Genomic DNA, 57,671 nt, shown 5'->3' on the forward strand with positions numbered 1-57,671 from the left:
TATCACTTTTAAGGTAGTCCAATCCCAAAGCCATGGAAGAAAACTTTTTGCGGATAGCGGTTAAAGGAGAATCATCCATAGTAATAAAGTCGTTAGCAACGATTATTTCTGGATAATTTTTCCCTATACCGCGAGAAAGAATTTGCTCTCTTACTTCCTCAGTAGCAAAAGCTGTAAAAGCAATTTGTGTTTTTGAGTCTCTTGACTTCAGTACGTTGATTAGCTCTTCCCAAATAACAAAAGGAGAATGATCTCCCCCCATGAGATCTATGCCAATACATACTTTCATACAACACAAACTTAATTATTATTTCTTTTCTATAGTCATAACGGCTTTACCATTATAAAAACCACAAGAAGCACATACTGTATGAGGAATAAATGCTTGTCTACAATTAGTGCAAACAGCTACGTGCTGCGCTTTTTTCGCATGGTGACTTCTGCGAATATTCTTACGTGCATTACTATGTCGATTACGTGGTACTGCCATATTTTTAAACCTTTTATATTACAAATGATCAAAGGGACTATTTCCCTTGTCTTTCTGTCTATCTTTTAAAAATTGTACGATATTTTCCCTCTCTGGACAGCCATCTTTATTACACTCTTGAAAATGATCACTCTCCAAAAGAAGTTCTTGTCTAATTAGATCCTTACAATCAAAAACCCCCGACTTAGCATCATCAAAACAAATGAGATGAGCGACTTCTATAGACTTTACTGGATACAAAAACTTTTTTTCACAAACACAACAACGCAATCTCAATTGCGTAGATATATTTAGGGAAAGGAACCACTGCTCATGATCTATTCTTTCCAAGCTACCTGATACTACAATTTCATCGGGGAAAAGCTCTTCTTCACCGGGCTCACAAATAAAATCGGGACTTAAAGAATAACGAATTTCTTCTTTTTCTCCAGGAAGTTTTAATCGACAAATATATAATTTTAAATCATCTTTACATCCCATAAGAAAAATTCTAGAACTCCCTGTTCGTTTTGTTCTCGGTTTGAAAACAAGAGTTTACCAAACAAGATAATTATAGAAAACAAAGAGATACTTTAAATCTATATGTGACAATAACAAAACTATCATTTTAATTTAAAATCATCAAAAATCCATTTCTGTAGAATTTTTTACCTATTTTTCTTATAATTTCCCTTACATCCCATCGGCAAACATCTAAGGAATAGGGACTAATCCCCGCAAAGTAAATGTATTTGGATAAGCAATAGCCGATTTATGGGCATCTAAGGATAATCATGGAAAACGATATCTTATTAAATATAGAGTCTAAAGAAATTCGCTACGCACATCTGAAAAACGGGCAGCTTTTTGATCTCATCATTGAAAGAAAAAAGGTCAAACAATTAAAGGGGAATATCTATCGTGGACGGGTAACAAATATCCTACGAAATATTCAATCTGCCTTCATTAATATTGACGAGAGAGAAAATGGTTTCATCCATATTTCCGATGTCTTAGAAAATTCTAGAAAATTTGAACAAATGTTTGACATGGACTTTGATGTTCTTCCTAAGGCACCATCTGAAGAACAAACAGAAGCTCCTATAGAAGAATTACTTAAATTAGACAGTCCAGTATTAGTTCAAGTTGTCAAAGAACCTATAGGAACAAAAGGAGCACGATTAACCTCAAATATTTCCATTCCGGGGCGCTACCTTGTTTTATTGCCTAATTCTCCCCATCGGGGCGTTTCGAGAAAAATTGAGGATCCACATATGCGTGACCAGTTAAAACAACTCATCCGTTCTTTCGAAATGCCACAAGATATGGGACTTATTTGTCGTACGGCAAGCGTCTTAGCATCAACAGAAGCTTTAATAAATGAGGCTCATGATCTACTTTTAACTTGGAAGGGGATCCTAGAAAAATTCTATGCCACAGACCAACCATGCCTACTTTATGAAGAGACTGATATTTTAAAAAAAGCAGTGATCACCTGTATTGATAAAAACTACAAACGTCTCTTAGTAGATGACTATGCTACATATCAAAAATGTAAACGCATGGTGAAAAAGTATTCACCTGATTCCTCAGTAAAAATTGAATACTATCGTGATTCGATTCCTATGTTCGAACGCTTTAATATTGAAAAAGAGATCGATAAGGCTACAAAACGAAAAATTTGGCTTTCCAGCGGTGGATATCTTTTTTTTGATAAAACTGAAGCTATGCACACTATCGATGTAAACTCAGGGAGAAGCACGCAATTAGAAAGTGGTGTTGAAGAAACTCTGGTACAAATTAATCTAGAAGCTGCTGAAGAAATTGCTCGCCAGCTTCGTCTACGTAATATCGGTGGGCTGGTAATCATTGACTTCATTGATATGAAATCAAGAAAAAACCAACGCCGTGTTTTAGAACGTTTAAAAGAGCATATGAAATACGATGCCGCCCGTTGTACAATTTTAAGTATGAGTGAATTTGGTCTAGTAGAAATGACTCGCCAAAGGAACCGAGAATCTCTAATGCAAACACTATTTACTACATGTCCTTATTGTAGCGGCAATGCAATTATCAAAACCCCTGAAAGTGTGGTAATTGAAATTGAAAGAGACATGAAGAAAGTCATTAATCATAAAGAACACACCCACCTGTGTCTAGTTGTGCATCCTGAAATAGCTAACTACATGAAACAAGAAAAAAATGATGACGAATTAATAAATTTAGCTAAGCAACTAAAAGCTAAATTGCAGATCAACACCTCCGATTCGCTTCATCTCAATCACTACCAATTCTTCTCACTTGTTACAGGAGAAAGTGTGGAATTATAATTAAGGCATAGCTATGCATTTTTCTACATATCTATCACAAGCTTTTGGAAATCAATCATTACCAGAGCCTCTGTATCAAAAATTTCAGATATATCATCAAAATTATATTGAGGCAGCGACCAAAAAATGTTCTCTGGAGAAAGCAGAAGCCTTATGTCTACAGTGGCTTAAAATTGTTATTGAAGATTTAAAAAACCCTTTTATCTTTCCTCCGTATCATAAAAAAATTCGCCATCCTATTGACCTATTTACATTTGGGAAAGAATTTTTCTCTGTTTTGATAGATGATGCCAATTCTCGTGTAGAAAATCCTGAACAACTCGACCATATCGAAAAAGCGATTCTACGCAAAGAAAATGTCATTCTCTTAGCAAATCATCAAACTGAATGCGATCCCCAGTTAATGTATTATGCCCTGGGGAAAACCCATCCTGAATTATTAGAGAACATGATCTTTATTGCCGGCGACCGTGTGACTTCGGATCCTCTAGCACGTCCTTTCAGTATGGGATGTGACTTGTTGTGTATATACTCCAAGCGTCATATCCATACACCACCTGAACAGAAAGAAGAAAAGTTGCATCATAACCAAAAGAGTATGAAAATTCTCAAATCTCTACTTCATGAAGGGGGTAAATTTATTTATGTAGCTCCTGCAGGAGGAAGAGATAGAAAAATTACAAACAACTTATATCCGGCGGAATTTCAACCAGAAAGTATTGAAATGTTTCGTATTCTAACAAAAGCTTCTGGGAAACCTGCTCATTTCTATCCCTTTGCTCTGAAAACCTATGATATTCTTCCTCCACCTCCAACCATTGAGAATACTATCGGAGAATATCGAGCCATTTTCTATGCACCCATATGCTTTAAATTTGGCGAAGAAATTTTATTAGATGAGTTATGTTCTGAAGAAGAACTGAAAAATTACGACAAACATAATCAACGGATCTTGAGATCTAACAAAGCATTTGCAATTTTATCTCAATTGTATGAGGAACTACAAACATGAAATGGAAAACGTGGTCTGCCAATATACTATTAATTTCTCTATTCCTGACCTCTTGTTATCCAAAAACTATTCCAGATCAATGTCCTTTAAAAATTCTCACCCCCTCATTAGCTCACCAAAAGATAGCTAAAGTTCTTTGTCCTAACGGCCTGCAACTACTCATTATCTCTAATCCTGAATCCCCTATTTCTGGAGCTGCTTTAGCAGTAAAAACAGGAAATTCTTCTGATCCTAAGGAATTCCCAGGACTCGCTCATTTAACTGAACATTGTGTATTCCTGGGGAATCAAAAATATCCCTCTCCCGATAGCTTCTCACAGTTTTTAAGTAATAATAATGGGAAATATAATGCTTTCACAAGTTCCCATAGTACCAGCTATCTGTTTTCAGTAGATAATTCTGTATTTCATGAAGCTATCGATCAATTCGTACATTTGTTTATCGATCCATTGTTTCTCCAAGAATCCTTAGATAAAGAAAAGAATGCTGTACACCAAGAATTCGCTATACATCCAACAAAAGATAATCGTCGTATCTTCCGTATTCAACAACTTATAGCACCGAAAAATAGCCCTATAAATCACTTTGGTTGTGGTAATGCAACAACATTAGCAAAAGTTTCTCCTCAAGATATGCGAACATGGTTTCAACAGTACTACCACGCTGACAATATGATTGCTATTGTTCATACGTCGGAGCCACTAAACAAAACAATAAAATTCCTGACAAAGCTCTTTGCAAAGATTCCGAAACAAAAACACAGAGGCATACAGCCATCACGACCTATTATTGAGGATAACAGTTCCTCCGGGAAACTCTATATCAATACTGCTGTAGAACCCACTACTCGTCTTCATGTATACTGGAATTTCCATAACACCGCCGAGTCATTCCCCTTAGGATGTTTTGCATCAATAGCATATATTCTGAATCATGAAGGACCCAATAGTTTAATTTCGGTACTAAAAAAAGAGAAACTCATCACTCAAGCAGCGTCTGGTTTTTATAGAACATCACAAGACACCGGTGAATTTACTATTGAATATCAACTTACTGATGAAGGTGAAAAAAACTACTCTGATATCTTAATGAAAACTTTTGCTTATTTACATTATATTCAAGAGCAAAGTATCCCTAATCACTGTCTTAATGACATTTCGACTATGAATGCTCTAGATTATTGTTATAGTTCCAATACAGAGCTTTTCAAAACTCTCTACACGCAAATTTCTACTCTTATACATGAAGATCTATCTACCTATCCTTATCAGACACTGGTATATCCCAAATATTCTTCTGAAGAAGAGAAAGCAATTCTAAATACTCTTTCTGATCCTTATCGTGCACGCTATATCCTATCAACAAAACATCTAGAATATTTCCCCTCGGCTGTTCAACATCATGACGCTATTTTTAATATGTCATACTACGAACAACCTCTTCTCAATTTAGAGGGATATAAGCAAGCTCCTCCTTATTCCTCTCTATCCCTACCTCAAAAGAATATTTATATCCCTAAAGATATCGAAATAGTAAAAACAACAGCACCTGTACATGGACAGTTTCCATTTTCTCCAGATTTAGCCTATAAAGGTCCTGGTCTTACACTGTATTATTGTGAAGATCAATTTTATACTCTCCCAAAACTTGCTATAGATCTTTGTATCCGTTCCCCAGAAATTTCTATTAAAAATCTCCGCTCTTTAATTATGACGGACATATATTCGTTAGCGATTGATGACATTCTAACCCATGAATATTACTCTGCGACACAAGCAGGTCTTACTTTTTCTTCTTCTCTACATGGAGAGGGATTAGGTTTAAGTATTTCTGGGTATGATACAACTGTTCCTATTCTACTAAAATCAATTCTCTCATCTTTACAACTCACTTTAAGCCAAGAACAGTTCTCTATTTATAAACAGCAATTGTTAGAAAATTATCAGAAAAAAATAATTAGCTGTCCTATACGTACAGGTATACAAACCCTATGGACTCATTCTCTCCAAAATGTCTATGCATATGACGAGAAGATAGCTGTCTTACAAACTATAAATTTTGAGGAGATGCAATATTTTGCAGAGAATTTATTGAATCAAGTGTTTATTGAGGGGATGATTCTCGGCCCTCCAAAAAAATGTAAACAAGAACTCACAGATATTCTTAAAGATTTTATTTCTTCTCATATTCCCTATGAGGCCTCTCCTTTCTATTACCAAAGGCAAGAAAAGAATAGCGAAAATATTCAGACGAGCTATCCCCTATCAGGGAATGCTATATTATTAGTACTTCAAGATGAACTTTCTTCTTCTATAGAACATTTGGCTGCTACAGAAATGATGTTTTCTTGGTTACATCATACAATATTCATGCACTTACGTACGGAACAACAGCTAGGCTACGTTGTGGGGGCTTGTTATCAAGAAGCATTATTGCTCCCTGCAGGGATATTCTATATTCGTTCTGATGCTTATTCTCCAGGAGAACTTGTAGAAAAAACAAGAGATTTTATACAGAAAGTAGCACATTCCCCAGAAACATATGGGATGTCTCCTCAATATTTTTCTGACTTACGCTCGGCATACATTAAAAATCTTATACATCCTTCGGAATCTTTAGAAACAATGAATTCCATTTTGTTTTCTTTAGCTTTTGACAAACCTTCAATACAATTTTCCCGTAACAATGATAAAATCTCTGCAGCTCAAAACATGGATTACGTAACTTTTAAGGATTACTGTCAGGAATTTTTAAATGAAAAATTAGGGAAACACATCTCTATATACGTACATGGGGCTACATCCATATCTGTATGCTCACCTAAAGAAACAATAGACAAAAGTGGGGATATCCTTGAAAATCCAAAAAGTCATTAGAGCTATGATTGAAGGACCTAGAGAAAATAAAAATAACCATCCCAAAGAAAATGATGAAGAGGGGAAAGACGGCCTAAGCGCTAGATAACCAACAATGTTGGGAATATTGGAGATGACTGTCAATCCCCCAGCGGACATACATCCTGCAACAACAAGATAAAGAAAACAATCCGTAGCTACAGGTAGATTATGTACAAGATAATTTACTAATGCATTGTCTAAGAAGATCGATAGAACATACGAAGTCATCATATAGCCAAAGTCTGACATCCTGTGCATGAGTTCCAACACCCACCACTCTTGCAGCTCACCGAAAATTACTAATCCTGCATAAAATAACCCAACGAAGCAAGCTTTCCCAATACGAATAGGATGCTGATAAAAGATAGTAAATTTTTGGAATCCCAAATAAAATATCAAGATAGCCATCATTAACAATGGGACAGAACGAGCGAGTATGACAGCGCATACAAGGAGAATATGTATACAAATAATCCATTTGGGAATGTATTCTTTCACATTAGAAGAAACAGTGATTGCCTTAGGAAATTTGGTGAACTCTTTTCTAAAAATTAAATAATAAATAGTTGTCGAAATCAACATAGCGATAATTGCCTTCCAACAAAAATATTTTAGAATAAAGCCGTTGCCCCATTTAACTGAGGGAAGAATAATAAATAATGCTCGAGAAGATATTCCTGTTGTTAATCCTCCAAGAGAAATATTTGAAAACAATAATCCCATAGTTGCGTAAGCGAAGCGTGGAGAGGGTGAAAATTTATAAAAACTCCTACACAGTAATGTAGTCGCTATAATCATTGCTCCTGTTTCCTTAAGAAGAACGGAAGATAATGGGGGTGCTATCATGAGTGTCCACCACCAGCATCGTGGAGATTGTTTCCCTATTTTAGCAATACTCGAGAAAATACGTTCTGATAAATATACTATGGGGCGTGATTCTAAGAGAATCAGCATAATAATAATAAACAAAGAAAATATGTAATTCCTGCTATTAAAATAACTAATGGTCAATTTATAGCCTTCAGAATAGAGAAACCATAGAAACAGAGGCGCTGCCCATAGAATAAAAACAACCTCCACCCTACCAAGTAAACGATAACATTCGCTCAACCATAAATATTTCTTCCATTTCTCTGGAAAAATCATTTTTTTATGTTGACATATCTGGAAACGGTTATGAAACCAGGGGGTGAGAAACGTATGCACTATGGAGAAGAAAAATAGTACGGTAGCACCAGTTCGCAATGATGAAGAATACTGCGGTAAAATCATAAAAATCTCCCAAAACGAATCCCATTTCTATAACTATCAATAAAGATATTGCGAGTAAAAAGAAAAATTCAAAGACCTTTCCCCTAGCAATAAGAAGGATAGAATTGTCTAGTTATTAATCTTATGTTCAGAAAAGAAATTGTAAAAAAATTTTTGTTTCTATTAAGTAAAAGAAGGAGATGGGGGATGTCGCTATGTCATACACGATCACATTACCTGAAGAACACAACACTGAAAAAATTCAGGATAATCTTCAAAAGATTACCTTAGCTTCTTCGGAAGTTCTGAAAAGTAAGTATGAAACAAAAAATAAGAAACAACCTTACGAAGTTTTCCAAGCAGAAAGTACTCTTTCTGTAGAAGCAAATAAAATTGCTTCTGTTGTAGAATATATTTTATTTTATCGTTCTTCTAAGTAGCTCTCTATTTTTAATACCATCCACTGGTCTTACAAACAGAATTTGTGAGTATACCATGGCTATCTTGAATTAATTTGCGAATAGCACTCGCTATTTGAGGATTTTTTTCTATTTCTTTGGGGTAACTTACAAATAGAGTAGCTCCCGATCCCGACATACTCACATGACTTGGATAAGGACTCCATATCCTTTCTAGCATGTGTTTTTTTTCTAATAAATCTGTACGGAAACGAAACACAGCTTTTTCTAAATCATTTTCCCTAACATGTTTGTAATCCATTATGTTCCGTTTTCTTTTAACAAAATCTTCGGGAAGCACATAGGAAAAAGCTTCTTTCGTAAGTACACCTTTTTCTGAAAAATAGAGTACATAGCGTTGAGGGCAACTCTCCCCCTCTTCCCAGGGAATAACATCATCCCCGCAACCTACACCTACGGAAGATCCTGAAGAAAAAAATAGAGAGACATCGGTGCCTAAGATTTTTGCCATTTCTTTTAAAACATCGTTAGATAATTGGGTTTGGAAATACTGATTTAATGCATATAGGGCTGTTGCAGCATTACTACTTCCTCCTCCTAAACCTGACCCTATAGGGATGCGCTTATATAGATTCCAAACAATGGGTGTAGAAATTTTTGTGTATTTTCGAAATAAATATAGACTCTTCCAGAGACTATTTTCAGGTGTATTTAATCCTGGAATATTACAGATAAGAATATCCTTGTCTCCTTTTCTCAAAGAAATTTCATCCCCAAAATCAATCGTTTGATATCGGGAAGTCATTTGATGAAATCCATTCCTGCACTTACCATGAAGCTTTAAAAAAATATTTAACTTTGCTGGGGAAAAATAGTGCATGCTATATCAAATCGAGGAAAAGGAGCGAGGGAAACATTACTTTCCCTCTACACAATGCTTCTTATCTAATTTTTGTCTTGTTCTTCTGAAGGGGATTGTTGATCGAGAACAGAAGCAACGTATAAATTCTCAGAAACTACTTCAACAATTAAAGTTGCAGGAACATCTTCTTTTAATTTTAAAGGTACGTTCTTTTTCCCAAGATTCTTAATTGCATAATGAGAATGGGGGAAATTTTTTCGCGTTAAAACGATATTCTTCTGAGCAGCTGCTTGAATCATATCAGCAATAGTAACAGAACCATACATATTGTTATCTGGATCTACTCGAACTTGGAACTCGAGAACAATATTTTTTAAGGTCTCTGCTAATTTTTCTGATTCTTCTCTGTCTGCAGCTGCACGACGCATACGCTCTTCTTTTAACTGTGCTTGTAAGCGTAGAGTTCCTGCTCCTGCAATGACAGCTTTCTTTTTTGGTATAAGGTAGTTGCGGAAATAACCAGGACGTGCTGTGACAATATCACCACTACGGCCTAAACCATCAACATCCTCTAATAAAAGTAGTTGTCGTTTCATTTTGTTCTTCTTCCTCTAAATTAATCTTCTCCTACAAAAGGTAGTAACCCCATATGACGCGCTCTTTTTATCGCTAGAGTAAGCATACCTTGGAAGCGGGAAGAGACACCTGTAATTCTTCGTGGTAAAATCTTACCTCTTTCCGTAATAAACTTTTTTAAGGTTTCTGTATCTTTGTAATCTATAGTTTTCCAACCTGCGGAAACAAAAGGACATTTCTTATTAAATCGCTTCCTTCTGTGTTCATTATTATGAACAGGCTTGCTCATATTTTCTCCTTAACAACTTATTCTGGTAATGATGCAAATTCCAAAACTTCTTGTACAGTATCTGCTTTTAGAGTCATAAATCTTAACAGATCCTCATTTAAATGATACTCTTTCCATAATTCTGCAATTGCTTCAGGAATGACGGAAAAATAAATGAAATAGTAATAGCCTTCACGAGCTCCTCGGATAGTATAAGATAATTTTTTTCTCCCTTGATCGTGAATTTTTAAAATTTCTCCACCATAATTGATAATACCTGAAGTTACTTTATCCAAAGCCTTGCGCCTAGCTTCCTCACTAAGAGTAACACTAAATACATAGGCACCTTCGTAAAGTCGGGTTGCTTTTTTCTTCATTAAAAACTCCTAAACATAGCTAGAGTAGTTTATTTCCCTGAGGACCATTTTCCTCAGAACACCATTGAACAAATAATACGGCCATCTCAGATAACAGAGATTGCACTCCCAATTGTTCTTCATTAGAAAACTGCCCAAGAACAAAATCTGACAGTCCCATATTTTCTTCTTTAGGTCGCCCCACTCCTAAACGCAATTGCCAATAATGACTAGATCCAAGGCTTTGGGTAATACTTTTAATTCCCTTGTGTCCACCACTCCCAGCGTCTTGTCGAAGACGAACACTACCAAAGGGTAGGTTCACATCATCAGCAAGTACAATAATGCAGTCTTCTTTAATATTATAGTATTCTTTAGCCGCTTTAACAGCCTTACCACTTAGATTCACATAAGTCCTGGGCTTAATGAATACTATGGGCCCATAAGGGGATTCCACTTTAGAAATGTCAGAAAAAAATTTAGGGACTTCCCTAAATTGAGTTCCAGGAAACCCTTGGACTAATCTGTCTACACAAAGAAACCCTATATTATGCCGCGTCCATGCATACTGACGCCCCGGGTTTCCTATGCCAACAACTAGTCGCATCATAAACTATCTTCTAGACACTGTTACTACAACTTCTTTAAGAGAAGTGATAGGACGAATCCCCGGTGGAATCGTGATGTCGGACAATTTCTTAGTCTGTGATAATCCTAAAGAACGAACATCTAATTCTAAAAAGGGCACAATGTCTTTAGGCTTACATACAACGCGTAAATAGCGGATAATCTGTCTTAGGGATCCCCCCAATTTCACACCAATACAATCCACAGCATTAATGCAGCGAATTGGAATATTTAATTTTACATCTCTCTCCTCTACAAGTTCTTCAAAATCCAAGTGAATAACATCATACGTAGTCACTTGATATTGAATATCTTTAATTAGAGCCCTAATTATACGACCCTCATAGGATAAAGAAAAAATGGTAGAAGATAATGAACCACTCTCTAAGCCAGATAAAAAATTCTTAAACACATGAGCATCAACAACAATATTAGCTAGGCTTTTCCCCTTGGAATAAATAACGGCGGGGATACCTCCTTGTTGACGAATTTTTTTAAGAAAAGATTTTCTATCTGTCTCACGACTTGTAACCACAAGCTCCATAATGTGCTTTCTCCCTAATCTTCAGCTAAAGAACCCTCTGCAAATTCACTCGAGAAGCTGTTTTTGCCAGGGACCATTGACTGCCATGTCTAAAACATGCATCCGAATAGTTTTTGAGGCAAAATTATAACTCTACCTAGGAAAAAGTCAATCTTTTCCCAAACAATACTAATTAAACTAAAAGGATAATGTTATGCCGACGAATAATAAAAAAAAGAAATAACAGAAATCTTGGGGTGAAAGGATTCGAACCTCCGATGCACGGTACCAAAAACCGCTGCCTTACCGCTTGGCCACACCCCAGTACTAAAGGCTAAAGTCACAGTTTATCTAAATTCTTGTTTTTGCGAATAGGAAAATTTCATGTTATTAGAATTTTTATCCCAACCCATTTAAAATACTACTTTTCACCTTGTGATTTTTATTTTCGACTTGTTATGACGCAAGTAATCTCCCCGAGGAAAAAAAATTATGAAAATCCTACAAACTGCAGTAGAATTCGCTCCTATCATAAAATCAGGGGGATTAGGAGATGCAGTTTATGGCCTATCCAAAGGATTGGCTGAAAACCATCATGTTGAAGTTGTTCTTCCTTTTTATCCTCTTATCTGTCCGAAACTATCTTTCCCTCTTGTAGATGAGAAAACTGTTTTCTATAAGTTCTTAGGACAACAAACTGCAACAGCCCTCTCCTATTCTTATGGGAATATGCTTCTCACTATTCTTCAGCTAGACTCCCAACTAGATTTATTCGCCACGCCAACAATCTATACTGGAAATGATACCTTACGCTTTATGGCGTTTTCCTCTGCTGTTTCTGCCTATATCCATATTTCTGACAAAGTAGACATTGTACATATGCATGATTGGCATATGGGGCTTCTAGCAGGATTATTAAAAGATCCTGACCGTACATACTATCCAAAAAGAATTTTTACTATTCATAATTTTAATTATCGAGGTTACTGTAGTACACAATTATTAGCAGCTTCAGGAATTAGTGATTTTGGTCTAAGTAATTATCAATTATTTCGTGATCCTCATACTTCGGTTTTACTCAAAGGGGCATTGTACTGTTCTGATTATGTGACTACGGTTTCCCCTACTTATGCTCAAGATATTCTTCAAGATTACTCCGACTATGAAATGCATGATGCACTTGTTTCTCAGAGTGATGTTTTTTGTGGAATTCTCAATGGAATAGATGAAAATCTCTGGAATCCAGAAACAGATCCTTGCTTAGTTGCAAACTATAGTGCGGAATTATTAGAAGAACCTGATATTCTTTTTATGAAAAAGGAGGAGAATAAAGCCTTTCTATACGACAAACTCGGCCTATCTCATGAGTACACACCTTTGATGTGCATCATTTCTCGTATTGTAGAGCAAAAAGGTCCTGAATTTATGAAGGCAACGATTCTTCATGCTATGGAAAATGCTTATTCTCTAGTGATCATCGGCCAATGTTATGATCAAGAATTACAACGGCAATTTGCTAATCTAAAAGAATCTCTAACTCCAACTCCCAATATACGTATTGTCCTAGATTACAATGATTCCTTAGCGCGACTCACCTATGGTGCTGCGGATATGATTTGTATTCCTTCGCACTTTGAACCTTGTGGTCTTACACAACTTATTAGCATGCGCTATGGGACAATACCCTTGGTACGATCTACAGGGGGACTTGCGGATACAGTGATTCCCCATGTTCATGGGTTAACGTTCTCCCATACAGAAAATTTCCATGATTTTTATCATATGCTGTCCTCTGCGATCTCTACTTATCGTCATGAACCTGATGTTTGGTTTCATATGATTGAAGAGGGTATGCAACGTCATTCAGGTTTAAATACTATGGCATCTCAATACGTAGCAATCTATTCTTCTTTACTATAAAGAGGGCCATTAATTGTTAGATTTTCCCTTTCCTCGTTGCAACAAATAACTTTTATTTACCCAGAAGTACTCCACCCCCGAATATACCGAGTAAATAGCAACAATACAGCCAATGATGGACGCAAAGAGTTCCAATCCACTGTCAGAAATCATTCCTAAAGAATGAGGAATCATTGCTAAGAGGATTAAGGAAAAGCTAATCCCTTGTAAAATAGCTTTAATTTTTCCACTTACTCGAGCAGCTACAACAACACCACGGAAGGCACATACAGTACGCAACGTACTAATTACGGAATCTCTAGCAAGAAAAACAAAAACAAGAATTAGAGGGAGATTTACTGGAGGTTGAGTAAACGTCAGATAAATGGAAATTCTATAAATACTGTCTGCCATAGGGTCAAGTAATTTCCCTAAATCTGTTACTTGGGAAAACCTTCTAGCTATGTATCCATCAATAGCATCAGTTAACTCAGAAAGACCTAGCAATGCCAGAAGTATATACGGAAGAACTACGGGAGTAACACCCAGCCACTTACCTTTCAAATAAAGTAGCATGAAAATTGGTGTCATAAACAGCCGGGAAAAAGTTAAATAATTAGGTAGCCCCATTTTATACTCAGAATAAAAATCAACTTAACTAGAAACTCAACTACATGTTTCAAAAACAAATAAATAGATGAGAATTAGTGTGCAAGTTTCAAGAAATTGTAATCAAACAAAACTATTTTTTGAAGGGGTTTCTTTAGTTTTTTCTCTTAATATTGTCTGTTTTTATTTGTAATGGTAACCTGTACTTTTATTCCTGAAACATCTGTTTCCTAAGTGACACATTATTGCTTTGAAACATTAAAATTCACAGATTAACGTTGGAGACCTCAAAATGTCACATCCTCTCACTTTACAAGCAATGATTGCTAAAATCTTACAATTTTGGAGTGAACAAGGATGTGTGATCCATCAGGGATATGATTTGGAAGTAGGCGCAGGGACATTTAATCCAGCAACGTTTCTACGTGCTTTAGGTCCTGAACCCTATAAAACTGCTTATGTTGAACCTTCTCGACGTCCTCAAGATGGTCGTTATGGTATGCACCCCAACCGTTTACAGAACTATCACCAGTTACAAGTTCTTCTCAAACCTGTCCCTGAAAACTTCCTTTCTTTATATGAGAAATCACTACAGGTTATTGGTTTAGATTTAAAAAATCATGATATGCGTTTTGTTCATGATGATTGGGAAAATCCTACGATCGGTGCATGGGGCTTAGGTTGGGAGGTATGGTTAAATGGGATGGAAATTACACAATTAACTTACTTTCAAGCTATAGGAAGTAAACCATTAGATGTAATTAGCGGGGAAATTACCTATGGCATTGAAAGAATTGCTATGTATTTACAAAACCAAAATTCAATTTTTAATGTTCTTTGGAATGATGAGTTAACTTATGGTGATATTATTCAATCCTCAGAAAAGGCATGGAGCGAATATAATTTTGATGTAGCAAATACGCACATGTGGTTAAGGCATTTTGAAGACTTTGCTCAAGAAGTTTCATCAACATTAGAACAAGGGCTTCCTGTACCTGCTTATGACTTTGTTATAAAAGCATCTCATGCCTTCAATATTCTAGATGCTCGTGGTGTTATTTCCGTTACAGAACGTACACGTTATATTACAAAAATTCGCCAATTAGCTCGTGCTGTTGCTGATAGTTATGTCAACTGGAGATCTTTTTTAAACTATCCCCTATTACCTAAGGCACACACAGAGTTTCCAAAAATCTCTTCCGTGAGTCTCCCTGAAATAAAAACTCCTGAAGATTTTCTTCTAGAAATAGGTTCGGAAGAATTACCAGCTACTTTTGTTCCTATAGGAATACAGCAACTAGAACATTTGTCTAAAAAGCTTTTAGCTGATCACAATATAAAATATGAACATCTAGAAGTATTTGGTTCCCCACGACGCCTTGCTTTATGCATTTATAAACTTGATCCCGTAGTCATACAACCAGCTGTAGAAAAGAAAGGCCCCGCTCTATCTTCTCTATTCACAGAAATAGGGGATTTAACTCCGCAGGGAAAACAATTTTTTGCTTCATATAATATATATATCAATCATTTCGATGAACTTGCTCAATATCCTCTATTTACTATTCGTCAGATACACTCTGTGCCCTATTTATTCATATCTCATGCTGAAACATATAAAAATACAACAACCATTCTTCATGAGGAATTACCTAAATTAATCCAATCGATAAAATTTCCTAAGAAAATGGTCTACGATGATAGTAGAGTAGAGTATGCCCGTCCTATTCGTTGGTTGGTTTCTTTATACGGAACACAAGTTTTACCTTTTACTTTTGGTAAAGTTTCAGCTTCTAATATTTCCTACGGTCATCGACAATTAGACCCTAGAAAAATCTCTATCCCTTCCTGTCAGCATTATAGAGATACCCTGCGTGATGCCTGTGTCATTGTCTCTCATAAGGAACGTAAAGAAATTATTACCCAAGGATTACAACTACACAGTTCAGAAAATATCTTTCCTATTGCCAATTCAAGCCTACTGGAAGAAACTGTTTTCCTAACTGAGCATCCATTTGTCACCTGCGCTGAATTTCAACCTAAATTTTGTGCTTTACCTAAGGAACTATTAATCGCAGAAATGGTTAACCATCAAAAATATTTCCCTACGCAAAATTCTCGTGGAGAGGTTACAAATAAATTTATTTTGATATGTGATAACTGCCCTAATGATACAATTATTCAAGGTAATGAAAAAGCCCTTGCTCCTCGACTAACAGATGGTGATTTCTTATTTTCTCAAGACTTAAAAACTCCCTTAACGACTTTCATTGAGAAGCTCAAAACAGTGACTTATTTTGATTCTCTTGGTTCTCTTTACGATAAAATCGAAAGATTACAAGAACACAAAAAAGTTCTGTATCCCTTATTGCCACTATCTTCTCAAGAAGATATCACTACTGCAATTACATATTGTAAAGTAGATTTGGTATCTGCTGTGGTTAATGAATTTGCTGAACTTCAAGGTATTATGGGAGCATATTATGTCAAGCATGCTGGCTTATCTACAGCAGCGTCAGTAGCTATAGGAGAACATTTACGTCACATTACTGATGGCCAAGCTATCTCTACTACAGGGATTCTTTTAAGTTTAATTGATCGTCTGGATAATTTACTTTCATGTTTTATTTTAAATCTTCGTCCTACGTCATCTCATGATCCTTATGCGTTACGTCGACAATCTTTAGAAATCCTTACCTTATTGCATGCTTCAAATGCTCCTTTAAATTTAGAAATTCTACTAAATCAATTTGCTCTTCATTTTCCATCAACTATTCAACAGCACTCTTGGGATAAGTCTGAGGTAGTTCATGAAATCTTAGTATTTATTTGGGGACGGTTGAAAACATTTTTATCGTCTTTGAATTTTAGTAAGGATATCATTTCTACAGTTCTTTCGGATACAGCACCAAAAAGTCCTGTAGAAATCATCCGATCTGCAACTATCCTTCAAGAGATGAAAAGTGAACAAAGTGTAACCTTAAGGAAAATCACTACCACACATAATCGCCTTAAAAAAATGCTAGTTTCTTTAAAGTTCTCCTCAACTACACCTAAAGGAGTACAACTAGATACTCACGCTTTGCATTTACAAAATGCTTTAGAAAATTTTGAGAATATTACAAGCACACAGGAGTTGAAAACAGAATATTTCCTTGCTCTTGGTGAACTTACAGACAGCATCAATATATTTTTAAATGAAGTACATATCACAAGTGGAAGCGAGGAATTAAAAAATATACGAATACGCTTACTTCTAACTGCTATGGAAAAATTCTCTTTTTATAAATGGGAAGCATTAAAAATATGATGTATATGAAGGATTGGCGCCTAGATTTATATAATCTAGGGCCACTTAGTAAAGTGCGTCATTTTTGATAGAGATCCTAAAGCAAAGAGACATTGAGTACAATAACTCCATCTTCTTCAAGTAAAAGAGTTATAAGGAAAATTCCTTCTTCCTGACCTATGGTCACTTCAGGAACTTTTTTTAAGAAACTTTGAACGCAATCCTTATCTTGATCTGTGGGACGAATCACAGCCAAAACTGCCATATCTTTCAAAGATGGGTCCAAATATCCCTCTATACCAAAACCATTGTCTAAGATTTCATCCAATATGGGAGAAGGAGAACCGCTTAATAACACCATGAGTACGGGTATACCAGAAGCATTCGCATGTACTATAGCATCATCATAGTTGTCAAAAACTCCACTAGAATTCTCCGCTACAGGAGTACAGAATGGTTGTTCTCCGCCAAGAATAGACTGACAGTGAAACAATAAACATAAAAATAAAGATAGTAAAATACGCATTAAAATTACTCTTAAAAACTAAAATGCAGGTGAGTTTACCACAACGGTTTAAAAAAAATATTAATTTTTTCAAAATCAAATAAATACGAAAAATTAGAACCTAGGTCAAAAGCACTAGCTCGGTAAATCGACATGAAGAACATCGACAAGTTCTACAGCATCCTGGGAAACAGAAAGAGTAATGAGGAAGGTACCTTGTAACGACGCAATCTCAGGGAAATGCTGTTGGAGCGTATTGATTTCCTCTAACATGGGTTCGGGAATCGGTGGATAAATCAAAGGACCAATTCCCTGGGGGCTAAGAACAAGAAAATTCACATAGTTACGCAATGCAGTCTCCCCCATAGAATAAGCTAAATTTTGCAAATCGCTGAATGCTATGGTATTTGCATCGCTATACAAAACTAGAATTGTACTCTTTTTTTCGTTTCGTGTAGCTTCAACACAGTCTAAATATCGGTAAAAAATACGACTCTTCTGGATGAGACCTTCTTCAGCTACACAAATAGAAAGCTTCTGACCTATAGGAGATAATAAAAATAGAAAAGAAAATATCGTGAACAATATACGCATGAATTAATCTCAATAAATTATGATTAAAAAATAGGCTATAAACCTAACAGAAAAGTGGATTTAAAATATATGAATAAACACATTACTAAATTAAAATGAGAATCGTGTTTGACTCTTATACAAAACAATCTTATTCATCTAGGAAAGTGGTTTCCCGGGGAAAAACATGCTGAATACTATCTTGTTGCTGTGAGTCAATAGTAATGAGTACAATGCAAGGCTCATGAATACTTATGTTAGAGAAACGCTCTTGAAACTCTACTATATGATGAATCATCGGGTCTATTTTAGGATGAAACTCCATGGAATTGATCAAACCAGGCTGTAGAATAACAAAATTAAAGACAGAGGTTAAATCTTTAGAAAGATAGAGATCTCTCTTCGTGATATCTTCCCAAACATCATCAGAAGAGGGATTTAAAAAAACAATGATTCCTAGCTTATGATGAGCAATTGCATTTTCTAAAGCTGCGGAATAGGAATAATAGATCCTATTGCCGCTACTCAAAATACGATATTGAGGAGGGACCGTTTGTAAAATAGTCTCCGATTGACTTCCGAATCCCTCTAAAAAGCAACAACAAACAGTTATAACAAGAATTAACCAAGAACGACAAAACATCTTATTTCATACAAGTAAAAACAAAATACTATATTCGCATAGAGATAGAGAAATAATCATCCCATGCTAGTGGCGACTGAATGTTTGCAGCACTATACTGCGCCTTTATTAGATAGTAAGGTCTCCAATTCCAAAGTCTGTTGATTTTGCAATTCATTGAGCACTACAGTAGCTCCATAACCAAGACCTGCTGCTCTTACAAAATCACTGACACGTATGACTGAGTCAGGAGTCTTGGGAAAGGCTAACCCAGAAGATTCAGCAACAATGATTCCTCCAGCACGATTACTTGTGAACATCATAGTCGTCATATGACCACAACATAAAACCCAAGAAAGAATTGGTAGAAACAACTTATAAAGTTTCATAATAAACAAGAAATTAATTAAAAAATTAACAATAGCATTTTACATTAAAAATTAATAAAACTCAATAATTTTAAAAAAATTATAAAGATGTAAATTGAATAAGATAATTAGAAACCCTGGGGATCAAGAAGAGAGATTATCAATCTGTCGCTACGCAGACGAAGATAATCCTCTAGAACAGAGATATTAGAATGATCTCCTCTCGGAGATATAGAAAGAGGGTGGCGTTTTTCTCTCCACTGACGATCTGCCAGCTTCTGTAAAGATTGTATAAATACTTGCTCCAGACAACCGGTGTTTACAAGACGCTTGATTAATAGATCTATAATCACTGGATCTTCCAGAAGAGTTAAGGCTTCATCCAAAGGGAGGTTGGAGTGATGCTGCTCGTAATACTGAATAAGAGAAGAGAAAAGCTTCCGACACTCAGGATGCTTGAAATCATCGGGAGTAAAATAGCTTTTTGCTGTATGCGGAATACTTAAGTTCTGTGGTTTACAAAATAACATACAACGCAAAACATCTGTTTCAATAATGACATCGGGATGAATTTTAGATATCTTCTTCTGAGGTATAGATGTTTTTATAGAAGATAGTCCTCCTGTCTCTAGTTTCGCCAAAGAAAATACCATAGCTTCAGGAATCATCATCAAAGATGCTAATTGCTTTAAATGCTCATAAACAACAACGAGATTCCCCCATTGCTTAATTTGTGTAATAAGCTCCTCAATAACACTTGCCTTTTCTCTAGGGGAGAAATCTGGATAAGAGCGAACTTTTTCACTAATAAGGAAGGTAAGGTAATCCTCTCCGTGGTCCAGGAGTTCTCCCAGAGATTTTACACCTTTGTGAAGTAAAAAAGAATCTGGATCCTGACCTTGAGGTAAACGGCAGACAAATACAGCAATTCCTGCTTTTTGGCAAATATCCCCTACCCGCATTGCAGCTTGTATCCCAGCAGAATCACCATCAAAAAGCAAATAAGCTTTCAGAACTCCTAATTTAGTCAGTTCCTTCACGTGATCTTCAGTGAATGCTGTCCCTTGAGCTGCTAATGTGCAATTCAAACCTGAATCGATCATTTGTAAACAATCTATCTGTCCTTCAACTAAAATCACTCGTTTTTCTTTAGAAATTCTTCTCCGAGATAAATGTAAACCAAATAAAGCTCGTGATTTCTTAAAAATTAATGTCTCCGGAGTATTTACATACTTGCTACCTCGTGTGGTCTCTAAAAACTTCCTTGATGAGAATCCTATGGTATTACCTAAAGCATCATGAATAGGAAAGACTATTCTTCTCGAAAATAAAAACCACTTATTCCCTAGAAAACCAGCGTCTTCTAGCTGCTTTTCTGAAATATTTTTTTCCTGCATAGATCGAACAAATAACGATTGTTCAGGTGCATAACCTAAATGAAAACGCTCTATGGTATCTGGGGAAAGACCTCGACGATATAAATACTGCATTGCTTCTCTACCTTCAGGAAGAAAATACAAGCAAAAACGAAATAATTTCTCAGCTTCACTATTGATTTGCCTTAGTTCCTCTTTAGCACCTGTAGAAAATATAGAGCGCGTATCCTTAGATTTAAGGACTAAGTCAACATGAAATTTTTTTGATAAAGATAGCACGGCCTCGCTAAAGGAATACCCCAAATATTTCATTAGGAAATGAATGGCATCACCATGTTCCCCACATCCAAAACAATGATAATACGCCCCCGTAGCATTGATGATAAATGATGGTGTCTTCTCAGCATGGAAAGGACAACATGCTTTATAAGTAGATCCACTTTTCTTTAAATGGAGATGTTCGGAAAGTACTTCGACAATATCAATGCTATGTCTAAGATGATCTAAACTTTCTTCTGTATACATACTGTACAACTAATACTGTTCTTTGGTTATGCCATACCCTCTAGTTTAAAAAAAGCTGCCTAGTCAAATTCACCAATAAAGAATCGAAAGGCCAAGATATACATTCAACCCTTACTTAGGAAAATTCAGCAAAAACTCTAGGGTCTTTTGCTGAAGTTTGCTAACCTGATAAGTTATCGGACTTCGGTAATATAGTGGACTCGACCAGTTTAATTCCTAAAAATAATATCTTTTTCACAGAGAAATCATGACATCAAAAAAAACTACTCCAATGATGAAACAATGGCATCAATGTAAAGAGCAAGCAGGAGACTCTCTTCTTTTCTTTCGTATGGGAGATTTCTACGAAGCATTTTACGATGACGCTGTCCTAATTTCTCAACATTTAGATCTTACCCTCACCCAAAGACAAGGAATTCCTATGAGCGGAGTCCCTGTAGCCACTGTCAATAACTACATAGATCGCTTAATAAGCAAAGGGTTAAAAGTTGCAGTTGCAGAACAATTTGAAGAATCTGAACCGAACAAAAGCAAAACAGAGCCCCTGCCTAGAGAATTGCATAGAATCATTACTCCTGGAACATTACTTTCTTCTTCTTTACTCTCAGAAAAAACAAATAACTACATTATATCTCTAACACGTGTAGGAACACTGTTTGGATTTGCCTGCTTAGATTTTTCCACAGGAGAATTTACTTTGCATGAATGCGATAATGCAAAGCTTCTTATTGATGAGATCTGTCGCTTATCTCCTAAAGAAATCGTTGGTTGTGATAAGTTCTATAAAAAGCACAATGATATCTTACAACAAATTCAACAACATTTAAAATTATCTTTATCCACCTACATAGACTGGGCATTTGAACATCAATTTGCTACTCAAAAGCTTTCCTCTCATTTTAAAGTATCTTCTTTAGATGGGTTTGGTCTAAAAGGATTTGTCCCTGCAATTAATGCAGCAGGAGCTTTGCTTTCTTATCTACAAGATAAACTACTACTACCTATAGAGCATATTTCAATTCCAAAAACTCATGGAAAATACAAACACCTACTTATAGACACATCCTCACAAATTAACCTTGAGCTTTTAACTCCTTTAAATGACCCTCAAGGAAAAAGTTCTCTTCTTCATGTTATGGAACGTACTAGTACTCCAATGGGAGGTAGGTTACTTCGTCATATTTTAGTTAACCCTTTTTATGACCTAAAAGAAATCTTATTGCGTCAAGATGCTGTTGAGTTTCTTTTAAATCACATGAAATTGAGAAAAAACCTTCGTATTTTACTAAATCAAGTACGAGATTTAGAGCGCCTGACAACAAAAATTACTGCTACAATTGCAGGACCTAAAGATGTGGGTATGCTTCGAGACTCTCTACTCGCGATTGAGGAAGTTTTTAAGCTTCTGTCCCTGGTACATCTACCTGAATTTTTCCAAGGGAGATGTATCTTATCTACGGATATGGCGTCACTAATTCAATTACTTTCACACTCTTTATTAGGGGATCTTCCACTGAGAATTTCCGATGGCAATATCTTTTCGGATGATTATCATCCTGATTTGAGGCGATTACGCCATATGAAGGAGAACTCCAAAGAATGGTTATGGCAATACCAAGAGACCATTCGAGAACAGACCGGAGTAAAAAAACTAAAAGTATGTTATTCACAAATTCTCGGCTACTACATAGAAGTAAATAGTGAGTTTTCCCCCTTATTACCTAAGGAGTTTATTCGTCGACAATCGCGTCTTCATGCTGAGAGATTTACCACAGAAAAATTGCAGCAATTTCAAGATGATATGCTACATGTATCTGAAAAGCTGCAAAATCTAGAAACTACATTATTCAAAGATATATGCGCACAAATCCTTCAACAACGAGAAAATATTCTTAATTTATCTCAAGTCATTGCTGATATTGACTATATTGTATCTCTTGCAGATCTAGCTCAGGAATATAATTACTGTCGCCCTGTAATAGATTGTAGTAATACATTATCTATAGTTCAGGGATTACATCCTGTTGTTCAAACTCTACTGAACAAAGGAACATTTATCCCCAATGATATTACAATGGATAGCTCATCAACACGAATGATCCTGATTACCGGTCCTAATATGGCAGGGAAATCTACCTATATTCGCCAGATAGCTTTACTCGTAATTATGGCTCAGATGGGTTCCTTTATTCCTGCAAAATCTGCTCATATTGGCATGATTGACAAAATCTTTACACGTATTGGTGCTGGGGATAACCTTTCCAAAGGAATGTCTACTTTCATGGTAGAAATGACTGAAACTGCAAATATCTTACACAATGTTACTAACCGCTCCTTAGTGATTCTTGATGAAGTAGGACGAGGAACAAGTACTTATGATGGATTAGCTATTGCCCAAGCTGTTGTTGAATACCTTTTATTTACTGAAGGAAAACAAGCAAAGACATTATTTGCTACCCACTACAAGGAACTTACAGAGTTAGAGAACCATTGTCCGCATGTGGAAAACTTTCACGCTGGTGTGAAAGAAAATGGAGGTCAACCTATTTTCTTATATGAAATCCTTAAGGGATATTCTCAAAAAAGCTTTGGTATACATGTTGCAAAGCTTGCCGGCTTTCCTCTTTGTGTGATATCAAGAGCACAACATATTTTACGTCAGCTAGAAGGCCCTGAAGAAACTCCTTGTCAACAAGAACAAGAGAAAATGCAACAATTAATGTTATTCTAACCATGCAGGTTAAGAACTTTTCCCCACAGAGCATTCCTACAGCTCCGGGCGTATATCTTATGAAAGATGCTTCTGGAGAAATTCTATATATTGGCAAAGCAAAAAATCTACGTAATCGCATTCTCACATATTTTCAAAAACAAAGGGATTCCCGAGAGAGAATTCCTTTTCTCATGAAGAGAACTACAGATATCGACACTATTGTTGTTTCTAATGAAACTGAGGCCCTACTTTTAGAAAACAATTTGATAAAAAAACACCGTCCTAAATACAACGTTCTTCTGAAGGATGATAAAACCTTCTTTTGTCTTTCGATATCTCTTGATCATCCCTGGCCAAAAATTGATGCCATTCGTACTAAAGCTGTGATTTCTTCTAAAAAGCAGTTGATTTTTGGTCCTTATGTTAGTGCAGAAGCTTGTCGAACACTTTTAGAAGTTATTAACCAGTGGTTTCCTCTTCGCACGTGTTCTAATCATGAGTTTGCCTCTAGAAAACGCCCTTGCATCCTCTATGAAATGAAGCGCTGCTTAGCTCCTTGTATTAACCTATGTTCGCATGAAGAATATGAGGAGACTCTTCAACAAGCTATTTTGTTTTTGAAAGGAAAAATTACTAAAATCATTCAAGAGTTAGAAGTTGCTATTCAGAAGTCTTCGGAAGAACAGAAATTCGAACAAGCAGGGATGTATTATCGTACCCTGAAACTAATTCAGCAGGCAATGACAAAGCAACACGTTGAAAAATTTCATTTCCAAAATATTGATGCCATTGGTCTATATAGGAGACACCAAGAAATCATAATTACGGTTCTCACTGTACGGTCTGGGAAACTCCTAGGAGCTCGCCATTTTTTCTTTTCTGAAAATGCACAAGAAGACCCTGATGTTCTCTCTTCATTTATTTTACAGTACTATTCTAATCAGCCTCATCTCCCTAGAGAAATCTTGACCCCGATACCTATAAAAATTCCAAATTTTTCTCGATTATTAAATAAAGATTCTTCTCCTCAAATACGTTCTCCAAAAACAGGATATGGGAAAGAATTATTGCATCTAGCTAAGAAAAATGCCGAATTACAGATACAAAATACAACACCCTCTTCATCTCTTCCTTATGAAGAGATGAAGATGATTTTACAATCTTCTAATTATCCCTACCGTATAGAATGTTATGATAATGCGCACTTACAAGGTTCTCATAATGTTGGTGTTTATATCGTCTATGAAAATGATGCTTTAGATCCTAAACAATACAGAGCATATTCTCTCTCTTCTTCAAAAAATGATCTTACTTCTTTTTCTGAAGTACTTTCGCGTCGATTCTCTTCTTTTTCTATATTGCCCGATATTATTGTTATAGACGGAGGAAAAGCACAATATCTTCAAGCAAAGAAAATACTTAAAGAATTGAACCTTATTGGGATTCAAGTAGTTTCTATTGCCAAAGAAACGGGAAACCATAGTAGATCTATGCGTAAAGAAAAAATCTTTTGTGATAACTTTCCTCAGGGAGTACAGCTTGATCCCTCTTCAAAATTATTGCAATTTTTTCAAAGATTACGAGATGAGGCTCATCACTTCGCTATCAATAAGCATATTAAAAAACGTGATAAATACGTTCTGCTTCCTCAAGAAAAAATTCCAGGTATTGGAGAGATAAAAAGAAAGCGACTCTTGCAGAAATTCAAGAGCTGGAAAAAAGTTATGGAGGCTTCCCAGGGAGAGTTGGAAACTGTCCCTGGACTAACAAAAAAAGACATACAACAATTATTACTTAGGCAAAGTCAAAATCATACAAAGGACAAAGAATAAATATTCTTTTAACTTTCTATTTCTTTTATTTCCTCAAGGAAATCTTCTGCTGAGGGCAAGTCCGCGGCACATAATTCTTCAATTTCTTCTTCTGATTCGGAACGATCTTTAGGTTGTGTTAACCCTTTAACAATTACGTGAACAGCGGCTACGTGTAATCCTGTATATTCTGAAATTTCTGAAACGATACATCCCTGAATTTCTTCGGTTTTTTCTGGGATTGAGACTCCATAATCTACATTGACTTCGACACGAACCTTAACTAAATGATTTTTGGAATCTTGTTCTACATAAATTCCCTTCATTCTTTCAATATCTCTACCAAACAGGGTATCGATTAAGTTCCCGCCTAAAAGAGACACCCCATTAATTTTTGCCAAACAATGCAAGATAATTACTTGAATAACACGAGTTTCTATATCCCGACTAAACACAGTTTCTGGGAATTCGATTTCTTTAACATCGAGCTTTAAATTCTGTTTATCCATATTCCTCCTATCTGCCTATTTCACTAGCAAGAAATATCCTCTATAGAAATAATAGGCTCTAGATGATTAGTCTAGTGATCTCGCGGTTAATATGCTACATTCAATGCAGCCTGTTGTCTTTTTTTTAATTCTTCTTGGTTTACTAACAGCTTACCTAGCTACAAAGAAAAATCGCAACCCTATTGGCTGGTTTTTAGCAGGAATGTTTTTTGGACTTTTTGGGATACTTTTCCTTCTTATTCTTCCTCCTTTACCTAACAAAAATAAAAACCTAGATTTGTCTGACAATGAAAACGAGACTACTAACAATATTTTGCATTCTCTTTTAGAGGATGCCTCTCTAGCGGGGCCTGCATCTTCTATAGATAAAGTGGATATAAGTACTGAAAAATGGTTTTATCTTAATAAAGAAAAACATGCTACTGGACCGATGTCTTTTGAGGACTTACTTCTTTTTTTAAATGACAAGGGAAAACACGGGGAGGAGGATAGTGATCCTCAAAACATCTGGGTGTGGAAAAAAGGGATGCAGAACTGGGAAAAAGTAAGAAATGTACCTGAGATAATGGCTGCTCTGAAAGCTTTCAACTAGAAGCTGAAAAACTTTCAGAATAAAAAACTGATTTTACCAGCTTGCCTTAACAACTCCAGGGATTTCTCCCATAGAAGCCATCTGTCTAAAACAAATTCTAGAAATAGCAAACTTTCTTAAGTATCCTCGAGGACGTCCTGTTAGCAAGCAACGATTATGTAGGCGTGATGGGGAAGTATCCCTCTTCATTTTGTTTAATGCTTCGCGTGCTCGTTCTCTTTCCTCTTCACTAACGGTTAAATCCTTAGCAATTTTTCGAAGCTCCTCTCTCCTTTTATAATGTTTTGCTACTAGGAGACGTCGCTTATTTTCTCTTGCTATTGCTGACTTTTTCGCCATGCGTTCTTACCTAAAATTATTAAAATTATTTTTTGCGTGCAGGTCCTGCTTGGCGCTGCTTACGATTAGGGTCCTTCTTATTGATAACATAAAGGCGACCCCTACGTCGGACGAGCTTATCTCCCTTAGATGGATCTGCTTTGATAGATGAACTTACTTTCATGAAAAACTACCTTGATAAACTCTCTGTTGAGAGAGATTCCTCAAAATTATAAGGAATTCCAATTAATGGACTAATTTAACCCGTTTGGCACTTTTTTACAACAATAGACTTAGAGAAAAACCCTAAAAGGAAACGTGAGTTCTCTTGAACTTATTAATCCAATCCTATAAACTAGCGGCAAGTTTTGATAACTAATTTAGTTTTTTGATCTATCTGGAATTGACAAAACCCAACTTCAACAGTAATTAAGGAAATATTGTGAAACGTACTTATCAACCCAGTAAGAGAAAACGTAGAAATTCTGTAGGTTTCCGGACTCGTATGGCTACAAAAAATGGAAGAAACTTATTGAATCGTCGCCGACGTCACGGTAGACATAATCTTGTCGACCTATAGGTCTAATATATAATTTTCTTATTGTGTGCCGTTCGACTTTACCTAAAAATTCTCGCATTCTAAAGAGGAAACAATTTATTTATGTTTCCCGATTTGGGTTATTTTGTCATGGAAGCCAGGTAGATTTTCTTGTGTCTCCATCTAGAAATTCTCGATGTTGTAAGTTGGGAATCACTGTGTCAAAGAAATTTGGCAAAGCTCATGAAAGAAATTACTTTAAACGTATTGTACGCGAAGCTTTTAGGCAACAGCGACATCAGTTGCCTGTGTGTCAAGTTGTGGTAATGCCCAAAAAAAACATATACCTAAGTTTCAAGGATTACTCCAAGACTTTATCAACTATATTCCCGATGTTCTAAAAAATAAGTTAGAAAAGAAAAGTGTCTATGACTGATGACGGATATAGTCTAAGGAATGAGAAATATGAGATTGAACTTCCTTAGGGGCAGTTTCGAAAGCGATTTCAGCATGTTGTAAGGCATTTTTCCACTGATCAAAGTCCAAATAGAATTGAGCAATCATCATCTCAATCCTCCATATATTTTCTTGATCTTGCTGGCCAAACGCAGCTAAATAAGCCTCTAAAGGGGCAATTACTTTGCTAGCATCTTGACGGACACCTGCTTTAGATCTTTTCGCTAATTCTTGGAATTCGATCAAAGCAACCGTAAAATGAGTATGTAGCTTATTCTCAGGATCTTTATTTAGCAATTTATGTTTAATTCTCTGACAATCTTCTGATTCCATCCGGCCACTTTCTACAAGTAGACGATATTTCTCTGATAGAAAAAAGTAATCATCATTACGGACGCCTAATTCTAGTGCCTTCTCCATAAAATCTCGACGTGAAATTTCTTCCGCAAGACGGTAATATTTTTGTAGATCTTCCATGGATAATGTATGGATTATAGGACTAACGCTGTTAATGAAAAAGTCACTGTTAACTACATGACATAGACTTTCCCCTAAATTTTCTCCTGTTTCATTTCCAAAAGATCCCATCCTATAAATTTCTCTACCATCATGAGAAATGACTAAAAGAGAGGGAAACTCATCTACCTGAAATTTAACCTTCAATTCATTATTTTGTAGGCGTAAAGCGTTGCTTTGCTCAGAATGTCGAGGGAAATCCACTTCTAAACAAATAAACTTACCAAGAATTTTTTGTGCAAATTCTAATGAAGTAAGAACTTCCTTACGAATTTTCATGCAAGAACCATTCCAATCAGATCCAGAGAAGAAGATCAGCATAGGAAGTTCGGAATCCCGACTTTTCTTCACGGCTTCCTTATAATCTACATGCCAAAACAGCTGAGAAGAATTTTTATCTTGTACCGCACTTTGCAAATTCAAAGAACCTGCACCGAGTAGAAGCGTTGCGAATACCTTCAGTTGCTTAAAAGAACATTTCTTCACAATCTGCGATACGATCATGGTTTCCCTCTCTTTTTCTCAGAATGCCACTCGTTTATTTAGGCACGACAAATAGCTCTCGGAGCATTCTGCCACTCGCTTCTTGTTGTATAGTCTTTTTTTTATTAAAACGAAATAAAAAACACTACTTAAAATTTGTATCCTTGTCGCAGTAAAACCCTCTTGATCCCAACCAGATTAGCCAAGTAAAAATATTAAGAATATCGGTATTTATTTCTATGGTCTCCTACTCGTTGAGTTCTTACAAAGCTCAAAGAGTCAATAAACAACATGCTAGAAAAACCGTAGATTGTGAAACAATCTTATGTTAGCATTCTTCAAAAGTCTGATTAATTTGCTTGCTATTAAAACTTTCGTAATTTAGTGCACCTTTAAGACTTTTATCTTAGCAATATGAGAATCAACCCCAATGAGACAATTATCTGAAAAACCCTATACCCTGTATTTATATAATACAGCATCGCGCACCAAAGAAGTATTTTCTCCCCTGCATGACCCTGTCAGATTATATACATGTGGCCCTACAGTCTATGACTATGCTCATATTGGAAACTTTCGTACGTATGTTTTTGAAGATTTATTAAAACGTACTCTGTTATTCTTTGGGTATTCAGTCAAACACGTGATGAATATCACCGATGTCGATGATAAAACCTTGATTGGAGCACAAAAAAAACAAATTGCTCTTGATGAATACACGGCTCCGTACATCCAGGCATTCTTTGAAGATCTCTCTACATTGAATATTCTTCCTGCGGATGTCTATCCCCGTGCTACACATTATATCCCTCAAATGATCCAAGCTATCCAACAACTTTTAGACATGGACATTGCTTATATTGGTCATGATCGTTCTATTTACTTTTCCATACAGAAGTTTCCTACCTATGGGAAATTGTCCCAATTAAAATTACAAGACCTACATTATTGCTCTCGAATTACTACAGATGAATATGACAAAGAAAATCTTGCAGATTTCGTCCTATGGAAAGCATACGATCCTGATCGCGATGGGAGTATTTATTGGGATAGTCCCTTTGGTAAGGGGCGTCCTGGATGGCATTTGGAATGTTCTATAATGGCTATGCAACTCCTAGGTGACTCTTTAGATATTCATGCAGGTGGAGTTGATAATATTTTTCCACATCATGACAATGAAATTGCTCAATCAGAATCTCTATCAAAACAACCTTTCTCTCGTTACTGGGTTCATTCGGCACATCTTCTTGTTGATGGGAAAAAAATGTCCAAAAGTCTGGGGAACTTTTTTACGTTGCGCCAACTACTAGATCAAGGGTTTTCTGGTCATGAGTTGCGTTATATGCTCTTACAAAGCCATTATCGAACCCAATTTAACTTCACTAAAGAAGGTTTATTTTCTTGTCGTCAATCCTTAAAACGTCTGAGAGACTTTATTTCTCGTTTAGAATATCCGTACCCTCTAGGAAAATCTGTTTCAGCAGAAGCGACAACCTATGGCGAAGAATTTCTAAACGCATTTACAGAAGGTTTAGCTAATGATCTAAATATTGCATCTTCATTGGCAGCACTATTTGATTTTATCCATCAAATTAATTCTCTGATTGATATAGGGAATTTTACAAAAACAGACGCTCAATATGTGTTAAATATTTTAAATACGATCAATGATGTTCTTGGGATCCTACCTGATTCTACTCATAAAGATATCCCTGAACACATTATGCTACTCGTGAAAGAACGCGAAATTGCCAGACAAGAGAAGAATTGGAGGAAAGCTGATGATCTTCGAAATCAAGTGGAGGCCCTTGGCTACACCATTGAAGATGCAAAATCAGGACCTCAACTGAAAAAAATCTAACTTCCTTATTCGCGTTCTGATTCTAAACGTCGCATTACTGGAAAGTACAGCACATCCCGAATAGAAGCAGAATCAGTCAAAATCATGATCAAACGATCGATACCTATTCCGAATCCTCCTACTGGTCCTACTCCCTGACACAAAGCCTCTAAAAATTCCTCATCGATAGGATGATACTCGCTCTCAGGATTTAGAGCTTTTTTCTCCATTTGTTGTTCTAACAACTTACGTTGAAGGAAAGGATCATTTAACTCAGAATAGGCATTGCATAGTTCCTTACCTAAACAAAAACTTTCGAAACGTTCTACATATCCTGTATCGCCTGAACGCAAATACTTACATAAAGGAGTAGTCTCTATAGGGTGATCCGTAATATGATGAGGAGCAATTAATTGATCACAGACAAATTCATCAAACAAGGCTGCTATTAATAAACCTCTCGAAGCTGTTGCATATGAAGATTCGGGTAATGACGTGCGTTCCTTTAATATGGCGCGTAACTCATGATCTCCATGAAGATCTACATCTATATTTCCGTAGGTCTTCAAACTATCTTTCATCGTCATACGAATCCATGGAGCTTTAAAATCTACAGTTTGCGGTCCTTGTTGCAAATGAGAGTAGGTAAGAATAGTACTGCCATTATTTATGGATCGTACTAGATGCTCAATAAGTCTTTCTACAAATACCATGACCCCATGATAATCAATATTCATGGCATAGGCCTCAAGCATTGTGAATTCAGGATTATGTGTTCTATCAATTCCTTCATTTCTAAATACTTTACCTATTTCATATATTCGTGGAGTGCCTCCTACGAGAATCTTCTTTAAAGCAATTTCTAAAGAAATTCGTAAAAATACTTTAGAGTGTAATGCCTTAAGTTCTGTTGTAAATGGTGTAGCTTCGGCTCCACCATAGATGTTTTGCAATATAGGAGTCTCAACCTCAATAAAGTCATGAGCATCCATATACTCACGAATTAATTTAATAATACGGCTTCTTTTTAAAAAAGTTTGGCGTACTTCTTCAGAAGAAATTAAATCTAACCATCGTTTTCTATAACGTATTTCTTTATCACTTAATCCTGAATGCTTATCGGGGAGAGAAAGCAATGCCTTACATAATAGAGTCACTGTTTCTACCAGAATAGTCAATTCACCTGAATGAGTGAAAAACAAATACCCTGAGATACCTAGGATGTCGCCTAAATCTAACTTCTTCTCAATAAACTTCATGGGAGTAATTTCAGCATCTTCGGGAAGACCGAAAACAGAAGAAAAATCCCTATTAAACATTACTTGGATTTTCTGATCATTATCTAGAATTTGAGCGAAAGCGTTCTTCCCCATAGATCGGAAAAGCACCATCCTTCCTGAAATTCTTACTTTAGGAGTTTGTTTATTTATTGCATCCTCGCTATTTCCTAGAGGCTGAGCAGCAAATTTCTCTTTAATTTCTCTAACACTTGTAGCTTCAGGAAATTCATAAGGATAGGGATGAATACCTAGGGCTATGATCTCTTGGAGTTTATTACTTCTATGAAGAAAATCTTCGTTTTTTAGGTATTCTACTTCTGACATGTCTTATATTTATCCTTCTACGCATGATTTTGATTTTAGATGTACTCCGCTCGCTGAAAAACTAGCTTCCCGAAGCAAGTAGTCTCCCAAAGAGAACAATTCTATTTCAATACGAAGTAGGATTTTCTCAAAAATAAAAAAAAGATGAATGTTTAATTACAGGAAATAAACTTTAGAGAGGAAAATTCCTCTCTAAAGTTCTCAAGGAAAGATGTGGCTATTTCTTATTCAATTTCATCTTTATTTTATTAACAAAATTCTCACCACCACCGTACTCAAATCCCATTTGGGCCTGCTCATTACCTTGACTATCAATAAATACTAATGTTGGGAATCCACGGACTTGATACTTATTCTTTAAGAATTGGTTTTCCTGTTTCACACTCTCTGATTGTTGCTTTGACTGAGGAAAATCGATCTCCACCATATACAAATTCTGAGAAGCAAATCGAATAAATTCTGGAGAACGTAAAATTTGATCTTCCATTTTCTTACACCAAATGCACCAATCGGAACCAGTGAAAAATAATGCAATTGTTTTTTTGTCTTTCTCTGATTGCTCTATAGCTTCTTGATAAGTTAACCACTTGAGGCTTGTTGCTTTTACTAGATAGTTTGATGCATGCGTTTGAGAACATCTTCTCTCCCCAAAACATGGGAGAGTAGATAACAAGCAAAATACTATTAGACTGCCTTGTAATATGTGCTTCATAATAATTTTCCCTTAAAATAATTCTCTTCGTTACTGAATGGATAGCACTGGCTATAAACATAAAATTTTCTATTTATGAAATAAAGAACCTAGATGAATAAACTATCTGCATCTATAGTGAATTACAGATATCTTTTCTATTTTCATATCCACAATGGAAAATTCTGACTCACCTGCATACGTAATTTTAAAACAAATTGCTCATCGGTATTTAGATCACTACTATCCTACATTATCTCAACTGATTCCTTTGTGTTTCTCCAAACATTCGCTACCTACTCCCTATACCAATGAGAGTCCCGCTCCCAAACAACCTATAGAAAAAATCTCTAGTGAACCGGATAAAGCCTCAGAAATCATAATAAATAATTCAGAACCACAACTACTTCCTATTCGTGATCAAAGGAAAACTTCTTCTTGGGAATATCATTCTCCTCATTCTGATCTTTCAAAAGTAGAAATCTTGAGATTAAGCTATCGTACATTACACCCTTATGTTCTTTCTTCTCCAATGGAAATTCCCTGTAGGATTTTCGTAGATGAAGAAAAAAATGAAGAGATTTTATTTTTCAATCGACTTGCAAAAATTCTAACTCAGCAAATATTTCCTACAACACTTGTACTCTCTATAAGAAATAAGGATATTTTTCATAATCATGAAGGTTTTTCTTTATCTTTAGCACCACTAACAATGATATATTATAAAATTCCCAATGCGCGTTATCATCAGCCATTCACAAAAAACGAGAGCACTTGGATTCCTATTTATTCTTCGGTATACTATGAAAATGATCCGAAATTAAAACGAGATCTATGGGCTCGACTAAATCAACTTCCTTTCGCCTATACGCAGAAGTTATCGTAAACTCGAATATCAATAAGATATTAGACTACGGTCTTCCCAAAGATTTTGAACACATTACTGTAGGAACTGGTGTTAGTGTCTCCCTACGGGGAATAAAAACATATGGTATTGTTCACAAAATCAAAACAACAAGTTCTTGTAAACAAGTTCTACCTATTTTAAATGTTATTGCTTCAGAAATTGTCATACCTTCTGACCTTTTACAACTAATGTTTTGGATGAGTCAGTACTACTTTACTCCTTTGGGGAGGATTGTGCGTCTAGTTCTTCCTGGAATTACATCACATATTATACAACCTAAACAACACTATCGTGTTGTCCTTAAACAAAATAAAACAAAAATCCAAGAAGCTATCCTTGCTATTAGTAAAGATTCTCCTGCACAAGCTGCCACGTTAAAAACACTGTTGTCTTGTTCATCTCCTCCAGGATTATCGGAACTTATGGAAAAAGCTAAGGTTTCCTCATCGCCTATTCATTCTCTAGAAAAACTGGGTTATTTAAAAATAGTCAACTCCACTGATTTAGAGCTTCAAGAAAATAAATTAACTTTTTTCCCTCCTAACTCCTATCCATTACACAAGCAACAACGTGATGCTTTGGATAAAATTTCTCTTTCCTTATCTTCTGGAAAATTTCAAACGCATCTTCTTTTTGGTGTCACAGGAAGTGGAAAAACAGAAGTCTATTTTCAGGCTGTGCAAGAAGCTAGAAAATTAAATAAAAGTGTTATCCTATTAGTTCCAGAAATTGCTTTAACAACACAAATTGTTACCTTATTTAAAGCACATTTTAGAGAAAAAGTTGGCATTCTTCACTATAAGTTGTCTAATAGTGATAGAAATAAAGTGTGGCGAGACGCTTCTAAAGGAAAACTCAATATCATTATTGGTCCGAGATCTGCTCTATTCTGTCCCGTACAAAACTTAGGATTGATTATCGTCGATGAAGAACACGACTCAGCATACAAACATAGTGAAAGTCATCCGTGTTACCATGCACGCGATGTGGCTGTTATGCGAGGAAAATTGGCGCAAGCTACCGTTATATTGGGTAGTGCTACGCCGAGCTTAGAAAGCTATACGAATGCATTGTCTGGGAAATATATTCTCTCTGAGCTTACCTTTCGAGCTTCTGCAAGCTCTACAGTAAAAGTGTCTCTTATTGACATGAATCTGGAAATGGAAAAACACAAAACAAAAACGTTATTTTCACAAGCAGTTATTCGCAGCATTGAAAAACGACTAGCTATTGGTGAACAATCATTAATTTTTTTTAATCGTCGCGGATACCACACTAATGTTTCCTGTTCATCGTGTAAGCATGTATTGAAATGTCCTCGTTGTGACATGGTATTAACTTTTCATAAATATGCTAATGTTCTTCTCTGCCACTTATGTAATTCTTCTCTAAAAGAACCACAAACTTCTTGTCCCAAATGTCACGGAACATTGACATTGCAATATCGTGGATCAGGAACAGAAAAAATCGAACGGATGCTCCATAGTCTTTTTCCTCAAGCTCGTACACTACGTATTGACTCGGATACTACTAAACTTCGTGGAAGCCATGAGGTACTATTAAAACAATTTGCTACAGGGAAAGCTGATATTCTCATTGGTACGCAAATGATTGCTAAAGGGATGCATTTTCCTGCAGTAACTCTAGCTGTCATTCTTAATGGGGATTCTGGACTATATATTCCTGATTTTCGTGCTTCAGAACAAGTATTTCAATTGATTACTCAAGTCATGGGAAGATCTGGGCGTAGTTATCTCCCTGGAGAAGTTTTTATTCAGTCTTTTCTCACCGAGAACAGTACTATTCGTTGTGCTATGCAACAAGATTATTCAGCCTTTTATTCTCAAGAAATCTCTGGTAGAGAAATATGCGTTTATCCTCCATTTACACGTTTAATTCGATGTATCTTTCTAGGGAAATGTCCTCAGTTAACCAGATCGGAAGCCGAACGTATTCACAGCATACTAAAGGAAAAATTAGACACACAGGCTAAAGTTATGGAAATTACCCCCTGTGGTCATTTTAAAATCAGAGATGTCTTTCGTTATCAATTCTTAATAAAAAGTAAACAAGTACTTCCTGTAAATCAAAAACTCCACGAAACATTAGTGATTACAAAATTATCTCCGAAAGTTAAATTTACTATCGACGTGGATCCCATAACCACATTTTTCTAAACAGCTATTGAGTGTGTTTACAAGAATATCGACTTCGCTCTCAGTATTATATGCATGAAAATTAATGCGAATACAAGGTCGTTTAACAAAATGAATTTTCCCCACATGTACATTAGCAACACGGAGCTCAGAAATCAGAAGTTCCATAATATGATCAGGGAAAAACATAGGGACTCCCCCACCAAGAACATGGATATCACAATGTTTTGTGAAATAAGCTTGTAGCTCCATAAGACGACTACGTGCTAGCACTCCCTCAATAGGAAGATGATCATAGGCTGTTCCTATCGTCAACAATGTATGGGGAGCCATAGTCGTTGTGTAACGCAATAGAGGGACCTTATTCATTAAATCTGCTTTTACCTCTATAGAAGAAAGAATAGCGGCACCTACTGCTCCCATAGCCTTGCCATACGTTACTAAAACAGCATAGAAATTCTCATATCCCCATTGGTGGCATAAACCACGGCCATCCTCTCCGAAAAGTCCTAAAGCATGAGCTTCATCTACAATTAAAAAAGCATTATACCTGCTTGCGAGTATAAGTAGTTCTTCTAGAGGAGCTATCGTTCCCAAACAAGAGTATACTGAACATACAAAAATAAAAATTCTTCCAGAAGATGCGGACCTATGAGCAAGTAATAAAGATTCTAGAGTATGGAGATCATTATTAGGAAACGATTTATGGTTCCCCGAGATTACTCGCAAGCTACTATGAACAGAGATATGAACACCTTCATCCCAAAAGATCATATCCGTGTTTTCTGTAATATGGTAACATAGCCCAAGGTTAGCCATAGAACCACTATTAATCACGAATGCAGCTTCTACATCATGGAAACGAGAAATCTTTTCTTCTAAATCATTTAGAATAGGTGAAGATCCCAAAGTAGCTCGCGATCCACATGCCCCTAATTGTGCGTGAGGGAATTCTTTGCAATACAAGCGATAGCGCTGTTCAACATCATTAATCAATTTGTTAGATCGAGCGAAACCTAAAAAATCATTAGTTATAAAATCTATCGAAGAAGTATTTATCATAAAGATCTCTGTAAACTTTAGTATCGCTAACTTTTCTTCTCACGGAATAACGTACCTGCCAGTGTGTTCAACACGCGATAATCAGGCTTCCCAGCCCCTAACATAGGGATGGATTCTAACTGATGGTGATAGGAGATTTTCATTATGTTACTCGCTTCTAAGTTTTTTAGAATACGATTTACTTCTCCACATGTAGTAGGAAATGTAGTAAATAAGCATAACTTACCGCCACTATCAGGAACCTCACATACAATTAATGAAACTCCTTCTTGGTCTTGGGGAATACCAAAGCCCTGTGATAGCAAACTTTCTACAGCGCCTAAACTTATCATCTCTCCACCAATTTTTACAAAACGACTCAGTCTGCCTTGTAGAAACAACTCTCCCCGCTTATCAACGTATCCTAGATCTCCAGTAACATACCAATCTTCTCCTCCGAGGCAAATAAACCCTTGATGAGGATCTGCCCGCAAATAACCAGAAAATAAAGAAGTACCTCGAATGACAACTAGTCCTGTCTCCCCAGAAGAAACAGGGACATGAGTGTCTTCTGAAATGATTAATACATCCATTCCATCGATAGGAATACCTACACAAGATGCTTTTTCAGGACTATTCTCATCATTAATCGTCACAACTGGCGAACACTCTGTGGTCCCATATCCCTGACGGAGAATAATATGGGGAAAATCTTTTTTTGTTCTCTCTCTTAAAGAATCTTTAAAAGTATCTCCGCCTAAAATAACAAATCTTAACGAACGTAATGAAGCTCGACATTTTTTTGCAGTTTTAATGAGATAATCGAAAAATACTGGTGTGCTTCCTAAAAAGGTAACTTTCATTTTTTCAATACTCCTAACGACCTTTTTAGGTTGTAAAGGATTATAAGAAAAAACAATAGGGACGCCATTCAGCATGGGAAATAAAGAACAGCAGTTAAATCCATATGCATGGAAAGGAGGAAGGAAAGAAAGCATAACATCTGTCTCTTTAGGATCAAAAAAACTCAAACATGCTTTTAAATTAGCCAAAAGATTACTATGAGTTAGAGGTACTCCCTTGGGAAGGTTTTCTGTCCCTGATGTAAATAAAATAACAGCAATATCTTCAGCATTTTGGTTTGCAACACCAAATATACGTGTTAACCACCGAGTAGAAAGAGAAAAATATATACCTATGCGTAACTTATCCCATAGGGAAAGTGTCTTACGTATATTCTCCATATAGATCAACTCAGCAGGATATTTCCCTCCGTGCAGTTGACGCAAACGACTTACTAACTTCTTAGAAGTAAGAATGTAGCGAACTTCTGCCAGCTCTAAACATGACTGCATTTCTTTAATACCATGGCTCCAATTCACCATAACTGGGATTTTCCCTGAGAGAAGAATTGCAAAATAAGCAATAAAAGCTCCTGCAGATGCGGGCATCATTACTCCTATGCAATGATCAGGATAACGAGAAATCTTAACAGCTAGAGCGATAACGGATTTAAGCATATCGTTATATGATAGAACACCTAACTGCTCGTCCCAACAAATAGCATCAGAAGTTAATTCAGAACATAGCGCTAAAAATCTTTCTAAAACCGTATCCCCTTCGCGTGATTTAATACGCTGTTTGTCTGAAAGATTCCATGCATGCATAAGATGGTTCCTCCGAGTCAATTGTAAGGAACTTCTATAGGTAGGTCTACTTGTCCTTCATTAAACCAAGAAGATAAAAAAGCATTGAGGTCGCGTTTGTTAGAAAACTGAGTTAGATATTCGTAACTTATTTGATGTATAGTGACCTTAACTGTACGCTTGGGGAGGAAGAATATCCCACGACGTAACAGAGCTTTCAATGCCATTTTAAACACCTTACCTAATTTGGGTGACATTTGCGTTTTGTATCGAGAGAAAGCACTGCCCCATAAACCAGAAATCCGTACTAGAAATACATTACACTCTTTAGATCTATGCAATATCACATATGCTGAATACTGATTAATGATTTCTTCTTTACCATTCCTTGACAACTTTCCTGAAGGATAAAGTAAAAGGCTTCCACAATTATTGAGAATCTGGCTTGCCTCAGTATAGAAAGCATCCATCTGTTTTAATGTATCTTCACCTGCTTTTCCCAAAACGAAAGAGGGGACAGGAATTGCACGTACTGAGTTTAAAAACCACCGAACTACAGGATCTTTAAATAAATAATCAACAGCCAAAGGGCGGACATGAAAACGATGCCAAAAAAGATACTCCAAAATAACGGGATCAATTTCTGCTACATGGTTGGATAAAAATAAGCATCCTTGATTAGGATGAGGATTTAAGGATTTTTCTCCTTCTACTTGAATTCGATAACGCAATTTTAAAGCCGAACCAATTAGAAAACCATAAATTGCATAAATAGCCCGCCATAACTTGCATATCTTCATTTTCCTATCCCTTTGCAATAAATAGGCTTTCTAGTTAGTTTAACATAATCCTATCTTTTGATAACATGGCTTAGTTTTACCTGTGGGGAAAATAACTATGCCCTCTCATTTATTAGACTATCAAACAGTCGCAGAAGACATAATTGAGAAAACAATTACTGAGTTACTTCGTTACCGAACTCGTTTACCTATAGTTCCTTTTTGGACAAAATCAGATGGTTCATTTGTCACTCCTGCCGATTATGGGGTGCAGTTCTGTTTACAGAAAAAACTCTGTTTAGCCTTCCCCCATATTCCCTTTATAGGTGAGGAAATCCTTGATCCTACTCATGATCAACATAAATGTTCTAAAATCTTAGAATTTATACATGCTCTTGATCCTGAAGTTACTGATCAAGATCTCTTAGAAACACCTTTGACAGAGCAAGATCCTTCTTCTTTATACTGGCTTGTAGATCCTATTGATGGCACGGCAGGATTTATTAAAAACCGATTCTTTGCCATAGCGCTATCTTTGATTCATAATAATCAACCAATTCTTGCTGTAATGGCATGTCCATCTCCCGATTTACATACATTTAAAATTTATTCTGCAGCTAAGAATTATGGAGCCTCCTTATTTGGTTCCGCCATACAAGGGCGGCGTTGTCTAGAGGCCGGGAAAACAATGACAGGAAAATTTTGCGAGGCTTCACTGGCCGCACGAAACCAACAACATCACTCTACAAGATTATTGAGTTTATCTCTTCCAGGTCAACCTCAGGCTTATCGTGTAGATAGCCAATATAAATATGCTATGGTCGCTGAGGGTATAGTAGATTTCTTTATTCGTTATCCCTTTGCGATCTCGCATACACGTGCCTGGGATCATATTCCAGGGGCCTTTTTAGTAGAAGAAGCAGGAGGCGTGGTTACAGATATATTTGGTCATGCTTTGAACTCTAGAAAAGACAATTTTACTTTAGAAAATCACCCTGTTATCTTAGCTTCAGGGAATGCACAAATACATAGCACAACCTTAGAAAAGCTACAGAAACAATATACTCACTTTCATCAAGAAAACTCCCTGATATCTAAGCATATGTATTAAGTTTCGTTTGTACAATAGCATCCGACAGCATTACGGTATCTTGATCTAGATTATTGCTTGTCTCGTAGATATCCCGAAGAATAACAGGAAGACGGTTTACTTTTTGTAGAACTGTTTTAGGACAATAGGTTGTTCCCACAGCACAAGCAACATTTAACAAGCCACCAGCATTTACCAAATAATCGGGAGCATAAAGAATTCCCTGCTCATGTAACACTTTCCCTAAAGAAGAATCTTCTAACTGATTATTTGCCGAACCAACAATTGCCTGACAGCGCAAAGAAGAAACATTATTCCTATGAATTACACCACCAAAAGCACAAGGAGAAAAAATATCACATTCTAGTAGAGGTAAATTTTCTGGGGGGACTATCGTAGCACCATAGAACTGAGTTGCTTCATCTAAAACACTTTGATTTACGTCAGAAACATACAGCTCTGCGCCTTCAAAAAATAAGAGATGAAGTAGTTTTCTCCCTACAGAACCAATACCTTGAATTGCAATTTTCTTACCTTGTAAACAAGGAGTTCCCCATAATTGCTTAGCTGTTTCTTTGATACATAAAAATACACCATGAGCAGTGAAAATTGCTGGATCTCCGCTAATACTTTCTATACCACAGACCCAAGGAGTCTCTTGATGAATAATATGAATATCTTTGGTAGATATTCCAATATCTTCAGCAGCTATATACTTTCCTCCTAGAGAATCTATGGCTTGACCAAAAGCTCTAAGCATATCTTCTGTAGCACGGGACATCCCCTTAGGAAGAATGATGACACTTTTTCCTCCTCCTGTACCGACATCGCTAAGAAGAGATTTATACGTCATACCTTTAGATAAGCGTAAAACATCGTTTAAAGCATCATCAAAAGTAGAATAAGCAAATGCTCGAACTCCTCCTAAAGCGGGACCCACTAATGTTTGGTGAATCGCTATTAATGCGTGCAGCTGTATACTCTCACAAGTAACTTCTATTACACGCTCATAATCTTTTATATTTATGTCTTTAAACACTAATGGGTATTTCATAATTTTTGAATATTACTACAATTATGATGAATAAAGTATTCTATAAAATTAATTAAAAGTCAATTACCTCCCTCCGGCTTACCCTTCTCTTAAAATTCCTCAAATGCTACCCTAAATCCTTAGACATAACTATAAAAAATACAAATCCTAATATGGAGTGAGAGTCATCTATGTTGAATTATCAACCATCAGCAATTGTACATCCTTGGCACGGACCTGTCCTAACTGAAGATAATTATGAATCCTTGTGTTGTTATATAGAAATCACTCCTCAGGATTCTGTGAAATTCGAATTAGATAAAACTTCGGGACTACTCAAAGTAGATCGACCACAAAAATTCTCTAACTTCTGTCCTTGTTTATACGGCTTATTACCGAGAACCTATTGTGGGGACTTGTCTGGGAAATACAGTGGGGAACAAAGTCTCAGAGAAAATATCCAAGGAGATAAAGATCCTCTAGACGTTTGTGTTCTTACTGAGAAGAACATCACCCATGGGAATATTTTACTCCAAGCGAAACCTATTGGAGGATTACGAATTATTGATTCCGGAGAAGCTGACGACAAGATTATTGCTGTTCTTGAAGATGACTTAGTATTTTCAGAAATTGAAGATATCTCGGATTGCCCAGGGACAGTACTAGATATGATCCAGCACTACTTTCTTACTTACAAAGCAACTCCCGAGCATCTAATGAATGCCAAACCTGCAAAAATTGAAATTATTGGTATTTATGGGAAAAAAGAAGCTCAAAAAGTAATTCAATTGGCTCACCAGGACTACTTAAACGTTTTTTCCCAAGAAAAAACTTCTATCTAATTTTTGAGGAGAGAGCTTCTCCTCAAAAATTAATTATTCATAATATAAGTTTTTAAGAAAAAAGATAGTTATTAATAAATTTATCGGCTTCCACGGTAATCTCCCTTAACTCTGGGAAATTTAATAAACGCAAGCCTTCTTGGAAACTTAGCCATTGACTATCACAAATTTCATTAGGGTCTGCATGTACATTCCCTCGCACTTCTGCTAGAAAATATACAACTTCCTTACGAATAAATGTTTCCTCATGATCATTAAAGGAATAGTGTTCTACTAATACCTTGGGGAAGAAATGTACTACACTTAATCCAGTTTCTTCTACTAGTTCTCTTTCTGCCGCTTCTTGGGGCCCTTCTTTTTCTTCCGAATGACCTTTAGGAAATCCCCAATGCTTACCTTGGGTGTGGCAAATAAAACATGCTTTTATCGTACTGCGATCTGGAGTACCGAAAAATTTAATAGGAATTACACCAAAAGAATACTCATACTTTGTCTTAGTCATAATCAGGGTATGTACCTCGAGAATAATATCGTTGAATTATGTCCACCAAAACCAAAAGAATTTGACATAGCAACGTCAATATCCCAATCCTGGGCTTTATTTGCAACCACATCAAAATCATCTATTTCTGCAATAGGATTCTCTAGATTAATTGTGGGGTGCAATTTCCCAGTTTGGATCGCTTGAATTGTGACTACAGCTTCAACCCCTCCGGCTGCTCCCAAGCAATGGCCTATAAGAGATTTTGTAGAATTCATACGCAAATTCTTAATATGGCTTCCAAAAGATTTTTTCACTGCTAATACTTCAGAAATATCGCCTAGAGGCGTTGAGGTCCCATGAGCATTGATATAGTTCACTCGTTCCTTAGCTAACCCCGCCTGTTGTAAAGCTCCAAGAATACATGAAGTAATTCCTTCGCCATCATCTCTAGGTGCTGTGATATGAAAAGCATCGCAAGTAGTATAAGAGCCAAGAATTTCAGCAAATATAGGGGCATCTCGTTTTAAAGCGTTTTCTAAGGTCTCTAAAACTAAAACTCCTGCACCTTCTCCGATAACAAATCCATCACGATCTCTATCCCAAGGACGAGATGCTTCTTGAGGAGCATCATTTCTTTCAGAAAGTGCACGATTCGCAATGAATCCTGCCAAACCTACACGATTCACAGCAGCCTCGGTTCCACCGCAAACAATCATATCTGCACGTCCAGAGACCAAATGATGATATGCAGCGTCTATGCAATAATTCGCTGTTGCACATGCTGTAGATATGGAATAATTTGGTCCCATAAGACCAAAATCCATCGCAATGAGTGCGGGTGCCATATTGGTAATAATATAAGGAATGAAAAATGGAGAGAGTTTTTTATTTGCAAGAATCAGGCGTTCCATACCTTCATCTAAAGTCTGTAATCCACCCATGCCAGAACCAATAATCACACCGCAACGCAGAGGATCTGCTGGAAGATTCTCTTTATCCCACCGGGACATAGCGATAGCTTTTTTGGCTGCAACTACAGCATAAATAATAAAAGGATCGACTCTACGTGCTTGCTTTTTATCTAGATAGGGCTCGGGATTAAACTCTGGAACCCAGGCTGCAAAACGGGTAGCATAATCTTCACACGGGAAGGATGTAATATTACGTACACCACTCTTCCCAGCTAATAAATTGTCGTAAAGAGTGTCTACTTCGTTCCCAAAACAAGAAACAACACCTAAACCGGTAACTACGACACGTTTTTTACTCATAAAGTACTCTACCTCTCAAGAAGCTAGGAGTTTCGATGTAATGATAGAACCGTCTTTCCAGAGCTCTTCCAATCTATACTGTTCTCTAATCGAAGCGACAAAAAGATGGATGACGATATATCCACAATCTATAACTACCCAGTCACCATGATGTAACCCCTCTATGCATAGAGGAGAGACATTATGTGTTTTTAATTCCTGTACAATAGCATCTGCCAATGCCCTGACATGTATTCCAACATTTCCTTCAGCAAAAACAAAATAATCCGTGAACTGGGAAATGGCGCGAACATCCAGAACAACAGGGTTATTTCCCTTTTTTTTATCAATAGCCTTGGCAATTACTTTTAATAAGTTAAAGCAAAATAATTCCATAGGATCTGGTAAGAGAATACTCGATTATCTAGGATAAGGTCGAGCTTTTTTCTTCTATTAAATGATATTCCAATAATACTTTTTAGCCATCTTTCTCAGTCTCCCTCTGGGACGCACTACAGTCTTTTCCTCTCCTAAAAGCAGAAAAGGAAGATCAACAATGCTGTCTGAAAATGTATGGCTCCTTGCTCGGCCTATTTTCTTTAGGTAACTAAGAATCCGTGCTTTATTATCTCCGGTTAAGCATTGATTTTCAACCATTTGCCTTTCAGAAAATCCTTGAAAATAAGAAGCATACCACATATTTGCCCCTAATTTTTGGGCTATGGGTCCTACAATAAAATCAGGAGACGAGGAAAAAATCATTACCTCTCCAAGAGGATCATCCAAAGCTTCATAAAATTTTTCCATTGTTGGGGAGTAAAAATCTTTTTGACATAATTTTTTAGAAAAATCCCAAGCAACAGAAACAAGATCTGCGAAAGGAACTTTAGAAAGCAATGAAGAAACAATACGCGAATAAAAGGCAGATAAATCTAAAAATGTTGAAAAACAAAAAAAGTACAGGCAACAGGAAGGCAACGTTTTGTAAGAAAAAACACCTCGCTGTAGTGCATATCTATAAAACCCTATACTGCTTGTTCCTCTAAGCAACGTACCATCTAAATCAAAAGCATATATACAAGATTGTCTCATGAGGATAGTTGCTGAATTTTCTGCTTCAATTCCAAAATTGCTTCATCAAGCTCCTCTAAGGCACGTTTATCTTGTTCAACTAATTCACTGTACTGCATAGCACAATCAAAATCCAACCCAGAGGATCCCAACAATTTTTTATCTTGCTCTAATTTATATTTCAGTTCCTTACGACGTTCTTGCCTTTGAGCTAATATCTGTCGCATATTAGCAAGTTTTTCATCAGAGCCCGAAGTTGACAATAACTGCTCTTCTAAAAAGGAGATGATATGTTGTAAAACAATGTTTAACTGATTTTCCAAAGGAAATTTTTCTGAAGCAGTTAAAAAATTTGCTTTATTCAACATATTTTTGAGCTCTTTCCATTCTGAATGAGATTCGCTAGTCACATTTCCAGAAAAACATTTCTTCGAAAATGCTTCAATTTTTTCTGTTAACTCTTTAATAGCCTCTTGTTGGATCTGTTTATTTCGAATAGCTTGTTCTTGTAAGCGCTTGTCTTCTATTTCTTGTTTTTCTTTTATCTTATCAAATAGATCCTGCAGCTCAGCTTTCAAAGCAACGACATCTTCATGAGTTAAATCCAAAGATCGCATGCGTTTAGAGACCATATCCAACTCCTTACGCAACTTAGATAAATCTCGACCTTCCTCTAAAAATTGAACTAACTGCGACAATTGTTCACGTATTTCTTTAGAGTTCTCTATAGAAGCAGTCTTCAATCGGCTCTGCTCCTGACGAATTTCTTTCTCTAAACCTTTTAATTGATCCCAACACTTACTTAAGTGCAGACGCGTAGAGGAAAATACCTCAGAAGAAATAGCTAAATACTTAGCAGCTTGTTGAAGGTTTTTTATTTCCTTCCTTAAAAAAAAACAACACGCTTCAGTGGGTTTCTATTATTATTTGAGAAATATTTAGCAATAAAAGACTCAACATCTTTAGCAAATGCTACACTCACTTGTTCAATAAGCTCTTTTCTCTTTGGGAATACCTGATTACCTAAAGAAGATAGGCGCTTAAAAAACTTACTCTTCAAGCGCATGCGCATGCCTACGTTCATCAACTCTTTACGTAAATCAATGATCCTTGTGGAAAAATTGTTTAACCAAACAAGTGCAAAATGTGATTCTCTGTAGAATTCTCTTTGTTTTTCTAAAGTCTGTATCTCTAAAAAATCTGGTAGCTCTTCTTGTTGCGCAGAAGCAGAATTCCCGCTGAAAAAGTTCAGAATATCCTGATCTAAGCAAGATATTGCCAACTCAATCTGTCCAACAACAAAAGATCCTTCTTCATCTTGCAAAGATTTAACATGACGACCTTCTTTAGTTAAATCAATGTATCGATTCCAAAAATCTGCACGCTTGCTCACATTTTCGACCTGTTGAAACAAGGGGAGACAGTGTTTGCGTATACTCCAAAATAGCCTAAGATTCATACGCTCCTCTAGAGCCTTCTCCATTTGTTCCAAACTAAAAGCTATCTGATCTTCTATCGATGAAATCTGAGACAAATTTTGAGTAAATGCAGTAAAGGAACTCTCTACAGAGGGATTCTCATTAGAAACTACTAGAGAACCTTGTTCTTTTTCCGGGGAATGAAAGCTGCCGTCTGAAATATCCATAATAACAACTTAGGGTGTAAGGCTTGACAAAGAAATGAATAGAAAATAAAGTTTGCTTTCCTGGTACATTATCGTCAATCGTTTTTATGTGTGCTTTCCCTAGAATCTCTTTTAATGAAGGACTGGAGCTATTTAGAAAAAGTCCCTTAAAAGACCTCCAAGAGATCGCGAACTCTATACGCAAACAACGCTATCCTGATGATAGAGTAACTTATGTTTTAGATGCCAATCCTAATTATACAAATATTTGTAAAATTGATTGTTCATTTTGTGCCTTCTATCGTAAGCCTCACTCCCCTGATGCCTATCTTCTTTCTTTTCAAGAATTTTCTTCTTTGTTGCATCGCTATGTAGGGTTAGGTGTGAAAACAGTTCTCCTCCAAGGAGGAGTTCATCCAAAGATTGGTATTGATTACCTTGAGGAACTTGTAAAAATTACCGTTCGGGATTTCCCTCAAATCCATCCTCATTTTTTCTCAGCTGTAGAGATTTCTCACGCTGCTCGTGTATCAGGAATTAGCGACGAAGAGGCTTTAATTCGACTTTGGGATGCGGGGCAAAGGACAATTCCTGGGGGTGGTGCTGAGATTCTTTCTGAAAAAGTCCGCAAAGTTATATCTCCTAAAAAAATGGGACCTAATGGATGGATACAATTCCATAAGTTAGCTCATCATTTAGGGTTCCGCACTACAGCAACAATGATGTTCGGTCATATAGAGACTGCTGAAGACATCTTAATACATCTGGATACTTTAAGACAGGCTCAAGATGAGAACCCAGGATTTTATAGCTTCATCCCCTGGAGTTATAAGCCAGGGAATACAGCTTTAGGGCGTAAAATCTCGCACTTTGCTCCACCTGAAATGTATTATCGTATTCTTGCGTTATCACGTATTTTCTTAGATAATTTTGATCATATAGCTGCCTCTTGGTTTGGTGAAGGCAAAGAAAATGGAGTTCGTGGTCTACACTATGGGGCAGATGATTTTGGTGGAACGATTATTGATGAAAGTGTGCACAAATGCACAGGATGGACAATTCAAAGCTCAGAAAAAGAGATACGAGAGCTTATCACTTCAGAAGGATTTATCCCCATGGAAAGAAACACATTTTATACTACTCTTTCTCATCCATGTAAAAAGTAATCTTCAGCAATTTTCTGAGCAATTTCTTCAGCAGACATTCCTAGGGTAGGAAGTTCACGAAATATAGGATAACGTTTAAACCACGTTCTTTGTTTTTTAGTATATTGCCAAGTATTCGTTATAAACTTTTGTTTTGTAACCTCATAATTTTCTTGCAAAGATCCACGATCGAAAAACTCTATCCATTCTCTATAACCTATAGCGCGAGATGCTGAAGTATTTTCTCGTATTCCCTGTTGTAATAATTGCTGTACTTCACCAAGTAAATCTTCTTCAAGCATTCTATGACATCGATAATGGATATTGGCATGCAATATATCTTGGGGAGGGGAAAGAAACCATCCACGAAAATAATATTCTCTGGATTCTGGCAATTTAGAATTCCAATGATGATCTGATACCTTTTTCCCTGTAAGATGGATAATTTCCAATGCACGAATAACTTTATTCCTATCATTTTTCGTAATTGTGCATGCATATTTTGGATCTTTATTACAAAGACTTTCGTATAAGCATTCTATACCATGATCTTGGGCATACTGAGATAATTGCTCTCTCAATACCCTATCTGCAGGAGGACCTTGAGGAACTCCAGAGAGAAACGTATGAAAATAAAATCCTGATCCCCCTACAAGAATAGGGACTTTATTTCTTGCTAAGATGCTTTGGCAAGCGTGTATAGCTTGATAGTAAAAATCAACAACATTAAATGGTTCTTGGATATGACAAATATCAATTAAATGATGAGGGATTCTCTCTCTATCTTTTAAAGATACTTTTGCTGTGCCAATGTCCATTCCTCGATACACTTGCATGGAATCAACAGATATAATTTCTCCATCAATCATGGGAGCTAGGCATAGAGAAACTGTGGTTTTCCCTGATCCTGTAGGCCCTGCAAGTAAAATTACTGTCCGTTTAAATAACTTTATGAATGACTTTTGAGGATCTAAACAAACATCACATCCTACGGCAACATCGTCTGCTTGAAATTCAGGAATACGCATATACTACACGTTAAAATCTAGAGAAACATTCTTGTTCCGAATGACATACAGGCAATACCTGATTGACTCCTGCGATCTTAAGAACTTCTGCAACATTATCTTGAGCACAGCATAAGCATACAAGGCCCTGATAAGATTGTGCCAATTTTGCTATGGAGAATATCAGACGGATACCTGCGCTGCTCATATAAAAGACATTTTGTAAGTTTAATACAATTTTATTCTTACCTTCTTGAAGTTTACTTTCTAGAAATGCTTCTGTATGTGGTACAGAAACAGCATCCAAATCCCCATTTAATGTAACAACAAGAATACCTCCATACTGTTTAACTAACCAATCCATAAAAACATCTCCAAATAGTACCTGAAAATATTAGCGATATTATTTACGATAAAAATAAAAGACAACGTACACCCATGGCAAGGAGTTATATAAAAATCTTATTTTCCCCAGGACCGAAATATTCTTTTTCTTACTCTGTATTATGTATATTTCTTAGTATTCTCATTTTTATTCCTCCTCTCCATTGGTTTTTATTTCCTGAAGCCTATACATTCTTTTCAAAAAAAACCTTCCTATTAAAAATATCTTTTTAGTTTCTTCTTCTCCCTGTAAACTTCCTGTGATTCTTTTCTCGGAAATCCTGGGGTTATCGGCAGATCATCCGACATTTTTACATCAATTTTCTGTTAAGCATGCGGAAACTACTTTAAATAATATTGGTATCTTTACTTCGCTTTCTGTACAAAAGGTTCCTGATAATAAGGGAATTCTTATTTTCTATGATCTACACACTCCCTTGGGTTACTTGGGGAACAAAACAAACACATTAATTAATTCCTCGGGGCATCGGTTTCCATCACAACCTTTTTTTAAATCTTTAAATCTTCCTAAAATATTTTTTTCTCAACAAGATATAGAAGAACCTTCATTACCTTCATGGAAGATTGCTATTGCAGAACTCCTGATTAAAGAACTTCATTTGGATCCTCCTGAGATCATTGACATGTCCTGTACAGACATCTACCCCATGGAAATAGTAGTAACCTTACGTTCAGGTCACCTACTTAGGTTTCACTACCATGCTCTCCAATTAGGATTAGAAAATTATCACCGTATGCAAGTTAGTATGGGAATAGAAGAAAAATCTCGCTATATTTATGATTTGAGATTCCCTCACTGTGTGTTGTTTAGTAAGTTATGACTCCTGTACTTATTTTAACCCAAGTGCCTTCTGAACAAGAAGCTGAACATATAGCAACTACTTTAATTACACAAAAACTTGCTGCTTGTGTACATATTTTTCCTCAAGGGAAGTCTATCTATACGTGGGATGGAGTTCTGCAATCTTCTTTAGAACATCATTTGCAAATCAAAACATTGTGTTCACAATTTATTCCAGTGTCGCAAGTTATTCATTCATTATGTTCTTATGAAGTTCCTGAAATTCTTTTAATAGAAATTACCTCTTGTGATAAGGAATACTTGCACTGGTTATCCTCAGCAAGCTCTCCTAAAACGACTTAGCACTACATACTAGTCTTGCTATTATTTTCTAATTTAGTACAATTTCTCTAGAATTTTAAAGACGAATCAACATTATTTCTTATCTTATTAGTTTGGATCTTATGGAAGAATTTGTAGCATATATCGTGAAAAATTTAGTTGCTAATCCTGAAGCTGTAGAAATTCGCTCTATACAGGATGAAACTGGCGAGTCCATTAAATTAGAAGTCCGTGTTTCTCCTGATGATATTGGGAAAATCATAGGTAGAAGAGGAAGCACCATACATGCTTTAAGGACAATTCTTAGACGTGTATGCTCTAGATTAAAAAAGAAAGTACAAATTGACTTAGTTCAGCCCGAGGGGACTAAACTACCTTCTGACGAAACTGAAGAAGATTGCTGTGATTTTAACGATTTAGATATGGAGAGTCAATGTTGTCATGAAAGCGGCAGCTGCTGCTCATCTCATCAAGAAGAGGAACCTCAAGACATGTCTTCTGTTCACCATGAGTGTTCGTATCATGGCCATGGGTGAGTAGGCTTTAATATCAAAATTCCTATGAGTATAGCTAAAACTTCCTTCGAGGAGGAGGTTTTAGCTTTTTTGTGATACTGTTTTGATTAGTTCTATATTATTTATTGAGATTGAGTGTTTACGTTCAAAATGATGTAATCCCGAAATAATTATTTCATGAATTATTTGTTCAGCACTCCATCCCAAATGTAGAAAATTATGTAAAAAAGGACTTGCTTTAGTCATTCCTGGGATAGGATTAACTTCAGAAAGCCAAAAGTTCCCTTCATTATCTAAAAAGAAATCTATCCTACAAGAACCTTGGCCTCGCAGCACACGGTATACTCGTTCAGCAAATTCTTTAACCGTGCTCTTTTCTTTTGAAGAAAGATCAGGATTATAGTTTATTTTTACATCGACTTTGTCATTTAAACCATATTTGGTCTCATAATCAATGAATTGTTGTGATCCACGTTCATGGGGATCTGCCATATAATAACAACTGTCTGCATTGCCTATACAAGACACCTCAATTTCTCTAGATCCCAAACGACTCTCTTCGATGAACACATCTGTATCATATAAAAAAGCTTCAGAAATTTTCTCTTGTAATTCTTGTTCATTGTGGACTTCAAAAATTCCTATACTTGATCCTAAATGGGCTGTTTTTACAAACATGGGGAAAGAGAAAGCTATTAAAATATTTCGCAGACATAATTCGGGAGATCTTTTCCAAGCTCTCAGGGTTAATGCTTGATAAGGAACTACAGGGACGCCTACCGAAGCTGCAAGAAGTTTCGTAATAATTTTATCCATGCCTATGGATGCACTGAGTAGAGAAGGTCCTCCATAAGGTTTCCCGATCATGTCTAAAAATCCTTGGAGAGTTCCATCCTCTCCAAAAGGGCCGTGTAAAATAGGGAAAAGACAATCCATATCGTCAAGAGAATTAGCAATCTCCGCAGATAGAATAGGGAAGAACTCATCTTCCCCATCATGTATTTCATTGTCAAGATGAGGCACTTTTTTCCATAGTCCCTTGCGATTAATGACGAAATAATTCACATCATAATACTCAGGAGAAAAATAAGAAGCGGCATTCTTAGCAGATAGTAAAGAAATATCACGCTCGCAAGATTTTCCTCCGCATATAATGCCTATAGAAAGCTTCTTGGGTTCGAAATTTCTTAAAGCATTGCCTACGGCACAAATATTTCCTGCTCCTAATGATACACAGACATCATGAACACGAATGTTCTGCTTCAAATAACTAGTAATGTGATCATAAGGAATATACTGACACCGTACAAAGGATAATTTAGAAAGTGTAGTGGCTATCTCTTTCAAATCTGGTAATGTTATAGGTGTTTCCCCAGCGCTATATACATCGGTAAGTATCACTTCATCAACATCTCGAAACGCAACATAAAAATCGTCCAAACAAGCATGAAATCGTGAAAATCTGTGAGGTTGAAATAAAGCAATAATACGTCGCAATCCTACAGCATCACGAACTCCTTGCAATGTACAAGAGACTTCCCGAGGGTGGTGAGCATAGTCTTCAAGAAATAGGAATCTCTCTGAAAGATTTTTTCTCTCTAAACGCCTTTGGATCCCTGAGAAATTCTTCAATCCAGTACGTATACTATCCTCATCTATACCAAATGTTAATGCTACACCCATAGCAACTGCTGCGTTGGTTATGTTGTGCTTCCCTACAAGCTGCACATCTATATCTCGGTATTCTTTACCTAAAAATTTTATCGAGAACGTTGATCGCCATCCCTGCTGACTATAGGAAGAAATATAGAGGTCATACTCATCAGAAAATCCATAGGAAACTCCTTGGATTTTTCGTTCATATAATTCTGAGCAATCACCACAGTAAAAACAATAGCGGGGATCTTGTACCTTTCTAGCGAATGCCTCTAGAGAACTTACTAACTGAGTTCTATCGTTTTCGAAATTATTTAAATGCTCATTATCGATGTTAGTAATTACAACAGCTGTGGGAGAATAATTTCGTAAAGACCCATCACTTTCATCAGCCTCTGCTATGAAATATTTCGTACGGCCTGAATATCCATTCAATGATTCTGTATTTAGCCCTCCAATAGCGTAGGAAGGGTCTTGATTTGCTTCTTGGAAAATTGCAGTAATTAATGAGGATACTGTTGTTTTCCCATGGCTCCCTGAAACAAGAATACTTGTATAATTTTCCATTAATTGTGCTAATAATAAAGAACGGTGGAGCACAGGAAGTCCTCGGAACTTTGCCTCTTGATATTCTACATTATCTTCTGTGATTCCTGAACTATAGATTACATAACCATTTTCTGGGACATGGTGCTTACTGTGTCCTAGGAAACATGACGCCCCTTTAGCATTTAAAGAATCTATGATCTCATTCTTGGATAAATCACTTCCAGAAACACTATGTCCTCTATCTAACAAAATATGTGCCAATGCACTCATTCCTATTCCACCGATACCAATGAAATGGTAATGGACTTTACTCATAGTTTACCTTTACAAGCATTCACAGATAAATTGATAAAAAGACTTCGAGGACTTGTTCTGATAGTATTGTTGAAGAGCCTTTTGCCTATTCTTCATGATTTCAAAATCTAGAGCAAGAAAAATGTGTTGTTCTAAAACCTCCTGAGACAAGTGTTTATCTAAAATCATGGATCCTCCACCTACTTGGTAGACAAAAAATTTTGCGTTTACTTCTTGATGTCCACAAGCCCCTGGATAAGGGATCAATATAGCTGGAACTTTTGCCCAAAAAATTTCATCTAAAATTGTTGCTCCTGCGCGGCTAATGACAAGATCCGCCGAAAGCAAAATGTCGAGCATATTATCTTCAAAAGGTTTTACACAAAAGGCTATGCCTCCTCGACGATAGACTTGTTGTATAGAAATAATATCTCCTCGAAATCCAGCAAGATGATGAACATACATATTTGGATAGTCTCTGGCAACAGCCACTAAAGCACCGGGGACTTGAAGATTCAGTCTTCTTGCTCCCTGGGATCCCCCTACAACACAAATTATTGGAGAATACACAGAATGGTCAACTATAGGATTAACAGGAGAAATAGGGCGCTTAGGCAAAGTAACTTCTTGAGCAGGACAAGGAAACTGTGTGATCACTGGAGAAAATGCGACCCCGACTCCTTTAGCAAAGTGAGAGAATAACCGATTTACCCTGCCAGGGGAAAGATTTTGCTCATGTAGAAATATAGGGATTTTGTTCCTTAATGCTGCAAGCAATATGGGGAGAGAATGATAACTTCCAAACCCTATAACAAGATCTGGAGAGAAATCTTTCAATTCCTTTGTTGCTTTACTATATCCTCTGTATAGAGAATATATATTTTTTAAGGAACTTAGGGGTTGTCTGAGTGAGGGTAATCCTGAGGGGATTTCTTTATAACATATACTGTATCCACAAAGGCTAGGATGGTTTTGTAATCCCTTACCTAATAATAAAACATCTGCACCATGTGCACAAAATACTTCTCTCGTTGCAAGAGCAGGGACAATGTGTCCCCCCGATCCCCCTGCTGCTAGAATTACTTTATTAATTTCCTTCATCACCTACTCTTAATAGCAAGGTAACACCGCACATGTTTGCAATCAGAGAAGATCCTCCCTGACTAAAAAAGGGAAGGTTGACTCCTTTACTAGGTAATAATCCTGATACCACTCCCAAATTCATAAAAGCTTGCATACCAATGATTACTGTAATTGCTATTGCCAATGAAGCACCTTCTAAAGAAGGCGATTTCATGGCAATAACATAACCACTATAGACAAAACACATATACAAAAGGATTAACAACAACATACCAACAAAGCCAAACTCTTCAGCATAAATGGCTGCGATGTAATCATTTTGCGCTTCTGGAAGATATGTGAGTTTTTGTAAGCTTGCTCCGGGTCCTTTTCCGAGTAATCTTCCAGATCCTGCTGCAATTTTTGCCTGATATGGCTGATGTCCTCGACCTTTAATATCTAATTCTGGGTGGAGATAAACATTTAATCGATGGCGTACATAGGGCATACGATATGCAAAAGCTCCCCCTAAAATAAGGATGCATGTTAGGGGGAACAACCAGTAGCGCAAATTCACAGAAGTCATGATAAATACAGGAATCAAGGAAAATGCAATCACAGCAGCAGAACCATTATCAGGTTCTATGGCGATAAGCAAGATAGGTAAGAATAATGCGGATGTTAGCTTTAAAAAGAGTAAAAAATTTTTCCGATATTGAGGGCGAAAAACAAGATATTCGATAGCTACACAAGGAACAAGATACTTTACAAATTCTGAAGGTTGCAACGTTAACTGGCCGATTCCTAGCCAACGTCGTGCACCATTTCTACATACACCGATACCTGGGATTAACACCATGATTAGAATACATCCGGCACCTAGTAGAAGAGAGGGGCTAATTTTAAGAAAATCTTTCCATCCTGTTGTATACACAACAATTGAGAGGCACAACCCTAGAATAAGATAAATAATTTGACGAATCAATGCTTTATGCGTACTACAGGACAAGGAACGATCCAGCACCTCTGCAGAAGAGGTATCGAATACCATAATTAGCCCTAAGAAAAAAATCCCTAATAAACATGAAATAATAAACCACTTCATAAGGGCTTAGACCGTTTCATTATTTTATACGCAACTGATCTCCTGGACGTAAACGGCGTGCTTTTTGTTCATCAAGGTCATTCATCTTTAACAAATCTTCTAAACGGATTCCATTGCGTAAAGCTATTGTCCAAGGACTATCTCCTTCCTGAACAGTATAATAATCATCTGCAGAAGCTATTTTAGCCTTCTTAGTATCGTCCTGTTTATCTGATACAGGGACTTTGATTACCTGACCTATTTTTAATTGTGTTGAAGATAAATCGTTTAATTGCATCAGGGCACTCACTGTAGTGTGATTTGCTCTAGCAATACGCTCCAGAAAATCCCCTTTCTTGACGATGACTGTTGTATAGGCTTCTTTATCGGACTGAGGCTTAGGTTCAGTAGATGTAGTAGTCTCTACAGAAATTGGCTGAGGAGCTTGTTTCGAAGGAGAAGGAGGTGAGCTCTTTACTTTAAGCTCTTCTTCAACAAAACTTGATGCTAATTCTTCTTTGGATATTTTTTTGGGGGCAACAACAACAGGACTTTCATTTTTCTCCATTTTTTCCTGTTTTTTTTCTGAAACTGTGATGGGTACAGATTCGACTAATTTAGCTGGCATCATAGGAAGCACACTGTCCATATGCTTCTTATCTGTCTGCTTTGCAGTAGCAAAGAGAACAACAACTAATACAACATTAACTAACGTTGCAACTATAATTGTATCTCTACGATTCATATCCTTAATGCCTCCACATCACCAACTAATTGCTTGAAGAAGTCTCCTCTCTCTTCAAAGCTTTGAAATTGATCAAAACTTGTACAACCTGGAGATAATAAAATAGTATCTCCAGGTTGTGCTACTTTCTGAGCCAAAATTACAGCTTCTTGTAGATCTCGGGCTTGAGTTAAAGGAAAACTATTAGATAAAGCTTGTGCTATTTCTTTTCGACATTCTCCCATAGCTACAATATGTTTTGCTGTTTGAGTAAGAGTAGGAATTAAAGAAGTAAAATCACTGCCTTTATTCCTTCCTCCTAAAATAATGATGATATTTTCTTTAACAGCTGCAAGAGCTTTTTCCACAGCGCTCATTGTCGTGGCTTTACTATCATTGATATAACGCACACCACCTTTTTCTCCCAGATATTCTATTCTATGCGAAGGCTTTTCGAAAGTCTGCATTGCGTACAGAAATGCTTCTGGAGCAACATGCACTATTTCATTAGCCAATACATAAGCAGCAAAATAGTTGTGTCTATCATGCAAGTATACTGGTTTTAATGCACTTTCTTTATCTATAACTTCTTGGATTTCCTTTGCATATTCTAAATAAGACTTCCCTATGGAGATGTTTTCTCCTGACCACAAGGATTTAGGATTTTTCAAACATTTAATAATATTAGCTTTTGCTTCATAATATTCCTGCATAGTTTGATGATAATCTAGATGATTGGGAGAAATATTTAAAATAA

54 protein-coding genes, 1 tRNA gene and 4 pseudogenes (2 of these 59 only partly in view) are annotated in these 57,671 nt (G+C 36.4%); 20 read left to right on the forward strand and 39 right to left on the reverse strand.

Going from position 1 to position 57,671, the window contains the following annotated elements; all coding sequences use genetic code 11:
• The 3 genes in view from plsX to RT28_RS02795 are tightly spaced (at most 18 nt apart) and all read right to left on the reverse strand, a layout consistent with a single transcriptional unit that may run on beyond the window.
• On the reverse strand, nucleotides 1-289 hold the start of the coding sequence (gene plsX, locus RT28_RS02785) for a phosphate acyltransferase PlsX (RefSeq protein ID WP_038500769.1). The gene continues 662 nt to the left of window position 1, outside the view; only the first 289 of its 951 coding nucleotides appear in the window; it begins with the start codon at nucleotides 287-289; its stop codon lies beyond the left edge, outside the window.
• Between the two features lie 18 nt (nucleotides 290-307).
• Nucleotides 308-490, reverse strand: a complete 183-nt coding sequence (gene rpmF, locus RT28_RS02790; RefSeq protein ID WP_020356495.1) for a 50S ribosomal protein L32 — start codon at nucleotides 488-490, stop codon at nucleotides 308-310.
• Nucleotides 491-508: 18 nt separating this feature from the next.
• The gene (locus RT28_RS02795) at nucleotides 509-970 is read right to left on the reverse strand and encodes a DUF177 domain-containing protein (RefSeq protein WP_020356496.1); all 462 of its coding nucleotides are present in this window, start codon (nucleotides 968-970) and stop codon (nucleotides 509-511) included.
• A 293-nt stretch (nucleotides 971-1,263) separates the two neighbouring features.
• On the opposite strand from RT28_RS02795, the gene RT28_RS02800 reads away from it, so the two are divergent.
• The 3 genes from RT28_RS02800 to RT28_RS02810 are packed head-to-tail and all read left to right on the forward strand — an operon-like array spanning nucleotide 1,264 to nucleotide 6,687.
• Nucleotides 1,264-2,799 carry an Rne/Rng family ribonuclease gene (locus tag RT28_RS02800; protein WP_038500774.1) on the forward strand — a complete coding sequence of 512 codons (1,536 nt, stop codon included), beginning with the start codon at nucleotides 1,264-1,266 and terminating at the stop codon, nucleotides 2,797-2,799.
• 13 nt (nucleotides 2,800-2,812) lie between these two features.
• Nucleotides 2,813-3,811, forward strand: a complete 999-nt coding sequence (locus tag RT28_RS02805; protein WP_020356498.1) for a 1-acyl-sn-glycerol-3-phosphate acyltransferase — start codon at nucleotides 2,813-2,815, stop codon at nucleotides 3,809-3,811.
• Complete coding sequence (locus RT28_RS02810; RefSeq protein WP_038500777.1) at nucleotides 3,808-6,687, forward strand: insulinase family protein; 2,880 nt, start codon at nucleotides 3,808-3,810, stop codon at nucleotides 6,685-6,687. The genes RT28_RS02805 and RT28_RS02810 overlap by 4 nt, the downstream gene beginning before the upstream one ends.
• On the opposite strand, the gene RT28_RS02815 is transcribed toward RT28_RS02810, so the two are convergent.
• The gene (locus RT28_RS02815) at nucleotides 6,628-7,980 is read right to left on the reverse strand and encodes a putative Na+/H+ antiporter (RefSeq protein ID WP_035392668.1); all 1,353 of its coding nucleotides are present in this window, start codon (nucleotides 7,978-7,980) and stop codon (nucleotides 6,628-6,630) included. The genes RT28_RS02810 and RT28_RS02815 overlap by 60 nt on opposite strands.
• 194 nt (nucleotides 7,981-8,174) lie before the next feature.
• Here RT28_RS02815 and rbp7 point away from each other — a divergent pair, with 194 nt between their 5' ends.
• Nucleotides 8,175-8,399, forward strand: coding sequence for a reticulate body protein Rbp-7 (gene rbp7 / locus RT28_RS02820; RefSeq protein ID WP_020359123.1), 225 nt, complete (start codon nucleotides 8,175-8,177; stop codon nucleotides 8,397-8,399).
• A gap of 10 nt (nucleotides 8,400-8,409) precedes the next feature.
• Here the strand turns inward: rbp7 and ispE are convergent, their stop codons facing one another.
• The 7 genes from ispE to RT28_RS02855 all read right to left on the reverse strand — a co-directional run bounded on the left by ispE (nucleotide 8,410) and on the right by RT28_RS02855 (nucleotide 11,914).
• Complete coding sequence (gene ispE, locus RT28_RS02825; protein WP_038500780.1) at nucleotides 8,410-9,258, reverse strand: 4-(cytidine 5'-diphospho)-2-C-methyl-D-erythritol kinase; 849 nt, start codon at nucleotides 9,256-9,258, stop codon at nucleotides 8,410-8,412.
• 65 nt (nucleotides 9,259-9,323) lie between these two features.
• Nucleotides 9,324-9,836 carry a 50S ribosomal protein L9 gene (rplI, locus tag RT28_RS02830; protein WP_020356503.1) on the reverse strand — a complete coding sequence of 171 codons (513 nt, stop codon included), beginning with the start codon at nucleotides 9,834-9,836 and terminating at the stop codon, nucleotides 9,324-9,326.
• A gap of 20 nt (nucleotides 9,837-9,856) precedes the next feature.
• On the reverse strand, nucleotides 9,857-10,105 hold the full coding sequence (rpsR, locus tag RT28_RS02835; protein ID WP_020356504.1) for a 30S ribosomal protein S18: 249 nt from the start codon (nucleotides 10,103-10,105) through the stop codon (nucleotides 9,857-9,859).
• A gap of 17 nt (nucleotides 10,106-10,122) precedes the next feature.
• Nucleotides 10,123-10,461 carry a 30S ribosomal protein S6 gene (gene rpsF, locus RT28_RS02840; RefSeq protein WP_020356505.1) on the reverse strand — a complete coding sequence of 113 codons (339 nt, stop codon included), beginning with the start codon at nucleotides 10,459-10,461 and terminating at the stop codon, nucleotides 10,123-10,125.
• A gap of 19 nt (nucleotides 10,462-10,480) precedes the next feature.
• Nucleotides 10,481-11,050 (reverse strand): aminoacyl-tRNA hydrolase, encoded by a 570-nt coding sequence (gene pth, locus RT28_RS02845; protein ID WP_020359125.1) that lies wholly within the window; start codon nucleotides 11,048-11,050, stop codon nucleotides 10,481-10,483.
• A gap of 3 nt (nucleotides 11,051-11,053) precedes the next feature.
• Entirely contained in the window at nucleotides 11,054-11,611 is a 558-nt protein-coding gene (locus tag RT28_RS02850; protein WP_038500787.1) for a 50S ribosomal protein L25/general stress protein Ctc, read from the reverse strand.
• Between the two features lie 231 nt (nucleotides 11,612-11,842).
• Nucleotides 11,843-11,914: transfer RNA gene (locus RT28_RS02855), tRNA-Gln, on the reverse strand.
• Nucleotides 11,915-12,082: 168 nt separating this feature from the next.
• On the opposite strand from RT28_RS02855, the gene glgA reads away from it, so the two are divergent.
• The gene (gene glgA / locus RT28_RS02860) at nucleotides 12,083-13,510 is read left to right on the forward strand and encodes a glycogen synthase GlgA (RefSeq protein ID WP_020356508.1); all 1,428 of its coding nucleotides are present in this window, start codon (nucleotides 12,083-12,085) and stop codon (nucleotides 13,508-13,510) included.
• Between the two features lie 9 nt (nucleotides 13,511-13,519).
• Here the strand turns inward: glgA and pgsA are convergent, their stop codons facing one another.
• The gene (pgsA, locus tag RT28_RS02865) at nucleotides 13,520-14,119 is read right to left on the reverse strand and encodes a CDP-diacylglycerol--glycerol-3-phosphate 3-phosphatidyltransferase (protein ID WP_035392670.1); all 600 of its coding nucleotides are present in this window, start codon (nucleotides 14,117-14,119) and stop codon (nucleotides 13,520-13,522) included.
• A gap of 271 nt (nucleotides 14,120-14,390) precedes the next feature.
• On the opposite strand from pgsA, the gene RT28_RS02870 reads away from it, so the two are divergent.
• The gene (locus tag RT28_RS02870; RefSeq protein WP_038500790.1) at nucleotides 14,391-17,408 is read left to right on the forward strand and encodes a glycine--tRNA ligase; all 3,018 of its coding nucleotides are present in this window, start codon (nucleotides 14,391-14,393) and stop codon (nucleotides 17,406-17,408) included.
• A 76-nt stretch (nucleotides 17,409-17,484) separates the two neighbouring features.
• Here the strand turns inward: RT28_RS02870 and RT28_RS02875 are convergent, their stop codons facing one another.
• The 5 genes from RT28_RS02875 to dnaG form a co-directional block, all read right to left on the reverse strand.
• The gene (locus RT28_RS02875; protein ID WP_038500793.1) at nucleotides 17,485-17,913 is read right to left on the reverse strand and encodes a CT795 family Sec-dependent secreted effector; all 429 of its coding nucleotides are present in this window, start codon (nucleotides 17,911-17,913) and stop codon (nucleotides 17,485-17,487) included.
• A gap of 114 nt (nucleotides 17,914-18,027) precedes the next feature.
• Nucleotides 18,028-18,486 carry a CT795 family Sec-dependent secreted effector gene (locus RT28_RS02880; RefSeq protein WP_020356512.1) on the reverse strand — a complete coding sequence of 153 codons (459 nt, stop codon included), beginning with the start codon at nucleotides 18,484-18,486 and terminating at the stop codon, nucleotides 18,028-18,030.
• A gap of 130 nt (nucleotides 18,487-18,616) precedes the next feature.
• The gene (locus RT28_RS02885; RefSeq protein WP_020356513.1) at nucleotides 18,617-19,108 is read right to left on the reverse strand and encodes a CT795 family Sec-dependent secreted effector; all 492 of its coding nucleotides are present in this window, start codon (nucleotides 19,106-19,108) and stop codon (nucleotides 18,617-18,619) included.
• A 92-nt stretch (nucleotides 19,109-19,200) separates the two neighbouring features.
• Nucleotides 19,201-19,476: a hypothetical protein gene (locus RT28_RS02890; RefSeq protein ID WP_035392671.1), complete on the reverse strand. Its 276-nt coding sequence runs from the start codon at nucleotides 19,474-19,476 to the stop codon at nucleotides 19,201-19,203.
• A 107-nt stretch (nucleotides 19,477-19,583) separates the two neighbouring features.
• Nucleotides 19,584-21,356, reverse strand: a complete 1,773-nt coding sequence (gene dnaG / locus RT28_RS02895; RefSeq protein WP_020356515.1) for a DNA primase — start codon at nucleotides 21,354-21,356, stop codon at nucleotides 19,584-19,586.
• A 247-nt stretch (nucleotides 21,357-21,603) separates the two neighbouring features.
• Here dnaG and mutS point away from each other — a divergent pair, with 247 nt between their 5' ends.
• Nucleotides 21,604-24,087, forward strand: a complete 2,484-nt coding sequence (mutS, locus tag RT28_RS02900; RefSeq protein ID WP_020356516.1) for a DNA mismatch repair protein MutS — start codon at nucleotides 21,604-21,606, stop codon at nucleotides 24,085-24,087.
• A gap of 2 nt (nucleotides 24,088-24,089) precedes the next feature.
• Entirely contained in the window at nucleotides 24,090-25,901 is a 1,812-nt protein-coding gene (uvrC, locus tag RT28_RS02905) for an excinuclease ABC subunit UvrC (protein WP_038501307.1), read from the forward strand.
• A gap of 8 nt (nucleotides 25,902-25,909) precedes the next feature.
• Here uvrC and RT28_RS02910 read toward each other — a convergent pair whose 3' ends face one another.
• The gene (locus RT28_RS02910; RefSeq protein ID WP_020356518.1) at nucleotides 25,910-26,389 is read right to left on the reverse strand and encodes an Asp23/Gls24 family envelope stress response protein; all 480 of its coding nucleotides are present in this window, start codon (nucleotides 26,387-26,389) and stop codon (nucleotides 25,910-25,912) included.
• A 91-nt stretch (nucleotides 26,390-26,480) separates the two neighbouring features.
• Here RT28_RS02910 and RT28_RS02915 point away from each other — a divergent pair, with 91 nt between their 5' ends.
• Nucleotides 26,481-26,981 carry a DUF4339 domain-containing protein gene (locus tag RT28_RS02915; protein WP_035392672.1) on the forward strand — a complete coding sequence of 167 codons (501 nt, stop codon included), beginning with the start codon at nucleotides 26,481-26,483 and terminating at the stop codon, nucleotides 26,979-26,981.
• Between the two features lie 33 nt (nucleotides 26,982-27,014).
• Here the strand turns inward: RT28_RS02915 and rpsN are convergent, their stop codons facing one another.
• Together rpsN and rpmJ are read right to left on the reverse strand one after the other, a co-directional pair.
• A complete protein-coding gene (gene rpsN, locus RT28_RS02920) occupies nucleotides 27,015-27,320 on the reverse strand; it encodes a 30S ribosomal protein S14 (protein ID WP_020356520.1) in 306 nt (101 codons plus the stop codon).
• Nucleotides 27,321-27,345: 25 nt separating this feature from the next.
• The gene (gene rpmJ, locus RT28_RS02925) at nucleotides 27,346-27,483 is read right to left on the reverse strand and encodes a 50S ribosomal protein L36 (RefSeq protein WP_020359128.1); all 138 of its coding nucleotides are present in this window, start codon (nucleotides 27,481-27,483) and stop codon (nucleotides 27,346-27,348) included.
• A gap of 258 nt (nucleotides 27,484-27,741) precedes the next feature.
• Here rpmJ and rpmH point away from each other — a divergent pair, with 258 nt between their 5' ends.
• Together rpmH and rnpA are read left to right on the forward strand one after the other, a co-directional pair.
• Nucleotides 27,742-27,879, forward strand: a complete 138-nt coding sequence (gene rpmH / locus RT28_RS04845) for a 50S ribosomal protein L34 (RefSeq protein WP_020359129.1) — start codon at nucleotides 27,742-27,744, stop codon at nucleotides 27,877-27,879.
• A gap of 23 nt (nucleotides 27,880-27,902) precedes the next feature.
• Nucleotides 27,903-28,322: pseudogene (gene rnpA / locus RT28_RS04850) on the forward strand (ribonuclease P protein component).
• Here the strand turns inward: rnpA and RT28_RS02930 are convergent.
• Nucleotides 28,264-29,313, reverse strand: a complete 1,050-nt coding sequence (locus RT28_RS02930) for a thioredoxin family protein (protein WP_020356522.1) — start codon at nucleotides 29,311-29,313, stop codon at nucleotides 28,264-28,266. The pseudogene rnpA and the gene RT28_RS02930 overlap by 59 nt on opposite strands.
• A 409-nt stretch (nucleotides 29,314-29,722) precedes the next feature.
• Between RT28_RS02930 and cysS the strand changes: the two genes are divergently transcribed.
• Nucleotides 29,723-31,153: a cysteine--tRNA ligase gene (gene cysS, locus RT28_RS02935; RefSeq protein ID WP_038500800.1), complete on the forward strand. Its 1,431-nt coding sequence runs from the start codon at nucleotides 29,723-29,725 to the stop codon at nucleotides 31,151-31,153.
• A gap of 5 nt (nucleotides 31,154-31,158) precedes the next feature.
• Here cysS and lysS read toward each other — a convergent pair whose 3' ends face one another.
• On the reverse strand, nucleotides 31,159-32,736 hold the full coding sequence (gene lysS / locus RT28_RS02940) for a lysine--tRNA ligase (RefSeq protein WP_020356524.1): 1,578 nt from the start codon (nucleotides 32,734-32,736) through the stop codon (nucleotides 31,159-31,161).
• A 217-nt stretch (nucleotides 32,737-32,953) separates the two neighbouring features.
• Entirely contained in the window at nucleotides 32,954-33,448 is a 495-nt protein-coding gene (gene dsbH / locus RT28_RS02945; protein WP_038500804.1) for a disulfide reductase DsbH, read from the reverse strand.
• Nucleotides 33,449-33,602: 154 nt separating this feature from the next.
• On the opposite strand from dsbH, the gene RT28_RS02950 reads away from it, so the two are divergent.
• Both RT28_RS02950 and priA read left to right on the forward strand, forming a co-directional pair.
• A complete protein-coding gene (locus tag RT28_RS02950) occupies nucleotides 33,603-34,313 on the forward strand; it encodes a hypothetical protein (RefSeq protein WP_038500807.1) in 711 nt (236 codons plus the stop codon).
• Entirely contained in the window at nucleotides 34,262-36,511 is a 2,250-nt protein-coding gene (gene priA, locus RT28_RS02955) for a primosomal protein N' (protein ID WP_038500810.1), read from the forward strand. Before RT28_RS02950 ends, priA begins: the two co-directional genes overlap by 52 nt.
• Here priA and RT28_RS02960 read toward each other — a convergent pair.
• Genes RT28_RS02960 through RT28_RS02970 form a run of 3 tightly spaced genes read right to left on the reverse strand, consistent with a single transcriptional unit; the run spans nucleotide 36,455 to nucleotide 39,977 of the window.
• Nucleotides 36,455-37,552, reverse strand: coding sequence for an aminotransferase class I/II-fold pyridoxal phosphate-dependent enzyme (locus RT28_RS02960; protein ID WP_038500813.1), 1,098 nt, complete (start codon nucleotides 37,550-37,552; stop codon nucleotides 36,455-36,457). The genes priA and RT28_RS02960 overlap by 57 nt on opposite strands.
• 26 nt (nucleotides 37,553-37,578) lie before the next feature.
• The gene (locus RT28_RS02965; RefSeq protein ID WP_020356530.1) at nucleotides 37,579-39,198 is read right to left on the reverse strand and encodes an AMP-binding protein; all 1,620 of its coding nucleotides are present in this window, start codon (nucleotides 39,196-39,198) and stop codon (nucleotides 37,579-37,581) included.
• A 17-nt stretch (nucleotides 39,199-39,215) separates the two neighbouring features.
• Nucleotides 39,216-39,977, reverse strand: a complete 762-nt coding sequence (locus RT28_RS02970; protein WP_020359131.1) for a lysophospholipid acyltransferase family protein — start codon at nucleotides 39,975-39,977, stop codon at nucleotides 39,216-39,218.
• 97 nt (nucleotides 39,978-40,074) lie between these two features.
• Here RT28_RS02970 and RT28_RS02975 point away from each other — a divergent pair, with 97 nt between their 5' ends.
• Nucleotides 40,075-41,067: an inositol monophosphatase family protein gene (locus tag RT28_RS02975; RefSeq protein ID WP_020356532.1), complete on the forward strand. Its 993-nt coding sequence runs from the start codon at nucleotides 40,075-40,077 to the stop codon at nucleotides 41,065-41,067.
• On the opposite strand, the gene RT28_RS02980 is transcribed toward RT28_RS02975, so the two are convergent.
• Nucleotides 41,051-42,100, reverse strand: a complete 1,050-nt coding sequence (locus RT28_RS02980; RefSeq protein WP_038500816.1) for a Leu/Phe/Val dehydrogenase — start codon at nucleotides 42,098-42,100, stop codon at nucleotides 41,051-41,053. The genes RT28_RS02975 and RT28_RS02980 overlap by 17 nt on opposite strands.
• 170 nt (nucleotides 42,101-42,270) lie before the next feature.
• On the opposite strand from RT28_RS02980, the gene RT28_RS02985 reads away from it, so the two are divergent.
• Nucleotides 42,271-42,921 carry an inorganic pyrophosphatase gene (locus tag RT28_RS02985; protein WP_420834630.1) on the forward strand — a complete coding sequence of 217 codons (651 nt, stop codon included), beginning with the start codon at nucleotides 42,271-42,273 and terminating at the stop codon, nucleotides 42,919-42,921.
• Between the two features lie 52 nt (nucleotides 42,922-42,973).
• Here RT28_RS02985 and RT28_RS02990 read toward each other — a convergent pair whose 3' ends face one another.
• From RT28_RS02990 to RT28_RS05000, 5 genes and pseudogenes are all read right to left on the reverse strand, one after another.
• A complete protein-coding gene (locus RT28_RS02990) occupies nucleotides 42,974-43,423 on the reverse strand; it encodes a bis(5'-nucleosyl)-tetraphosphatase (RefSeq protein WP_020356535.1) in 450 nt (149 codons plus the stop codon).
• Between the two features lie 2 nt (nucleotides 43,424-43,425).
• A complete protein-coding gene (fabF, locus tag RT28_RS02995) occupies nucleotides 43,426-44,676 on the reverse strand; it encodes a beta-ketoacyl-ACP synthase II (RefSeq protein WP_020356536.1) in 1,251 nt (416 codons plus the stop codon).
• A 15-nt stretch (nucleotides 44,677-44,691) separates the two neighbouring features.
• Entirely contained in the window at nucleotides 44,692-45,051 is a 360-nt protein-coding gene (gene rsfS, locus RT28_RS03000) for a ribosome silencing factor (RefSeq protein WP_020356537.1), read from the reverse strand.
• Between the two features lie 57 nt (nucleotides 45,052-45,108).
• The gene (locus RT28_RS03005) at nucleotides 45,109-45,747 is read right to left on the reverse strand and encodes a haloacid dehalogenase-like hydrolase (RefSeq protein WP_020356538.1); all 639 of its coding nucleotides are present in this window, start codon (nucleotides 45,745-45,747) and stop codon (nucleotides 45,109-45,111) included.
• Nucleotides 45,744-47,371 (reverse strand): annotated as a pseudogene (locus RT28_RS05000) (hypothetical protein). Before RT28_RS05000 ends, RT28_RS03005 begins: the two are co-directional and overlap by 4 nt.
• An 86-nt stretch (nucleotides 47,372-47,457) precedes the next feature.
• Between RT28_RS05000 and mqnC the strand changes: the two are divergent.
• On the forward strand, nucleotides 47,458-48,516 hold the full coding sequence (mqnC, locus tag RT28_RS03020) for a cyclic dehypoxanthinyl futalosine synthase (RefSeq protein WP_038500823.1): 1,059 nt from the start codon (nucleotides 47,458-47,460) through the stop codon (nucleotides 48,514-48,516).
• Here mqnC and miaA read toward each other — a convergent pair.
• Both miaA and RT28_RS03030 read right to left on the reverse strand, forming a co-directional pair.
• The gene (miaA, locus tag RT28_RS03025) at nucleotides 48,498-49,523 is read right to left on the reverse strand and encodes a tRNA (adenosine(37)-N6)-dimethylallyltransferase MiaA (protein WP_020356542.1); all 1,026 of its coding nucleotides are present in this window, start codon (nucleotides 49,521-49,523) and stop codon (nucleotides 48,498-48,500) included. The two genes, mqnC and miaA, sit on opposite strands and share 19 nt — an antisense overlap.
• A gap of 10 nt (nucleotides 49,524-49,533) precedes the next feature.
• A complete protein-coding gene (locus RT28_RS03030; protein ID WP_020356543.1) occupies nucleotides 49,534-49,866 on the reverse strand; it encodes an STAS domain-containing protein in 333 nt (110 codons plus the stop codon).
• Nucleotides 49,867-49,940: 74 nt separating this feature from the next.
• On the opposite strand from RT28_RS03030, the pseudogene RT28_RS03035 reads away from it, so the two are divergent.
• From RT28_RS03035 to RT28_RS03045, 3 genes and pseudogenes are all read left to right on the forward strand, one after another.
• Nucleotides 49,941-50,728, forward strand: a pseudogene (locus RT28_RS03035) (cell division protein FtsQ/DivIB).
• Nucleotides 50,725-51,051 carry a divalent-cation tolerance protein CutA gene (gene cutA, locus RT28_RS03040; RefSeq protein WP_020359132.1) on the forward strand — a complete coding sequence of 109 codons (327 nt, stop codon included), beginning with the start codon at nucleotides 50,725-50,727 and terminating at the stop codon, nucleotides 51,049-51,051. Before RT28_RS03035 ends, cutA begins: the two are co-directional and overlap by 4 nt.
• Nucleotides 51,052-51,152: 101 nt before the next feature.
• Entirely contained in the window at nucleotides 51,153-51,566 is a 414-nt protein-coding gene (locus RT28_RS03045) for a KH domain-containing protein (protein WP_038501309.1), read from the forward strand.
• Nucleotides 51,567-51,626: 60 nt separating this feature from the next.
• On the opposite strand, the gene RT28_RS03050 is transcribed toward RT28_RS03045, so the two are convergent.
• The 5 genes and pseudogenes from RT28_RS03050 to murD all read right to left on the reverse strand — a co-directional run.
• On the reverse strand, nucleotides 51,627-54,065 hold the full coding sequence (locus RT28_RS03050; RefSeq protein WP_020356547.1) for a bifunctional UDP-N-acetylmuramate--L-alanine ligase/D-alanine--D-alanine ligase: 2,439 nt from the start codon (nucleotides 54,063-54,065) through the stop codon (nucleotides 51,627-51,629).
• Nucleotides 54,066-54,074: 9 nt separating this feature from the next.
• A complete protein-coding gene (murG, locus tag RT28_RS03055; protein ID WP_240991503.1) occupies nucleotides 54,075-55,148 on the reverse strand; it encodes an undecaprenyldiphospho-muramoylpentapeptide beta-N-acetylglucosaminyltransferase in 1,074 nt (357 codons plus the stop codon).
• Nucleotides 55,135-56,211, reverse strand: a pseudogene (gene ftsW / locus RT28_RS03060) (putative lipid II flippase FtsW); the annotation flags it as partial. The gene murG and the pseudogene ftsW, both read right to left, overlap by 14 nt.
• Nucleotides 56,212-56,230: 19 nt before the next feature.
• Nucleotides 56,231-56,935, reverse strand: coding sequence for a lytic transglycosylase (locus RT28_RS03065; protein ID WP_020356551.1), 705 nt, complete (start codon nucleotides 56,933-56,935; stop codon nucleotides 56,231-56,233).
• Nucleotides 56,932-57,671, reverse strand: partial view of a UDP-N-acetylmuramoyl-L-alanine--D-glutamate ligase gene (gene murD / locus RT28_RS03070; RefSeq protein ID WP_038500831.1) — the 3' portion only. Its footprint extends 520 nt past the window's final position; only the last 740 of its 1,260 coding nucleotides appear in the window; the start codon falls outside the window, past its right edge; the stop codon is at nucleotides 56,932-56,934. Before murD ends, RT28_RS03065 begins: the two co-directional genes overlap by 4 nt.

The organism is Chlamydia avium 10DC88 (genome assembly GCF_000583875.1).
In the GTDB taxonomy this organism is placed as follows: domain Bacteria; phylum Chlamydiota; class Chlamydiia; order Chlamydiales; family Chlamydiaceae; genus Chlamydia; species Chlamydia avium.

What these genes read in the sequence shown, in the direction of transcription:
- rpmF (WP_020356495.1), bottom strand. Translation starts at nt 490, where the DNA reads ATGGCAGTACCACGTAATCGACATAGTAATGCACGTAAGAATATTCGC.
- RT28_RS02795 (WP_020356496.1), bottom strand. Translation starts at nt 970, where the DNA reads ATGGGATGTAAAGATGATTTAAAATTATATATTTGTCGATTAAAACTT.
- RT28_RS02800 (WP_038500774.1), top strand. Translation starts at nt 1,264, where the DNA reads ATGGAAAACGATATCTTATTAAATATAGAGTCTAAAGAAATTCGCTAC.
- RT28_RS02805 (WP_020356498.1), top strand. Translation starts at nt 2,813, where the DNA reads ATGCATTTTTCTACATATCTATCACAAGCTTTTGGAAATCAATCATTA.
- RT28_RS02810 (WP_038500777.1), top strand. Translation starts at nt 3,808, where the DNA reads ATGAAATGGAAAACGTGGTCTGCCAATATACTATTAATTTCTCTATTC.
- RT28_RS02815 (WP_035392668.1), bottom strand. Translation starts at nt 7,980, where the DNA reads ATGATTTTACCGCAGTATTCTTCATCATTGCGAACTGGTGCTACCGTA.
- rbp7 (WP_020359123.1), top strand. Translation starts at nt 8,175, where the DNA reads ATGTCATACACGATCACATTACCTGAAGAACACAACACTGAAAAAATT.
- ispE (WP_038500780.1), bottom strand. Translation starts at nt 9,258, where the DNA reads ATGCACTATTTTTCCCCAGCAAAGTTAAATATTTTTTTAAAGCTTCAT.
- rplI (WP_020356503.1), bottom strand. Translation starts at nt 9,836, where the DNA reads ATGAAACGACAACTACTTTTATTAGAGGATGTTGATGGTTTAGGCCGT.
- rpsR (WP_020356504.1), bottom strand. Translation starts at nt 10,105, where the DNA reads ATGAGCAAGCCTGTTCATAATAATGAACACAGAAGGAAGCGATTTAAT.
- rpsF (WP_020356505.1), bottom strand. Translation starts at nt 10,461, where the DNA reads ATGAAGAAAAAAGCAACCCGACTTTACGAAGGTGCCTATGTATTTAGT.
- pth (WP_020359125.1), bottom strand. Translation starts at nt 11,050, where the DNA reads ATGATGCGACTAGTTGTTGGCATAGGAAACCCGGGGCGTCAGTATGCA.
- RT28_RS02850 (WP_038500787.1), bottom strand. Translation starts at nt 11,611, where the DNA reads ATGGAGCTTGTGGTTACAAGTCGTGAGACAGATAGAAAATCTTTTCTT.
- glgA (WP_020356508.1), top strand. Translation starts at nt 12,083, where the DNA reads ATGAAAATCCTACAAACTGCAGTAGAATTCGCTCCTATCATAAAATCA.
- pgsA (WP_035392670.1), bottom strand. Translation starts at nt 14,119, where the DNA reads ATGGGGCTACCTAATTATTTAACTTTTTCCCGGCTGTTTATGACACCA.
- RT28_RS02870 (WP_038500790.1), top strand. Translation starts at nt 14,391, where the DNA reads ATGTCACATCCTCTCACTTTACAAGCAATGATTGCTAAAATCTTACAA.
- RT28_RS02875 (WP_038500793.1), bottom strand. Translation starts at nt 17,913, where the DNA reads ATGCGTATTTTACTATCTTTATTTTTATGTTTATTGTTTCACTGTCAG.
- RT28_RS02880 (WP_020356512.1), bottom strand. Translation starts at nt 18,486, where the DNA reads ATGCGTATATTGTTCACGATATTTTCTTTTCTATTTTTATTATCTCCT.
- RT28_RS02885 (WP_020356513.1), bottom strand. Translation starts at nt 19,108, where the DNA reads ATGTTTTGTCGTTCTTGGTTAATTCTTGTTATAACTGTTTGTTGTTGC.
- RT28_RS02890 (WP_035392671.1), bottom strand. Translation starts at nt 19,476, where the DNA reads ATGAAACTTTATAAGTTGTTTCTACCAATTCTTTCTTGGGTTTTATGT.
- dnaG (WP_020356515.1), bottom strand. Translation starts at nt 21,356, where the DNA reads ATGTATACAGAAGAAAGTTTAGATCATCTTAGACATAGCATTGATATT.
- mutS (WP_020356516.1), top strand. Translation starts at nt 21,604, where the DNA reads ATGACATCAAAAAAAACTACTCCAATGATGAAACAATGGCATCAATGT.
- uvrC (WP_038501307.1), top strand. Translation starts at nt 24,090, where the DNA reads ATGCAGGTTAAGAACTTTTCCCCACAGAGCATTCCTACAGCTCCGGGC.
- RT28_RS02910 (WP_020356518.1), bottom strand. Translation starts at nt 26,389, where the DNA reads ATGGATAAACAGAATTTAAAGCTCGATGTTAAAGAAATCGAATTCCCA.
- RT28_RS02915 (WP_035392672.1), top strand. Translation starts at nt 26,481, where the DNA reads ATGCTACATTCAATGCAGCCTGTTGTCTTTTTTTTAATTCTTCTTGGT.
- rpsN (WP_020356520.1), bottom strand. Translation starts at nt 27,320, where the DNA reads ATGGCGAAAAAGTCAGCAATAGCAAGAGAAAATAAGCGACGTCTCCTA.
- rpmJ (WP_020359128.1), bottom strand. Translation starts at nt 27,483, where the DNA reads ATGAAAGTAAGTTCATCTATCAAAGCAGATCCATCTAAGGGAGATAAG.
- RT28_RS02930 (WP_020356522.1), bottom strand. Translation starts at nt 29,313, where the DNA reads ATGATCGTATCGCAGATTGTGAAGAAATGTTCTTTTAAGCAACTGAAG.
- cysS (WP_038500800.1), top strand. Translation starts at nt 29,723, where the DNA reads ATGAGACAATTATCTGAAAAACCCTATACCCTGTATTTATATAATACA.
- lysS (WP_020356524.1), bottom strand. Translation starts at nt 32,736, where the DNA reads ATGTCAGAAGTAGAATACCTAAAAAACGAAGATTTTCTTCATAGAAGT.
- dsbH (WP_038500804.1), bottom strand. Translation starts at nt 33,448, where the DNA reads ATGAAGCACATATTACAAGGCAGTCTAATAGTATTTTGCTTGTTATCT.
- RT28_RS02950 (WP_038500807.1), top strand. Translation starts at nt 33,603, where the DNA reads ATGGAAAATTCTGACTCACCTGCATACGTAATTTTAAAACAAATTGCT.
- priA (WP_038500810.1), top strand. Translation starts at nt 34,262, where the DNA reads ATGGGCTCGACTAAATCAACTTCCTTTCGCCTATACGCAGAAGTTATC.
- RT28_RS02960 (WP_038500813.1), bottom strand. Translation starts at nt 37,552, where the DNA reads ATGATAAATACTTCTTCGATAGATTTTATAACTAATGATTTTTTAGGT.
- RT28_RS02965 (WP_020356530.1), bottom strand. Translation starts at nt 39,198, where the DNA reads ATGCATGCATGGAATCTTTCAGACAAACAGCGTATTAAATCACGCGAA.
- RT28_RS02970 (WP_020359131.1), bottom strand. Translation starts at nt 39,977, where the DNA reads ATGAAGATATGCAAGTTATGGCGGGCTATTTATGCAATTTATGGTTTT.
- RT28_RS02975 (WP_020356532.1), top strand. Translation starts at nt 40,075, where the DNA reads ATGCCCTCTCATTTATTAGACTATCAAACAGTCGCAGAAGACATAATT.
- RT28_RS02980 (WP_038500816.1), bottom strand. Translation starts at nt 42,100, where the DNA reads ATGAAATACCCATTAGTGTTTAAAGACATAAATATAAAAGATTATGAG.
- RT28_RS02985 (WP_420834630.1), top strand. Translation starts at nt 42,271, where the DNA reads ATGTTGAATTATCAACCATCAGCAATTGTACATCCTTGGCACGGACCT.
- RT28_RS02990 (WP_020356535.1), bottom strand. Translation starts at nt 43,423, where the DNA reads ATGACTAAGACAAAGTATGAGTATTCTTTTGGTGTAATTCCTATTAAA.
- fabF (WP_020356536.1), bottom strand. Translation starts at nt 44,676, where the DNA reads ATGAGTAAAAAACGTGTCGTAGTTACCGGTTTAGGTGTTGTTTCTTGT.
- rsfS (WP_020356537.1), bottom strand. Translation starts at nt 45,051, where the DNA reads ATGGAATTATTTTGCTTTAACTTATTAAAAGTAATTGCCAAGGCTATT.
- RT28_RS03005 (WP_020356538.1), bottom strand. Translation starts at nt 45,747, where the DNA reads ATGAGACAATCTTGTATATATGCTTTTGATTTAGATGGTACGTTGCTT.
- mqnC (WP_038500823.1), top strand. Translation starts at nt 47,458, where the DNA reads ATGTGTGCTTTCCCTAGAATCTCTTTTAATGAAGGACTGGAGCTATTT.
- miaA (WP_020356542.1), bottom strand. Translation starts at nt 49,523, where the DNA reads ATGCGTATTCCTGAATTTCAAGCAGACGATGTTGCCGTAGGATGTGAT.
- RT28_RS03030 (WP_020356543.1), bottom strand. Translation starts at nt 49,866, where the DNA reads ATGGATTGGTTAGTTAAACAGTATGGAGGTATTCTTGTTGTTACATTA.
- cutA (WP_020359132.1), top strand. Translation starts at nt 50,725, where the DNA reads ATGACTCCTGTACTTATTTTAACCCAAGTGCCTTCTGAACAAGAAGCT.
- RT28_RS03045 (WP_038501309.1), top strand. Translation starts at nt 51,153, where the DNA reads ATGGAAGAATTTGTAGCATATATCGTGAAAAATTTAGTTGCTAATCCT.
- RT28_RS03050 (WP_020356547.1), bottom strand. Translation starts at nt 54,065, where the DNA reads ATGAGTAAAGTCCATTACCATTTCATTGGTATCGGTGGAATAGGAATG.
- RT28_RS03065 (WP_020356551.1), bottom strand. Translation starts at nt 56,935, where the DNA reads ATGAATCGTAGAGATACAATTATAGTTGCAACGTTAGTTAATGTTGTA.